At 60.4% G+C, this 42970-nt stretch carries 44 protein-coding genes and 1 pseudogene; 24 read left to right on the top strand and 21 right to left on the bottom strand.

From position 1 onward, the window contains the following. Window positions 1–83 precede the first annotated feature (83 nt). Window positions 84–497 carry an alternative ribosome rescue aminoacyl-tRNA hydrolase ArfB gene (arfB, locus tag HX873_RS03840; protein ID WP_003212972.1) on the top strand — a complete coding sequence of 138 codons (414 nt, stop codon included), beginning with the start codon at window positions 84–86 and terminating at the stop codon, window positions 495–497. Here the strand turns inward: arfB and HX873_RS03835 are convergent. The 3 genes from HX873_RS03835 to HX873_RS31700 all read right to left on the bottom strand — a co-directional run bounded on the left by HX873_RS03835 (window position 494) and on the right by HX873_RS31700 (window position 2156). After that, a complete protein-coding gene (locus HX873_RS03835) occupies window positions 494–1693 on the bottom strand; it encodes an MFS transporter (protein WP_177008479.1) in 1200 nt (399 codons plus the stop codon). The two genes, arfB and HX873_RS03835, sit on opposite strands and share 4 nt — an antisense overlap. Before the next feature lie 86 nt (window positions 1694–1779). Beyond that, window positions 1780–1953 carry a hypothetical protein gene (locus tag HX873_RS03830; RefSeq protein WP_008430977.1) on the bottom strand — a complete coding sequence of 58 codons (174 nt, stop codon included), beginning with the start codon at window positions 1951–1953 and terminating at the stop codon, window positions 1780–1782. 74 nt (window positions 1954–2027) lie between these two features. Then, entirely contained in the window at window positions 2028–2156 is a 129-nt protein-coding gene (locus HX873_RS31700) for a hypothetical protein (RefSeq protein ID WP_003212978.1), read from the bottom strand. Between the two features lie 362 nt (window positions 2157–2518). Here HX873_RS31700 and HX873_RS03825 point away from each other — a divergent pair, with 362 nt between their 5' ends. Continuing rightward, a complete protein-coding gene (locus tag HX873_RS03825; RefSeq protein ID WP_052024259.1) occupies window positions 2519–3793 on the top strand; it encodes an MFS transporter in 1275 nt (424 codons plus the stop codon). Here HX873_RS03825 and HX873_RS03820 read toward each other — a convergent pair. Both HX873_RS03820 and HX873_RS03815 read right to left on the bottom strand, forming a co-directional pair. Then, the gene (locus HX873_RS03820) at window positions 3790–4374 is read right to left on the bottom strand and encodes an HD domain-containing protein (protein WP_003212982.1); all 585 of its coding nucleotides are present in this window, start codon (window positions 4372–4374) and stop codon (window positions 3790–3792) included. The genes HX873_RS03825 and HX873_RS03820 overlap by 4 nt on opposite strands. Before the next feature lie 33 nt (window positions 4375–4407). Then, window positions 4408–4719 (bottom strand): DUF962 domain-containing protein, encoded by a 312-nt coding sequence (locus tag HX873_RS03815; protein WP_003212984.1) that lies wholly within the window; start codon window positions 4717–4719, stop codon window positions 4408–4410. Window positions 4720–4880: 161 nt separating this feature from the next. Here HX873_RS03815 and HX873_RS03810 point away from each other — a divergent pair, with 161 nt between their 5' ends. Continuing rightward, window positions 4881–5936, top strand: a complete 1056-nt coding sequence (locus tag HX873_RS03810) for an AraC family transcriptional regulator (protein ID WP_003212986.1) — start codon at window positions 4881–4883, stop codon at window positions 5934–5936. On the opposite strand, the gene HX873_RS03805 is transcribed toward HX873_RS03810, so the two are convergent. The 7 genes from HX873_RS03805 to HX873_RS03775 all read right to left on the bottom strand — a co-directional run bounded on the left by HX873_RS03805 (window position 5893) and on the right by HX873_RS03775 (window position 13571). Next, window positions 5893–7347, bottom strand: coding sequence for a TrkH family potassium uptake protein (locus HX873_RS03805; RefSeq protein WP_177122397.1), 1455 nt, complete (start codon window positions 7345–7347; stop codon window positions 5893–5895). The genes HX873_RS03810 and HX873_RS03805 overlap by 44 nt on opposite strands. Before the next feature lie 264 nt (window positions 7348–7611). Then, window positions 7612–8949 (bottom strand): imelysin family protein, encoded by a 1338-nt coding sequence (locus HX873_RS03800; protein ID WP_003212990.1) that lies wholly within the window; start codon window positions 8947–8949, stop codon window positions 7612–7614. A 162-nt stretch (window positions 8950–9111) separates the two neighbouring features. Continuing rightward, window positions 9112–11163: a bifunctional diguanylate cyclase/phosphodiesterase gene (locus HX873_RS03795; RefSeq protein WP_003212994.1), complete on the bottom strand. Its 2052-nt coding sequence runs from the start codon at window positions 11161–11163 to the stop codon at window positions 9112–9114. 270 nt (window positions 11164–11433) lie between these two features. Further along, window positions 11434–11631 (bottom strand): hypothetical protein, encoded by a 198-nt coding sequence (locus HX873_RS03790; RefSeq protein ID WP_003212995.1) that lies wholly within the window; start codon window positions 11629–11631, stop codon window positions 11434–11436. 158 nt (window positions 11632–11789) lie between these two features. Beyond that, window positions 11790–12386, bottom strand: a complete 597-nt coding sequence (locus tag HX873_RS03785) for a superoxide dismutase (protein ID WP_003212997.1) — start codon at window positions 12384–12386, stop codon at window positions 11790–11792. Between the two features lie 175 nt (window positions 12387–12561). Next, on the bottom strand, window positions 12562–13164 hold the full coding sequence (locus HX873_RS03780; RefSeq protein WP_003212999.1) for a LysE/ArgO family amino acid transporter: 603 nt from the start codon (window positions 13162–13164) through the stop codon (window positions 12562–12564). Window positions 13165–13169: 5 nt separating this feature from the next. Then, complete coding sequence (locus tag HX873_RS03775) at window positions 13170–13571, bottom strand: ACT domain-containing protein (protein ID WP_102606370.1); 402 nt, start codon at window positions 13569–13571, stop codon at window positions 13170–13172. Window positions 13572–13669: 98 nt separating this feature from the next. Between HX873_RS03775 and HX873_RS03770 the strand changes: the two genes are divergently transcribed. The 10 genes from HX873_RS03770 (at window position 13670) to HX873_RS03725 (ending at window position 24843) form a co-directional block, all read left to right on the top strand. Then, window positions 13670–14563 (top strand): LysR family transcriptional regulator ArgP, encoded by an 894-nt coding sequence (locus tag HX873_RS03770; RefSeq protein WP_003213001.1) that lies wholly within the window; start codon window positions 13670–13672, stop codon window positions 14561–14563. A gap of 52 nt (window positions 14564–14615) precedes the next feature. Beyond that, window positions 14616–15614 carry an NAD(P)-dependent oxidoreductase gene (locus HX873_RS03765; protein WP_177122396.1) on the top strand — a complete coding sequence of 333 codons (999 nt, stop codon included), beginning with the start codon at window positions 14616–14618 and terminating at the stop codon, window positions 15612–15614. 118 nt (window positions 15615–15732) lie between these two features. Beyond that, window positions 15733–16560 carry a hypothetical protein gene (locus HX873_RS03760; RefSeq protein WP_003213005.1) on the top strand — a complete coding sequence of 276 codons (828 nt, stop codon included), beginning with the start codon at window positions 15733–15735 and terminating at the stop codon, window positions 16558–16560. Window positions 16561–16716: 156 nt separating this feature from the next. Next, window positions 16717–17976 carry an AGE family epimerase/isomerase gene (locus HX873_RS03755; protein ID WP_177049528.1) on the top strand — a complete coding sequence of 420 codons (1260 nt, stop codon included), beginning with the start codon at window positions 16717–16719 and terminating at the stop codon, window positions 17974–17976. 106 nt (window positions 17977–18082) lie between these two features. Further along, window positions 18083–19369, top strand: coding sequence for an ABC transporter substrate-binding protein (locus tag HX873_RS03750; protein ID WP_003213009.1), 1287 nt, complete (start codon window positions 18083–18085; stop codon window positions 19367–19369). Window positions 19370–19457: 88 nt separating this feature from the next. Further along, a complete protein-coding gene (locus HX873_RS03745) occupies window positions 19458–20366 on the top strand; it encodes a carbohydrate ABC transporter permease (RefSeq protein WP_003213011.1) in 909 nt (302 codons plus the stop codon). Beyond that, the gene (locus HX873_RS03740; RefSeq protein WP_003213012.1) at window positions 20359–21204 is read left to right on the top strand and encodes a carbohydrate ABC transporter permease; all 846 of its coding nucleotides are present in this window, start codon (window positions 20359–20361) and stop codon (window positions 21202–21204) included. The genes HX873_RS03745 and HX873_RS03740 overlap by 8 nt, the downstream gene beginning before the upstream one ends. Before the next feature lie 2 nt (window positions 21205–21206). Continuing rightward, the gene (locus HX873_RS03735; protein ID WP_003213014.1) at window positions 21207–22367 is read left to right on the top strand and encodes an ABC transporter ATP-binding protein; all 1161 of its coding nucleotides are present in this window, start codon (window positions 21207–21209) and stop codon (window positions 22365–22367) included. A gap of 105 nt (window positions 22368–22472) precedes the next feature. Beyond that, the gene (locus HX873_RS03730; protein ID WP_063027703.1) at window positions 22473–23819 is read left to right on the top strand and encodes a carbohydrate porin; all 1347 of its coding nucleotides are present in this window, start codon (window positions 22473–22475) and stop codon (window positions 23817–23819) included. Window positions 23820–23997: 178 nt separating this feature from the next. Then, window positions 23998–24843, top strand: coding sequence for a D-hexose-6-phosphate mutarotase (locus tag HX873_RS03725; protein WP_177122395.1), 846 nt, complete (start codon window positions 23998–24000; stop codon window positions 24841–24843). Between the two features lie 142 nt (window positions 24844–24985). On the opposite strand, the gene HX873_RS03720 is transcribed toward HX873_RS03725, so the two are convergent. Continuing rightward, complete coding sequence (locus HX873_RS03720) at window positions 24986–25846, bottom strand: MurR/RpiR family transcriptional regulator (RefSeq protein ID WP_173406104.1); 861 nt, start codon at window positions 25844–25846, stop codon at window positions 24986–24988. Window positions 25847–26064: 218 nt separating this feature from the next. Between HX873_RS03720 and zwf the strand changes: the two genes are divergently transcribed. From zwf to HX873_RS03705, 3 genes are read left to right on the top strand one after another with little or no spacing between them, the layout of a single operon-like run. Further along, window positions 26065–27531: a glucose-6-phosphate dehydrogenase gene (gene zwf / locus HX873_RS03715; RefSeq protein ID WP_003213023.1), complete on the top strand. Its 1467-nt coding sequence runs from the start codon at window positions 26065–26067 to the stop codon at window positions 27529–27531. Next, on the top strand, window positions 27518–28231 hold the full coding sequence (gene pgl, locus HX873_RS03710) for a 6-phosphogluconolactonase (RefSeq protein WP_087693179.1): 714 nt from the start codon (window positions 27518–27520) through the stop codon (window positions 28229–28231). Before zwf ends, pgl begins: the two co-directional genes overlap by 14 nt. Window positions 28232–28248: 17 nt before the next feature. After that, window positions 28249–28914, top strand: a complete 666-nt coding sequence (locus HX873_RS03705) for a bifunctional 4-hydroxy-2-oxoglutarate aldolase/2-dehydro-3-deoxy-phosphogluconate aldolase (protein ID WP_003213027.1) — start codon at window positions 28249–28251, stop codon at window positions 28912–28914. Window positions 28915–29013: 99 nt separating this feature from the next. On the opposite strand, the pseudogene HX873_RS31695 reads toward HX873_RS03705, so the two are convergent. The 3 genes and pseudogenes from HX873_RS31695 to HX873_RS03695 form a co-directional block, all read right to left on the bottom strand. Further along, window positions 29014–29121 (bottom strand): annotated as a pseudogene (locus HX873_RS31695) (outer membrane lipoprotein carrier protein LolA); the annotation flags it as partial. After that, window positions 29112–30293 (bottom strand): aminotransferase class V-fold PLP-dependent enzyme, encoded by a 1182-nt coding sequence (locus HX873_RS03700; RefSeq protein WP_102606214.1) that lies wholly within the window; start codon window positions 30291–30293, stop codon window positions 29112–29114. The pseudogene HX873_RS31695 and the gene HX873_RS03700, both read right to left, overlap by 10 nt. Window positions 30294–30305: 12 nt before the next feature. Further along, entirely contained in the window at window positions 30306–30542 is a 237-nt protein-coding gene (locus tag HX873_RS03695) for a DUF3820 family protein (RefSeq protein WP_003213031.1), read from the bottom strand. A 206-nt stretch (window positions 30543–30748) separates the two neighbouring features. Here HX873_RS03695 and HX873_RS03690 point away from each other — a divergent pair, with 206 nt between their 5' ends. Then, window positions 30749–31216 carry a PA2169 family four-helix-bundle protein gene (locus HX873_RS03690; protein ID WP_008431582.1) on the top strand — a complete coding sequence of 156 codons (468 nt, stop codon included), beginning with the start codon at window positions 30749–30751 and terminating at the stop codon, window positions 31214–31216. A gap of 55 nt (window positions 31217–31271) precedes the next feature. Here the strand turns inward: HX873_RS03690 and HX873_RS03685 are convergent, their stop codons facing one another. Both HX873_RS03685 and HX873_RS03680 read right to left on the bottom strand, forming a co-directional pair. Further along, window positions 31272–31742, bottom strand: coding sequence for a MaoC family dehydratase (locus HX873_RS03685; RefSeq protein WP_177122394.1), 471 nt, complete (start codon window positions 31740–31742; stop codon window positions 31272–31274). A gap of 58 nt (window positions 31743–31800) precedes the next feature. Beyond that, window positions 31801–32745 carry an alpha/beta hydrolase gene (locus tag HX873_RS03680; protein WP_177122393.1) on the bottom strand — a complete coding sequence of 315 codons (945 nt, stop codon included), beginning with the start codon at window positions 32743–32745 and terminating at the stop codon, window positions 31801–31803. A 209-nt stretch (window positions 32746–32954) separates the two neighbouring features. On the opposite strand from HX873_RS03680, the gene fadD2 reads away from it, so the two are divergent. Next, window positions 32955–34643 carry a long-chain-fatty-acid--CoA ligase FadD2 gene (gene fadD2, locus HX873_RS03675; protein ID WP_003213039.1) on the top strand — a complete coding sequence of 563 codons (1689 nt, stop codon included), beginning with the start codon at window positions 32955–32957 and terminating at the stop codon, window positions 34641–34643. 394 nt (window positions 34644–35037) lie between these two features. Next, entirely contained in the window at window positions 35038–36729 is a 1692-nt protein-coding gene (gene fadD1, locus HX873_RS03670) for a long-chain-fatty-acid--CoA ligase FadD1 (RefSeq protein ID WP_003213041.1), read from the top strand. Window positions 36730–36912: 183 nt separating this feature from the next. On the opposite strand, the gene HX873_RS03665 is transcribed toward fadD1, so the two are convergent. After that, window positions 36913–37290, bottom strand: coding sequence for a hypothetical protein (locus HX873_RS03665; protein ID WP_003213043.1), 378 nt, complete (start codon window positions 37288–37290; stop codon window positions 36913–36915). A gap of 199 nt (window positions 37291–37489) precedes the next feature. Between HX873_RS03665 and HX873_RS03660 the strand changes: the two genes are divergently transcribed. From HX873_RS03660 to def, 3 genes are all read left to right on the top strand, one after another. Beyond that, a complete protein-coding gene (locus HX873_RS03660) occupies window positions 37490–37675 on the top strand; it encodes a CsbD family protein (RefSeq protein WP_003213044.1) in 186 nt (61 codons plus the stop codon). Between the two features lie 181 nt (window positions 37676–37856). Further along, window positions 37857–38801 (top strand): YihY/virulence factor BrkB family protein, encoded by a 945-nt coding sequence (locus HX873_RS03655; protein WP_177008473.1) that lies wholly within the window; start codon window positions 37857–37859, stop codon window positions 38799–38801. Window positions 38802–38804: 3 nt separating this feature from the next. Next, on the top strand, window positions 38805–39344 hold the full coding sequence (gene def, locus HX873_RS03650) for a peptide deformylase (protein ID WP_003213049.1): 540 nt from the start codon (window positions 38805–38807) through the stop codon (window positions 39342–39344). Window positions 39345–39480: 136 nt separating this feature from the next. On the opposite strand, the gene HX873_RS03645 is transcribed toward def, so the two are convergent. Beyond that, window positions 39481–40299 (bottom strand): class I SAM-dependent methyltransferase, encoded by an 819-nt coding sequence (locus tag HX873_RS03645; RefSeq protein ID WP_177054563.1) that lies wholly within the window; start codon window positions 40297–40299, stop codon window positions 39481–39483. A gap of 60 nt (window positions 40300–40359) precedes the next feature. After that, the gene (locus HX873_RS03640; protein WP_177122398.1) at window positions 40360–40797 is read right to left on the bottom strand and encodes a GNAT family N-acetyltransferase; all 438 of its coding nucleotides are present in this window, start codon (window positions 40795–40797) and stop codon (window positions 40360–40362) included. Between the two features lie 334 nt (window positions 40798–41131). Here HX873_RS03640 and HX873_RS03635 point away from each other — a divergent pair, with 334 nt between their 5' ends. Both HX873_RS03635 and HX873_RS03630 read left to right on the top strand, forming a co-directional pair. Continuing rightward, window positions 41132–42073: a fatty acid desaturase gene (locus HX873_RS03635; RefSeq protein WP_003213058.1), complete on the top strand. Its 942-nt coding sequence runs from the start codon at window positions 41132–41134 to the stop codon at window positions 42071–42073. A 9-nt stretch (window positions 42074–42082) separates the two neighbouring features. After that, on the top strand, window positions 42083–42862 hold the full coding sequence (locus HX873_RS03630; RefSeq protein WP_177122392.1) for a phosphate/phosphite/phosphonate ABC transporter substrate-binding protein: 780 nt from the start codon (window positions 42083–42085) through the stop codon (window positions 42860–42862). The last annotated feature ends 108 nt before the right edge of the window (window positions 42863–42970 follow it).

Below are 42970 nucleotides of genomic sequence, written 5' to 3'. Positions count from 1 at the left end.
CGGATATGTACCCAGCCCCCAGCCCCCAGCAGCCCAACACATTGGCGTATCCTTACCCCTCCACCCCAAGGCCCGATCAAAAAATGCTGGTGATATCCAACAACGTGCACCTCCCCGACGCCGAGATCGAGCTGACAGCCATCCGCGCCCAGGGCGCTGGCGGTCAAAACGTCAACAAGGTCTCCAGCGCCGTGCACCTGCGTTTCGACATCCCGGCCTCGTCCCTGCCTGACTTCTACAAGGAACGCCTGCTGGCCCTGCGCGACACACGCATCACCAGCGAAGGCGTACTGATCCTCAAGGCCCAGCAATACCGAACCCAGGAACAAAACCGCGCCGACGCCCTCGAGCGCCTGGTGGAACTGATCCTCAGCGCCACCAAGGTCGAAAAGAAACGCCGCCCCACCAAACCCACCCTGGGCTCAAAGAAGCGCCGCCTCGAATCCAAGACCAAACGCGGCAGCATCAAGGCCGGCCGCGGCAAGGTTGATTTCTAAGCCGCGTCCCGCTCCTCGCGGTATTTCGGCGCCTGCCGATACAAATACAGGCTCAACAGCAACCCGCCAAACGCCGCGATCGCCGCAAACAGGAAGATCGAGGCAAACCCGAACCCCGCCGCAATCGCCCCGGCCAACGGCCCGGTGATCCCCAACGACAAATCGATAAACAGCGAATACGCCCCCACCGCCGCACCCCGGCTCGAGGCGGGCACCAGGTTGACCGCCTCCACACCCAAGGCCGGAAACACCAGGGAAAAGCCAAACCCGCTCAACGCCGCACCCGCCAACGCCAAATGAGGATCCGGCGCCAGCCACAGCAGCAGCAGCCCCAGCGTCTCCACCGACAAACAGGCAATCGCTACGCGAAACCCGCCAATGCGGTTGATCAAATTGCCGAACAACAACCGCGCCCCGATAAAGCTGGCACCGAACAGGCTCAGGCACAGCACCGCGTTATCCCAATGCTGGGTCGCGTAATACAAGGTGATGAAGGTGGCGATGGTGCCAAACCCGATCGAGCCCAGCGCCAGCCCGCAGCCGTGAGGCAACACGCGCCCCAGCACATGCATGAACGGCAGGCGCTCGCCCACCACGATCGGCGCGGCGACTTTCGGCCAGGCCAGCAGCAGGCCCAGCACCGCCAGCAGGATGATGCTGACGCCCATGCTCCACAGCCCGAAATGACTGACCAGCAACACCCCCAGCGGTGCGCCGATGGCCAGGGCGCCGTAGCTGGCGATGCCGTTCCAGGAGATGACCTTGGCGGTATTCGCCGCGCCCACCCGGCCAATGCCCCAGCCGATGGAACCCGAGCCCACCAGGCTTTCAGCGCTGCCCAGCACCAGGCGGCCAATCAGCAGGCTGGTGAGGCTCAGCGCCGGCAGGTGTGACAGCCACGCCGAGAGCAACATGAACACGCCGCTCAAGCCGCAACCGGCCAGGCCGTACATGACGGCGCGCTTGCTGCCGCGGTTATCGATGATGCGTCCCGCGTAGGGCCGGCTCAGCAGAGTGGCCAGGTATTGCACGCTGATCACAAGGCCCGCGATCACGGCGCCAAAGCCTAGGTCGCTGTGCACATAGCCAGGCAACACGGCCAGGGGAATGCCGATATTCAGGTAGCCGATGAAGGTGAACAAAACGATGGAAACGACTTGCAGCGTGACCGCCATGGGGCGCTGGGTATCTGGCATGGGGAGAGGTCCACTGTCGCAGCAGGAAAAGATAGGCTGCTTATGATACCGATGCTGGGCGCGTGCGGGGGCAGCAAAGCAAACTTTTAGCGATCGGCGGGGTTGAGCAGTTGCGTGGTTACCAACGCGGCGAGGGCGTTTTCCTGGGTGCCGAAGCGCTTGAGCAGGAGGGCCTGTTTTTCCGGGGTGAGGCGGTTCCATACGTCGACCATGTGCAAGGCAGTGTCGAGCAGGGCGGTATCGGGGGTGGTGTCGGTCATGGCGGGGCTCACGGTGTTCAGGCGGTGTGGAAAGCGCGCAATGTCACGCTTTCCACACGGTCTGGGTACGGCTCTCAGTCTTCGCTCTTGCGGTCGACCGGTTTTGCCTCTTTGGGCTCGGGCTTGGTGGCACCGGCCTGTTGCGGGGTTGGCTGCTCAGTTTCGTGCAGGCTTGGGAAGGGGAGATTAGGGATTTCGTGCATCGTCGTCGCTCCTCGCAAGATCTGTTTTATCAATCGCAGGTGATTCCGCGCGTTCAAAAAGCCTGTGCAGGATACAGCACTGTAAATGACAGAAAGATTTTATCTCAGAAAATGAACGCGTCTTCATCCCGCCGCGCAAGTGACGTGGCGCCACAGGGGTGTCGATTGTCATCGTACAACATCACCCTTCACGGATTGACATCGTGCTGCGGACTGAATATAACGCTAACAGTTGTATGACGACATATGACGTTACAGTTTTATAGCGCCCGTAATACGGATGCGCTCGGTCGCAGAACGTACGCCTCAAATCTAAAAATAATTAAGGTGAAGCGATGAAAATCAAAGGCATCCGTTGGTGGATGGTCGGGCTGATGACGGTCGGCCTGATTATTAACTACCTGGCCCGCAACACGCTCTCAGTCGCAGCCCCCACGCTGATGACCGACCTGAGCATCTCCACTGAGCAGTATTCCCACATCGTTGTTGCCTGGCAGGTGTGCTACGCCTTGATGCAGCCGATCGCCGGTTATGTGATCGATGCGATCGGTACCAAGATGGGCTTTGCCATCTTCGCCATCTCCTGGTCGGTAGTCTGTGCCCTGGCGGCATTCGCCACCGGTTGGCAGAGCCTGGCAGTGGCCCGTGGCGCACTGGGGCTGACGGAGTCGGCGGGCTTCCCCGGCGGCGTCAAGGCGATTACCGAGTGGTTCCCGGCCAAGGAGCGCTCCGTCGCCATCGGCTGGTTCAACTTTGGTTCGTCGTTTGGTGCGTTGCTGGCGCCGCCACTGGTGGTCTGGGCGATTTTGCACAGCGGCTGGCAGTTGGCATTCCTGATCGTTGGCGGCATCGGCCTGGTGTGGAGCGGGCTGTGGCTGCTGCTGTACAAGCACCCGCGTGACCAGCGCCTGCTGGCCCAGGCCGAGCGTGAGTACATCGAGGCCGGCCAGGAAACCCACCTCAAGGAAGGCGTGCAGAAGAAAGCCAGCTGGAAGCGCATCCTCAAGAGCCGCAACTTTTTCGCCATCGCCTCGGCGCGGATGCTCTCGGAGCCGGCCTGGCAGACGTTCAATGCCTGGATTCCGCTGTACCTGATGACCGAGCGGCACATGAACATCAAGGAAATGGCGCTGTTCGCCTGGCTGCCGTTCCTGGCCGCCGACATTGGCTGTGTGCTGGGTGGCTACCTGAGCCCGTTGTTCCACCGCTACTTCAAGGTCTCGCTGTTCACCTCGCGCAAGCTGGTGATGCTGTTCGGTTGCCTGTGCATGATCGGCCCGGCGTGCATCGGCCTGGTGGACAGTGCCTACACCGCGATTGCCCTGCTGTGTGTCGGCGGTTTCGCCCACCAGACCTTGTCGGGTGCACTGTTTTCCATCGCCTCGGACTCATTCGGCAAGAACGACGTGGCCACCGCCACCGGTGGCGGGCAGATGTGCGGGTTTATCGGGGCTGCGGCATTTACTGCGGTGTTCGGCGTGCTGGTGACCAAGGTCGGCTACAGCCCGCTGTTTGTGGTGCTGGCGATTTTCGACATCATTGCGGCCATCGTGATCCTGATGGTGGCCCGGGAGATCGTCAAAGATCCGGAGCCAGCCACCCAAACCGGCCACGGTGGCACATTGCTGCCGGTTTAACCCTGGCGTTCCATCGCCGCCTTGTAGAGCGAGTTCTTCGGCTGGGCAAACACCCGCGCCAGCATCGGCTCGAAGAAGCTCAGCGGCAGGGTGTCGTAGGCCGGGTCGAACGCCGCCGCGTCGTACTGCGCGCAGAACTCGATGGTTTGCCGGTACTGCGGGTGGTCGCCAAATTGCTCGCGCAGGTGGCGGTCCATCCCCAGGTGGTGGAAGAAGTAGTAGCCCTGGAAGATCCCGTGCTTCTCCACCATCCACAGATTCTCGGCGCTTACGAACGGCTTGAGAATCGCGGCGGCGATGTCCGGGTGGTTGTAGGAACCGAGGGTGTCGCCGATGTCGTGGAGCAGGGCGCACACCACGTACTCTTCATCCCGGCCATCGTGCCAGGCGCGGCTGGCGGTTTGCAGCGAGTGGGTCAGGCGGTCCACCGGGAAGCCGCCGAAGTCGCCCTCCAGCAGCCGTAGATGCGCCAGGATCCGGCTTGGCAATTGCCGGGCGTAAGCACTGAAATCCTTGGCGATGATCGCCCAGTCTTCCTGGGTACCATCCTGCATATGGGTGAAACGGGCCTGCTGGTTCATCAAAGCCTCTCTTATTGTTCTTCAAGCGTGGGGCTAGAACGGCACCTTGCCCAGAATCATGTCGCGGTACATCACGAAATCCCCCAACAGGCTGTACAGCGGATGCTGGAAGGTCGCCGGGCGATTCTTTTCAAAGAAGAAATGGCCGATCCAGGCAAAGCTGTAGCCGGCTACCGGCAGCGCCAGCAGCAGCCACCACGCACCTTTGCCGATCGCCAACGCGAGAATGAAGATAACGAGGCTGGTGCCGATAAAGTGCAGGCGACGGCAAGTACTGTTGCCGTGTTCGCTCAGGTAATACGGGTAGAAATCGGCGAAGCTGTTAAATTGCCTGGCATTTTCCACAGTGGTCGGCCCTCTGGTTATTGTTCTGCCCGACAGATGTTCGGCGGGGAGCTTATTTGAGTCTAGAGTCATCAGTGGTAACAGCCAGTGACAATAGATGCCACTTTAGTATCCTTCGGATTCCTGGCTGTCGTTTCAGCCTTCCTTGTTAAGAAAACGCCATGAGCGAACGAACGACTTCTGCAAGCTGGGCGATGGGGATAGTCAAGGCGCTGGAAATGGACGGCCTGGATTGCCGTGCCTTGTTCAAGCAGCTTGGCCTGGATTACGCCGCGCTGAATGACCCGGATGCACGCTTCCCCCAGGACTCCATGACCCGGCTCTGGCAGCGCGCGGTCGAGCTGTCGGGCAACCCGGCGATTGGCTTGAACATGGGCAAGGTGGTGCGCCCGGCGTCGTTTCATGTGGCCGGCTACGCCTTGATGTCCAGCAATACCCTGGCCGAAGGTTTTATGCGGCTGGTGCGTTACCAGCGAATCATTGCTGAAAGTGCCGACCTGAGTTTCCGCCTGTTGCCCGAAGGTTATGCGCTGATTCTGACGGTGCACGGCGACCACCTGCCGCCTACCCGGCAAAGTGCCGAAGCGTCCCTGGCCAGTGCCCTGGCGTTATGCGGCTGGCTGACCGGGCGCACGTTGCAACCGCGCAAGGTGCTGGTGCAGGGCGATCAGCCAGCGGACCTGGCACCCTATAAACAAGCCTTCCATGCACCGCTGGTGTTCAACGCGCCCTATGACGCGCTGATTTTCGAACGGGCCGATATGGAGGCGCCGTTGCCCACGGCGAACGAGGCGATGGCGTTGTTGCACGATCGTTTTGCCGGGGAGTACCTGGCGCGGTTTTCCGAGAGCCGGGTGACCCACAAGGCGCGGCAGGTGCTATGCCGATTGCTGCCCCAGGGCGAGCCCAAGCGTGAAGTGGTTGCGCAGACGTTGCACCTGTCCCAGCGCACCTTGCAGCGCCGCTTGCAGGAGGAGGGCACGAGTTTCCAGACCTTGCTCGACGACACCCGCCGCGAACTGGCCGAGCAATACCTGGCGCAGCCGAGCATGACCCTGCTGGAAATTGCCTACCTGTTGGGGTTTGCCGACCCGAGCAACTTCTTTCGTGCGTTCCGCCGCTGGTTCGATGCCACGCCCGGCGAGTACCGGGCGCGGTTGCATGAGCTGCCTGTCAGTGACGCCAAAACGCCGGAATGCACAGCACAAACACCGTAATGATCTCCAGCCGGCCCAGCAGCATGCCGAATGACAGGATCCACTTGGCAGCGTCCGGGAGGGTGGAGAAGTTACCGGCCGGGCCGATGGTTTCACCCAGGCCCGGGCCTACACCGGACACGGTGCTGGCGGCGCCGGTCAGCGCGGTCATCCAGTCCAGGCCCAGCAGTGACAGGGCCAGGGCGATGGCGCAGATGGTGATGGCGAAGAAAAACGAAAAGGTCAGGATCGAACGCACGATTTCTTCATCGAGGCGATGACCGTTGTACTTCTGCTTGATCACCGCCCGTGGGTGAATCAGCTGGTTCAAGTTGGCCTTGAGCAGGATGTAGGCGACCTGGAAACGGAAGATCTTGATCCCGCCAGCCGTGGAGCCGGAGCAACCGCCCACAAAGCCCAGATAGAAGAACAGCATCAGCGAGAAATTGCCCCAGATGCTGTAGTCCCCCAGCGCAAAACCTGTGGTAGTGACTACCGAAGTGACGTTTACCGCCACGTGGCGCAGCGCCTCCAGCCAATGCAGGTTGGTGGTCCACCAATACCAGGTGCCGAGCACCAGCCAGGTCACCACCAGCAAACCAAGCATGCCCTGCACCTGCTGATCCTTGATCAGCGCCCGGCGGTTGCCGCGCATCGTGGCCACATACAGGGTGAACGGCAGACTGCCGAGAATCATCACCACCACCGCCACCCAGTGCACCGCCGGCTGTGTCCAGTGGGCCAGGGATTCATCGGAGGTGGAGAACCCGCCGGTGGAAATCGCCGACATCGCATGGTTGATTGCGTCAAACAGGCCCATGCCGGCCCACCAGAACGCCAGGCTGCCGAGGATGGTGATGCCCACGTACGCCGCCACGATCAGGCGCGCCACCATGTGTGAGCGGGGCATGACCTTTTCCGAGCGGTCGGAGGATTCGGTCTGGAACAGGCGCATGCCACCGATGCGCAGCAGCGGCAGGATCGCCACCGCCATGCCGATAAAGCCGATACCGCCGAGCCAGTGCAGCAGCGAGCGCCAGATGAGGATGCCCGGGGACATGGTGTCCAGGCCGCTGAGCACCGTGGAACCGGTGGCGGTGATGCCGGACATGCTTTCGAAGAACGAGTCGGTGTAGCTGATGTGCTGGGTCAGCAGGAACGGCAGTGCGGCGAAGATGCACACTACCAGCCAGCTGGAGACGGTGAGCAGGTACATGTCCCGCGGGCGCAGGTGCACATGTTCCGGGCGGCCGGGGATGACCAGTGCCAGGCCCGCGATAAAGGTAATCAGGCTGGCCCAGAGGAACGACGGCAGGTCGCTGGTGCGTTCAAAAAACACCAGGGTCGCCATGGGGATGACCATGGCGATCGCCAGGGTGATCAGGAAGATGCCGATAATGAAACCGATTATCCGTAAGGTCGGCAACGCCATGAGGTCCGCTCGGGGTGACAGGAAAGGCGCCATTCTACCTGCGGTGCAGGGCAAGTAAACCGGGGGGGCGTTGGAGACGTGGCAGATCAAGTGTGGGAGCGGGCTTGCTCGCGAAAGCGGTGTATCAGTCAACGGATGCATTGGCTGACCCACCGCTTTCGCGAGCAAGCCCGCTCCCACAGGAGATTTGTGCTGGTTGATGGAGCTTGGAGGGCAGGCACAAAAAAGGCGACCCGAAGGTCGCCTCATTCAACGCGGCACTGATCAGAACTCGTGATCAGCGTTATCCGGGTTCAAGTCACTGATGCCCAGCTTGCCAGCAGCCTGTTCGATCGAACCGGTCTGCTTCACCAATGCGGCGATGGCGTCACGTACGATCTGGTTGCCTTTGTCGTTACCGGCAGCAATCAACTGGTCGTAGTGTTCGCCGTTGTTGGCGTGGTCCACCATCACCTGGATCTTCGCTTCGGTGGAGGCCAGGTCAGCCTTCAACGCTTCATCGGCCGCCGGGTCGGCCTTGGCCACCAGGGAGGACAGGCTGGCGCCGGTCATCTTGGTACCGTCGGTGCGGGTGTACTCACCCAGGTAAACGTTACGAATACCCTTGGCGTCGTAGAAGTGCGAGTTGTGGGTGTTGTCGCTGAAGCAGTCCTGTTCGTCTTCCGGCGAGTTGGCTTCCAGGGAAACCTTCATGCGCTCACCGGCCAGCTCGCCCAGGGACAGGCTACCCATGCCGAACAGCATCTTGCGCAGGCCATCGGTCGCAGGTTCTGCTTCCAGCGTGGCGCGGTAGTTGTCTTCGACGTTGGGCTTCCAGTTGCCGACCATTTCTTCCAGGTCGCTGACCAGCAGCTGAGTCACGGCGCGCAGGTAGGTGCGGCGGCGCTCGTTGTGGCCGCCAGTGGCGCCATCACCGGTCATGTAGTCCGACGCTGGACGGTTGCCGGCGCCCGGGCCGGTGCCGTTCAGGTCCTGGCCCCAGAGCAGGAATTCAATTGCGTGGTAGCCGGTGGCTACGTTGGCTTCGGAACCGCCCAGCTCATTCAGGCTGGCGAGTTTTTCCGGGGTGATGTCTTTGACATCGACCTTGTCTTCGCCGACCTGGATCTCGTTGTTGGCGATGATGTTGGCGGTGGCGCCAGGGTTGCCCAAGGCGTGTTCGTAGGTCTTGTCGACGTAGTCGATCAGGCCTTCGTCCAGGGGCCAGGCGTTCACCTGGCCTTCCCAGTCGTCAATGATGGTGTTGCCGAAGCGGAACACTTCACTCTGCAGGTACGGCACGCGCGAGGCGATCCAGGCGGTACGGGCCGCTTTCAGGGTGTCGTCGTTCGGGTTGGCAAGGAAAGTGTCGATCGCGGTTTGCAGGGTTTTCGCGGTGGACTCGGCATCGCTGTACACCGCGAACACCATGTCAGCGTAATGCGCGACCACGGCCTTGGCGGCGGCCTCGTCTACCTGGCCTGCCGGGGCAGCCGCCGGGGCGGTGGTGCTGGCGGCGGCCGGGGCTTGAGGCGCGGCGGCCTTGTCTTTGCCTTCACCGCAACCGGCGAGCGAAATGGCAATGGCGAGAAGGCTGGCGGTGGCCAGGGGCATACGAATCATGGCGAACATCCTGCTTCGGTTGTTGATGGGGCACGCGGGGGGCGCGCAAAACTGCGACATAATGCGAAAGATTTGCATTTTGTGTAAAGCGTTATAAGCAGGAAATATTTAGTATCGATTTGCCGGCCATCGGTGCGCGTGGCCCCGATGGCCGGCATCGCTTCAGAGGATGGCGGCGTTATTGCGCTGGGCCTGTTTCAAGTAGGCCACCAACTCCCGTGCCGGCAAGGGTTTGCTGTAGTGGTAGCCCTGACCCTCGTGGCAACCCTCGGAGATGATGTAGGCCTCCTGTTCGGCGGTCTCCACACCCTCGGCGATCACCTGCATGCCAAGGCTTTTGCCGAGCTGGATGATCGCCCGCACGATGGTCGCATCGTCGTCGTCATCCAGCAGGTCCTGGACGAAGCTCTTGTCGATCTTGATCTTGTCCAGCGGCAGGCTTTTCAGATAGCTCAGGGACGAATAGCCGGTGCCGAAGTCATCAATCGCAATCAGTGCCCCGGAGCGGCGCAGGCTCAGCAGGTGCTGGGCGGCGGTGCTGATGTCTTCCATCAGGCCGGTCTCGGTGACTTCCAGCTCCAGGCTACGCGGCGGCAAGCGGTAGATTTGCAGCAGGTTGTTGACCACCCGTGGCAGCTCGGCGTGGTGCAACTGTACGGTCGACAGGTTGACCGCCATGCGCAGCTCGGTGAAGCCCAGGTCATGCCATTCCCGAAGTTGCCGGCAGGCCTGGTCCAGTACCCATTCGCCGATGGCAATGATGGTGCCGTTCTGTTCGGCCAGGGGGATAAACAGGTCGGGCGGCACCAGGCCGTGCTCCGGGTGCTGCCAGCGGATCAACGCTTCGACACCCACCACACGGTGGTCGAGATAGCTGATCTGCGGCTGGTACACCAGGTGAAACTGCTCGCGGCTCAAGGCGTCGCGCAGATCCTTTTCCAGCTCGCGGCGGCGGCGCATTTCGCTGTCGACGCTGGCGATATAGAACTGGTAGCGGTTGCGCGAGCGGCTCTTGGCCAGGGTCATGGTCTGTTCGGCTTTTTGCAGCAGCTTCTCGGTGCTGTCGCCGTCTTCCGGGAACAGGGTAATGCCGATGGTGGCACGCAGGCGGATCTGTTCGTGATCGAGGGCGAATTCGGCTTCCAGGTCGTCGAGGATGCTTTGTGCCAATTCGGCGGCTTCGTAGGGCTGCTCGATATCGGCCTGCACCAGGGCGAACTGGTCGCCGCCGAGGCGGGCGAGGGCGCCGAGGCGGCCGCTGTGGGCGCGCAGGCGGTCGGCCAGGGCCAGCAGCAACTGGTCGCCGGCCTGGTAGGTGAACTGCTCGTTGACGCTTTTGAAGTCATCCAGCCCCACGCACAACACCGCGACCCGACGTTGCCGGCGGCCGGCGTCGATCAGGATCTTGTCCAGTTGCTCCTGCAGTTTCTGGCGGTTCGGCAGGCCGGTCAGGAAGTCGTACTGGGCCATGCGCAGCAGGCTGTTTTCCGCCTCATGGCGCAAGTGCGTATTGCGCTCGATGGATTCGAGCAACTGGTTGGCGGTGTTGATCCAGAGCCCCAGCTCGTTTTTCTCGTGGCCCTTGAGCTGCGGGATCTTGTGCTCGCTGGGGCGGTCGGGGTTGATCGAACTCAGGTGCTCGATGATGCGCGAGAGCGGCTTGGTCAGCAGCCAGTGATAGACCAGGTACAACACCAGCCCCATGGCCAGCGCCCGCAGCACCCCGGAGATGAAAATGATCACCGAACTGACGAGAAACCCTTTGCCATAGGTGGCGGTGTCGAGGGTGATGCTCAGGTCACCGTAGTACTCGCTGTAAGGCCCGCGCCCCACCAGCGGCGTGGTGAACGTGCGTTCCTGGCCCAGGATCAGGTCGGTCAGCCAGCGGCTCGGGGATTGTTGCAGGTCGCGGGTTTTTTCCGCGAGCATGGTTTCGTTGGGGTGGCCGATGGAGGCCATGCGCACGGCATCATCCTGGAACAGGCCTTCGATGACCTGCATGCCCATCTCCCGGTCCAGGCTGTAGACGGCCTGGGTGGACGGGTCGCGAAACATGTCGAGGATGCGCTGGGCATCACCGGCCACGGCCTGGCGCGTCTTGTACGCATCAAAGACGATCTGCGCCGCGCTCAGTACCACGCCCACGGCCAATGCCGAAAGCAGTACCACCCGTAGCAACTTCACCGACAAGCTGTTTTTGAGTTCCAGCTTCAAAGGGTTATTCCTTGTTCCATGCGGGTAGCCTCAATATGCCATGAGTATTGGCAATCCCGTGAGGGCAGTCAAAGGGACATTGCGGCCAGGGCAGGTTTTGCAGTTTAGATGAGCGCGTCCGGGGGTAAGACGTTGGGAGGGGGAATGGAAAGGCAGGCCTGGCATGGAGCGAAGTCGGCGGATCGTACGTGCCGACTTCTTGTACTGTCTTTTCAGGACGAGCGCGGGTTTTTCAGGCCAGCGAAACAAACCGTCGAGCGTCAGCGCCCATCAGGTAAACGAAATTTTCGGCGGTTGTGGCTGGTCTTGCGCCTGAGGGTCGATTTGCCCCAAGGCCTGTCGAGCTATGTCCACGGTCTTATCAAGGATGCCCAAGCTTTTGTCCAGGACGTCCAGGCCCTTATCTGTCACGTTATCGAACACGTTAAGTGCTTGAGGGGCCATGCCGATCAAAGATGCTAGATCCATATCAAGTTCTCCTGCAGTCAATCAGAGGGACATTCCTCTTACATGCTGCGTGGCGAAATTCTTTTGATGAGTTCCAGCGTTTTCCTGGCATTTTTCCATTTGTAATCGCCCACAAAAAAGCCCGGCAATCGCCGGGCTCTTTCTACTGCAAGCGGTACTTAAGCGGTGAAGGTCTTGCCTTCGAACTGCTCAGCCACGAACTTCCAGTTGACCAGGTTCCAGAACGCTTCCACATACTTTGGACGCACGTTGCGGTAGTCGATGTAGTAAGCGTGTTCCCAGACGTCGCAGGTCAGCAGCGGGGTGTCGCCGCTGGTCAGCGGGTTGCCGGCGCCGATGGTGCTGGCCAGTGCCAGGGAACCGTCAGCCTTTTTCACCAGCCAGCCCCAACCGGAACCGAAGGTGCCGACGGAAGTCTTGGTGAACTCTTCCTTGAACTTGTCGAACGAACCGAAGGCAGCGTTGATCGCCTCAGCCAGTGCGCCGGTAGGTTGGCCGCCAGCGTTTGGCGCCAGGCAGTTCCAGTAAAAAGTGTGGTTCCAGACCTGAGCGGCGTTGTTGAAGATGCCGCCCGAAGAAGACTTGACGATTTCTTCCAGGGTCTTGCCTTCGAACTCGGTGCCAGGCACCAGGTTGTTCAGGTTCACGACATAGGTGTTGTGGTGCTTGTCGTGGTGGTATTCCAAGGTTTCCTTGGAAATGTGCGGCTGCAGGGCATCGTGTGCGTAGGGCAGCGGCGGCAATTCGAAAGCCATGATGATTCTCCTAATCAGGTCAGTTGCGGTGAGCGCAAGGCCGATCACGGGCGGCCAAACAAGCGCCGGGGAGTTTGTACTCTTTGCGGCGCAGGGGCTGGATCATAGCACCGGGGGGGCGGCAAAACCACGCAACAACTGTGTGGGATAGAGGTTCCAGAGCGTTTTGGAATATCTACGCTGCGCTGATTAATTGATAGGCCACGCTGAACATCATGGCGGCTACCAGCAGGTCCAGAATCCGCCAGGTGGCGGGGCGCGCCAGCCACGGTGCCAGCCATGCGGCGCCCAGGGCCAGGGTCATGAACCACAGGAACGAAGCGCTTGCGGCGCCGGCCACGTAGGCGCCCGGTTCGGTTTGCTGGGCGCCGAGGGAGCCGATCAACAAGACGGTGTCCAGGTACACGTGGGGGTTGAGCAACGTCACCGCCAGGGCGCTGAGCATCACCGCCTTCAACGAGCGTACCTTGAGGTTCTCGCCCTCGCCCAGGCTCTGCTTCGAGCAGGCCCGGCGCAGGGCCAGGGTACCGTACCAGAGCAGGAACGCCGCACCACCCCAGCGGGCAATCGCCAGCAATACCGGGTTATGCGCCAGCACGGTGGCCAGGCCGAATACGCCGGCGGCCACCAGGATCGCGTCGCACACCACGCACAGTGCCGCCACCGGCAGGTGATGTTCGCGCCGCAGGCTCTGCGCCAGCACAAACGCGTTCTGGGTGCCGATCGCCATGATCAAACCAAAGGCCACCAACAGGCCGTTCATATAGCTTTGCCACATAGGATTTACTCCGCGCCCGCCGCCAATTGCCGCAACACCGTCATGGCGCACTCGGCATCGGCGCGGCCGACAAACAGGTGATCGTGGTAGTAGCCGGCAATCACGTTGCAACTGATCCCGGCCTGGCCCAGGGCCGTGGCGAACGCGGCGGTCAGGCCGACCGCTTCCAGGGCCGAATGCACGTTGAGGGTGATCCACGCAGCCACATAGTCGAAGGCCAGTCCGGCCCGCTCGGCCTGCTGGCGCTCGACGATCAACGTCAGGCCTTCCTGCTCGCGGAAGCTGCCGATCACCTCGCAACCTTCGGGGATTCGGCTGTCGGCCAGGGTGCAGAACACGTAGTCGCCGTCATTGAGCTGTGGGCTCATGCTGCGCAGCAGGGTTGCCAGGGCGGTTTCGCCAGCCATGTGGAGGTCCTTGAATAAGAAGAAGCGATGCTGGCTATTCTCCCGTCCAAGGTTGTATAAGAAAAACCAATATTGCTGATCGCTCATTAGGAAAACTGATGTTCGACTATAAATTGCTTTCCGCCCTGGCGGCGGTGGTGGAACAGGCCGGCTTCGAGCGGGGCGCGCAGGTATTGGGAATTTCCCAATCGGCGATTTCCCAGCGCATCAAGCTGTTGGAGGCGCGAATCGGCCAGCCGGTGCTGGTACGTGCCACGCCGCCGACGCCCACCGAGATCGGCCGCCGCCTGCTCAACCACGTGCAACAGGTACGATTGCTGGAGCGCGACCTGCAAAGCCAGGTGCCCGCGCTGGATGAAGAGGGCATGCCCGAGCGCCTGCGCATCGCCTTGAATGCCGACAGCCTGGCCACGTGGTGGGCCGAGGCGGTGAGCGACTTCTGCGCCGAGCAGCATTTGCTGTTGGACCTGGTGGTAGAAGACCAGACCGTCGGCCTCAAGCGCATGCGCGCCGGCGAAGTGGCAGCCTGTATTTGCGCCAGCGAACGCCCGGTGGCCGGTGCCCGCAGCCTGTTGCTCGGCGCGATGCGGTATCGGGCGCTGGCCAGCCCGGCGTTTGTCGCCCGGCACTTTCCCGAGGGCGTGCGGGCCGATCAACTGGCCCGCACGCCGGCGCTGGTGTTCGGCCCGGATGATTTCCTTCAGCATCGCTACCTGGCGTCCCTGGGCGTCGACGGTGGTTTCGAACACCATCTATGCCCCTCGTCCGAAGGTTTTATTCGCCTGACGGAAGCCGGATTGGGCTGGGGCCTGGTGCCCGAACTGCAGGTGCGCGACCAACTGGAAAAGGGCGTGTTGGTGGAGTTATTGCCAGATAAGCCGATCGATGTGCCGCTGTACTGGCATCATTGGCGCAGTGGTGGACAATTGCTGGGCCTGCTGACGGATCATCTGGCACACACAACGGGGCAATGGTTGGTGCCGTTGGCGTGATGGCCAGCGTCAAGGCAACAGCGATGAAAAACGAAAGAATGCGGAGTAAGTCATGAAAATTCTGGTCACCGGCGCAAGCGGCTTCATTGGCGGGCGCTTTGCGCGTTTCGCCCTGGAGCAGGGCCTGGACGTGCGGGTCAACGGGCGGCGGGCCGAAGGTGTGGAACACCTTGTACGGCGCGGCGCCGAGTTTATCCAGGGTGATTTGAATGATCCGGACCTGGTGCGCGAGCTGTGCCGCGACGTCGAGGCCGTGGTGCATTGCGCCGGGGCCGTGGGGCTGTGGGGGCGTTATCAGGACTTCCACCAGGGCAATGTGCTGGTTACCGAAAACGTGGTGGAGGCCTGCCTCAAGCAGCGGGTCGGGCGCCTGGTGCACCTGTCTTCGCCGTCGATCTACTTCGACGGCCGTGACCACCTGGGCTTGACCGAAGAACAAGTGCCCAAGCGTTTCAAGCATCCGTATGCAGCCACCAAATACCTGGCGGAGCAAAAGGTGTTTGGCGCCCAGGAGTTTGGCCTCGAAGTGCTGGCCCTGCGCCCGCGCTTTGTCACGGGGGCCGGCGACATGAGCATCTTCCCGCGCCTGTTGAAGATGCAGCGCAAGAACCGCCTGGCGATTGTCGGCGATGGCCTGAACAAGGTCGATTTCACCAGCGTGCACAACCTCAATGAAGCCCTGCTCAGCAGTTTGCTGGCGACGGGCTCGGCGTTGGGCAAGGTCTACAACATCAGCAACGGTGCCCCTGTGCCGGTGTGGGATGTGGTGAACTACGTGATGCGACAGATGGACATGCCTCAGGTCACCCGTTATCGGTCCTACGGCTTGTCTTACAGCGTTGCGGCGCTCAATGAAGCTTTCTGTGCCATGTGGCCAGGGTGCCCGGAACCGTCTTTGTCACGGCTGGGCATGCAGGTGATGAACAAAGATTTCACCCTCGACATCACCCGCGCACGGCATTATCTCGACTACCAGCCCAAGGTCAGCCTTTGGGCGGCCCTCGACGAGTTCTGTAGCTGGTGGAAGGCCCAGGACGTGGGACTTAAATAACCGGCAACACACCGGGAACCGAATTTGCGAACCCGGGTCGATCAGTGCGGCAGGTCGGGGGTTTATACTCCGACGCTTGGCTATCCATATGCCACCTCAAAGGATTTAAGGTTGATTCATGCGTAACGATGCTAACGACGACTTCGACAACGTTCCCAGCCTGCGGGCCGACACCTCGGACGACGATGATTTCGAGCCCACGCCGGCTACCTCCGTGCGCTCCCGGCCTGCGCCGGTTGTCAAGGTCAAGAGCGCCAGTACCGGGCCGCTGTGGGCATTGGTCGGTGCGCTGCTGTTCGCCTTCGCCGGCCTTGCCTGGTGGAGCTTCCAGCAGATTTCCCTGATGGGCCAGCAACTGGTGGCGACCCAGGAAAGCTTCGCGCGCATCAGCGAGGAAGCGGCGGGGCGCCTGCAGGATATTTCCGGCAAGGTGGTGGCCAGCGAAGCCAATGTGAATAATGGCAGCGAGGCCCTGAAACTGCAGATCAAGCAGCTGGAGACCCAGTTGCTGGAGCAGGGCAAGCAGCAGATGGGCGTGGCCGGCCAGGCAACGGACCTGGACAAGCGCCTGGAGCAGATGACCGCCAGCACGACCCAACTGTCCAGTGCCAACGCGCAATTGCAGGGCCAGGTCCAGGCGCTGACGGAGGCGGTGGCTACCCTCAAGTCCCGGGACGCCGAGTTCAAGGACCTCTCCGCCGACGTCGCAGCCCTGAAAAAACAGGGCAACCCCACGGCCGCCATCGCCCGCCTGGAGCAGGACCTTGTGGTCCTCAAGAGCGAACTGGACAACCGCGCCGCGGCTTCGGACGGTCCGTCCACCAAGGAGTTCGACGTGTTCCGCATCCAGACCACGCGTAACGTCACTGCCTTGCAAAGCCAGGTGCAGAACCTGCAGCAGCAGATCAACCAGCCGGCCCGGATCACCCCTCTCGGGCAGCAGTGATGTGAGGTGCTGCAGACGTCACTACACATGACGCCTGCAGGCCCTGGCACAATCAATGTCACCAATCGGTGACATTTCCCGTCTCCTTCGTTACTTGCCCTCGCGCCGCCCTTGTTTAGACTCCCGTCATCCCGCACATAATAAAAAGGGCTAATCATGACCACGCAACCACTGCCTGCCAGTAGTTGGCTGAACGCACCTGCCCATCACGCCTGGCTTGCCACTGAAGGCCAGCGCCTGCTGTCATTCGCCAAGGCTTCCAGGCTGCCTGACGGCTTCGGCAACCTCGACGATCAAGGCGTCCTTCCGCCCGATGCCGTCGCCGAAACCATGAACACCGCCCGCATGACCCATAGCTTTGCCATGGCCCATGGCCTGGGCCTGCCAGGTTATGCCGACCTGGTGGAACACGGCGTCGTGGCCCTCAGCGGCCCGCTGCGCGATGCCCGGCACGGCGGTTGGTTCGCCACGCCCGACGCCCGCGACGGCAACACCGGCAAGGCCGCCTATCTGCACGCCTTTGTCGCACTGGCCGCCAGCTCCGCAGTAGTGGCCGGCGCGCCCGGCGCGCAAACCTTGCTCAACGACGCGATCCACATCATCGATCAGTACTTCTGGAACGAAGAGGAGGGCGCGATGCTCGAGTCCTTCGCCCAGGACTGGAGCGGGGTAGAAGCCTATCGCGGCGCCAACAGCAACATGCACGCCACTGAAGCCTTCCTGGCCCTGGCCGATGTCACCGGTGAAACCCGCTGGCTGGACCGGGCACTGCGCATCGTCGAGCGGATTATTCATACCCATGCGGCGCAAAACCGGGACATGGTGATCGAGCATTTCGACAGCCATTGGCAACCCCTGCGTGGTTACAACGAAGACAACCCGGCCGATGGTTTTCGTCCCTACGGCATCACCCCCGGCCACGGCTTCGAATGGGCGCGACTGGTGTTGCACCTTGAGGCTGCGCGCCTGGATGCCGGGCTCGTCACCCCTGAGTGGCTAGTGACCGACGCCAAGGGCCTGTTCGCCAGCGCCTGTGAATACGCCTGGGCCGTCGACGGCGCTCCCGGCATTGTCTACACCCTCGACTGGAGCCAGCGCCCCGTGGTGCGCGAGCGCCTGCACTGGACCCATTGCGAAGCCAGTGCCGCTGCCCAGGCGCTGCTCAAACGCACGGGGGAGCTGCATTACGAAACCTGGTACCGGCGCTTCTGGGAGTTCTGTGAAACCCGTTTCATTGACCGCACCCACGGCAGCTGGCACCACGAACTGAGCCCGAAAAACCAGCCCAGCGCGAAAATCTGGGGTGGCAAACCGGACCTCTACCACGCCTGGCAGTCTGTCTTGCTGCCGGGGCTACCCTTGTCACCGAGCATGGCCAGTGCCGTGGCCACCGGGCGCTATGTCACCAAGTGGTGACATTTTGGCGTCCCTTTGTTACCTGCACCTGAAAAATCCCTGTTTAAACTCGTTTGCAGCGCAAGCACCGACTTGCATGCATAACAACAAGAAAAAAGGTACTCAGATGAAAGCGATCAGTCGCCTCGCCGTAGCTATTTCCGTTGCCTCGTTGTTTCCCCTCAGTGCTTTTGCCGCCGACTCGAAAGGGACGGTTGAAGTTGTGCATTGGTGGACCTCGGGTGGCGAGAAAGCGGCAGTAGATGTCCTGAAGGCCCAAGTTGAAAAAGACGGTTTCACCTGGAAAGACGGTGCCGTCGCCGGCGGTGGCGGTTCCACTGCCATGACCGTACTGAAAAGCCGCGCCGTTGCTGGCAACCCGCCAGGCATGGCCCAGATCAAAGGCCCCGACATCCAGGAATGGGCGTCCACCGGGCTGCTCGACACCGACGTCCTGAAGGAACCCGCCAAAGAAGAGAAGTGGGACAGCCTGCTGGACAAGAAAGTCTCCGATACCGTGAAGTACGAAGGTAACTACGTGGCCGTGCCGGTGAACATTCACCGCGTGAACTGGCTGTGGATCAACCCGGAAGTGTTCAAGAAAGCCGGTATCACCAAGAACCCGACCACCCTCGAAGAATTCTACGCAGCGGGCGACAAGCTCAAGGCCGCGGGCTTCATTCCGCTCGCCCACGGTGGCCAGCCTTGGCAGGACAGCACCGTCTTCGAAGCGGTCGTGCTCTCGGTCATGGGGGCTGACGGTTACAAGAAAGCCCTGGTGGACCTCGACGAAAAAGCCCTGACCGGCCCTGAAATGATCAAGTCCCTGACCGAGCTGAAGAAAGTCGCGACCTACATGGACGCCGACGGCAAAGGCCAGGACTGGAACCTGGAAGCCGCCAAGGTCATCAACGGCAAGGCCGGCATGCAGATCATGGGTGACTGGGCCAAGAGTGAATGGACCGCCGCCAAGAAAGTCGCCGGCAAAGACTACGAGTGCGTAGCCTTCCCGGGCACCGACAAGGCCTTCACCTACAACATCGACTCCCTCGCAGCCTTCAAGCAGAAAGACAAAGGCACTGCTGCCGGTCAGCAGGACATCGCCAAGGTCGTGCTGAGCGAAAACTTCCAGAAAGTCTTCAGCATCAACAAAGGCTCGATCCCGGTTCGTATCGACATGTTGCAAGACATGGGCAAATACGGCTTCGACTCCTGCGCCCAGACCGCCGCCAAGGACTTCCTTGCAGACGCCAAGACTGGCGGCCTGCAACCAAGCATGGCCCACAACATGGCAACCACGCTGGCGGTACAAGGCGCATTCTTTGATGTCGTGACCAACTACATCAACGACCCGAAAGCTGACCCTGCGGATACCGCGAAGAAACTCGCGGCAGCGATCAAGTCGGCCAAGTAACGGTTAGTACCGAATGGCCTTGTGGGGGGACCCCTAACCCCCGCAAGGCATGTTCCTGTAGTCCTTTTTCCCTGTACTGGATTTTCCCATGAGTTCTGTTGCTGTGTTCAGCAAAGCCTCGCCGTTCGATGCACTGCAGCGCTGGCTACCCAAACTGGTGCTGGCGCCGAGCATGTTCATCGTTCTGGTGGGCTTCTATGGCTACATCCTGTGGACGTTCGTGCTGTCGTTCACTAACTCGACTTTCCTGCCGACCTACAAGTTCGTAGGCCTGGCGCAATACGTGCGCTTGTTCGACAACGACCGCTGGTGGGTCGCGAGCAAGAACCTCGCGGTGTTCGGTGGCATGTTCATCGGCATCACCCTGGTGATCGGCGTGACCCTGGCGATTTTCCTCGACCAGAAAATCCGTCGCGAAGGTTTTATCCGCACCATTTACCTGTACCCGATGGCGCTCTCGATGATCGTCACCGGTACCGCCTGGAAATGGCTGCTCAACCCAGGCATGGGCCTGGACAAACTGCTGCGTGACTGGGGCTGGGAAGGCTTTCGCCTGGACTGGCTGATCGACCCGGACCGTGTGGTGTATTGCCTGGTGATCGCTGCTGTGTGGCAAGCCTCGGGCTTCATCATGGCGATGTTCCTCGCCGGCCTGCGCGGTGTTGATCAATCGATCATCCGTGCGGCGCAGATCGACGGCGCGAGCATGCCGCGCATCTACTGGAAAGTGGTGCTGCCAAGCCTGCGCCCGGTGTTCTTCAGTGCGGTAATGATCCTGGCGCACATCGCGATCAAGAGCTTCGACCTGGTGGCGGCCATGACGGCGGGTGGTCCGGGTTACTCCTCCGACCTGCCGGCGATGTTCATGTACTCCTTCACCTTCAGCCGCGGCCAGATGGGCATGGGTTCGGCCAGTGCGATTCTGATGCTCGGTGCGATTCTCGCGATCATCGTGCCTTACCTGTACTCCGAGCTGAGGACCAAGCGCAATGACTAGTCTTGCTGGCAAACCTGCCATCAGCCTGAGCCGCGTCGCGATATACGCGGTGCTGATTCTCGCTGTCCTGCTGTACCTGGTGCCGTTGGTGGTCATGTTGCTCACCAGCTTCAAGACCCCGGAAGACATCAGCACCGGCAACCTGCTGAGCTGGCCCACCGTGATCACCGGCATCGGCTGGGTGAAAGCCTGGGCCACGGTTGACGGCTACTTCTGGAACTCGATCAAGATCACCGTTCCGGCGGTACTGATCTCCACCGCCATCGGTGCGTTGAACGGCTACGTGCTGTCGATGTGGCGCTTCCGTGGTTCGCAGTTGTTCTTCGGCCTGTTGCTGTTCGGCTGCTTCCTGCCGTTCCAGACCGTGCTGCTGCCAGCCTCGTTCACCCTCGGCAAGATGGGCCTGGCCAGTACCACCACGGGCCTGGTGTTCGTGCACATCGTCTACGGACTGGCGTTTACTACACTGTTCTTCCGTAACTACTACGTCAGCATTCCCGATGCACTGGTGAAGGCGGCTCGCCTGGATGGCGCGGGGTTCTTCACGATCTTCCGCCTGATCATCCTGCCGATGTCGACACCCATCATCATGGTGTGCCTGATCTGGCAGTTCACGCAGATCTGGAACGACTTCCTGTTCGGCGTGGTGTTCTCCAGCGGTGATTCGCAGCCCATCACGGTGGCGCTGAACAACCTGGTCAACACCAGTACCGGGGTCAAGGAATATAACGTTGATATGGCGGCGGCGATGATCGCCGGGCTGCCGACCCTGCTGGTCTATGTGGTCGCAGGCAAGTATTTCGTGCGCGGCCTGACGGCCGGCGCGGTCAAGGGGTAATCATGGCAACGCTCGAACTTCGTAACGTAAACAAGACCTACGGTACCGGTCTGCCGGACACCCTGAAGAACATCGAACTGTCGATCAAGGAAGGTGAGTTCCTGATCCTGGTCGGCCCTTCGGGTTGCGGCAAATCGACCTTGATGAATTGCATTGCCGGCCTGGAAAACATCACCGGTGGCGCGATCATGATCGGCGACCAGGACGTCAGCGGCATGAGCCCCAAGGATCGTGACATCGCCATGGTGTTCCAGTCCTACGCGCTGTACCCGACCATGAGCGTGCGTGAGAACATCGAATTCGGCCTGAAGATTCGCAAGATGCCCCAGGCAGCGATCGATGAAGAAGTGGCGCGAGTGGCCAAGCTGCTGCAGATCGAGCACCTGCTCAATCGCAAGCCGGGCCAGCTCTCCGGTGGCCAGCAACAACGCGTGGCCATGGGCCGGGCACTGGCGCGTCGCCCGAAGATCTACCTGTTCGACGAACCGCTGTCCAACCTCGACGCCAAGCTGCGGGTCGAGATGCGTACCGAAATGAAGCTGATGCACCAGCGTCTGAAAACCACCACCGTCTACGTCACCCACGATCAGATCGAAGCGATGACCCTGGGCGACAAAGTGGCGGTCATGAAGGACGGCATCATCCAGCAGTTCGGCACGCCGAAAGAGATCTACAACGACCCGGCCAATCTGTTCGTGGCGAGCTTCATCGGTTCGCCGCCGATGAACTTCATTCCACTGCGCCTGCAACGCAAGGACGGCCGCCTGGTGGCGCTGCTGGACAGCGGCCAGGCCCGCTGTGAATTGCCATTGAACATGAACGATGCCGGTCTTGAAGACCGCGAAGTGATCCTGGGCCTGCGCCCGGAGCAGATCGTGCTGGCCGCCGCCGAAGCCACCGGCGCGCCGACCATTCGGGCCGAGGTGCAAGTCACCGAGCCGACCGGTCCGGACACCCTGGTGTTCGTGCAAATCAATGACACCAAGGTCTGCTGCCGCCTGGCGCCCGATGTGGCGCCGCAAGTGGGCGAGACCCTGACCTTGCAGTTCGACCCGGCCAAAGTGTTGCTGTTCGACGCCAAGACCGGCGAGCGCCTGGGCACTGCCACCTCGTTGCCGGCACAGGATCGTGCGGACAACGTTGCTCAATTCAAGGGACGCTGAAGTTTCAAATGATGTGTAGGGGCTTTTGTGAGAGTCCTGCTCTCACAAAGAAGTAAACCGCGTTAGATAAAAACAGTTAATAACAATAAAGACGAGGATGTAGGGATGAAAAAGCACCACAACAACACCCGGCTGATCTGCCAACTGTCAGCAGCAGCCGCCCTGGTACTGTCCGCCAATGCGATGGCGGACGACGCGTTCAGCGCCGATTCCAAGTGGATGACCGGCGATTGGGGCGGCGAGCGTACCAAGCTGATCGAGCAAGGTATCGACATCAAGGCGGATTACGTCGGTGAAGTCGGTGGCAACCTCAGCGGTGGCTACAACAACGACAAGACTGCCCGTTACGCTGACCAGTTCGGTCTGGGCGTGGCACTGGACCTGCAAAAGCTGTGGGGCTGGGACAACACCCAGGCCAAGATCCAGTTGACCAATCGTAATGGCGCAAACATTTCCAACGACCGTATTGGTGACCCGCGTGCCGGCACCTTGAGCTCGTCTCAGGAAGTCGACGGCCGAGGCCACATGGTGCGTCTGACCCAGTTCTGGATTCAGCACCAGATGTTCGACAACAAGCTGGACGTGAAACTCGGTTACTTCGGTGAAGGCGAAGACTTCAACACCTTCCCGTGCGACTTCCAGAACCTGTCGTTCTGTGGCTCGCAGGTCGGTAACTATGTAAACACCTGGTACAACTGGCCCGTCAGCCAGGCGGCTATCCGCGTGAAGTACAACATCACGCCTGAGCTGTATGCGCAAATCGGTGCGTACAACCAGAACCCGTCGCAACTGGAGCACGGCAACGGCTTCAAGCTCAGCGGCAGCGGCACCAAAGGCACCGTATTGCCGGTTGAATTGGTCTGGTCGCCGAAGGTCAATGGCCTGCCGGGCGAATACCGTGTGGGTTACTACAAGAGCACCGCCGACGCTACCGACGTACGTGAAGACGTCAACGGTAACGATGCTGGCACCACGGGCGCAGCCTTCCGCGTTCGCAGCAGCAAAAGCGGTTACTGGGGCGTTCTGCAACAGCAACTCACCACCCACAATGGCGATGCTTCCCGCGGCTTGAACATTGCGGCCAACGTCACCTTCCACGACAAAGACACCAACCTGGTCGACAACTACCAGTCGCTGATGCTTGTGTATAAAGGTCCATTCGACGCACGTACAAAAGATGACGTGGGTATCGGTGTATCCCGTATCCATGCCAACAGTGACGTGAAGAAAAATGCTGAGTTGCTCAACGCGGCCGGCGGGTTCACGGATTACGACCAATCGGGTTACGCACCGCTGCGCAACACCGAATACAACGTCGAACTCAACTACGGCTTCCACGTCACCAACTGGCTGACCGTGCGTCCCAACCTGCAATACATCGCCAACCCAGGTGGTGTTAAGCAAGTCGACAACGCGGTGGTAGCGGGCCTGAAAATTCAGTCTACGTTCTAACGTTGTTGCGATAAGCTCCTTCTCTCTGTGCGCATTTTGCGGGTAGCCATGGCTATCCGCTTTTTTTTGTGTGGGAGCTGGCTTGCCTGCGATGCGAGCCCCGCGGTGTATCTGCCACACCGAGGCGATGCCATCGCAGGCAAGCCAGCGCCTGCAAAGATATTCAGGACCGTGGCACATGCATGAGCATCCGCTGCAACGCTTTTTCAAATCCCTGCGCGAGCGGCCGGTATTCGCCTGGGAACGCTTCCAGATGCGCGATGTGCTGGTGATTGATCACCCGCTCTGCCAAGCGGTGTTCAGTCGTCAGGGCGCGCAATTGCTGCACTTTCAGCCCACGGGCCAGAAGCCCTGGCTGTGGTGCGCGGCCAAGTGGCCGCAGGTCGGCGCCATCCGTGGCGGCGTGCCGGTGTGTTGGCCGTGGTATGGCCGCCATCCCAGCGAAAACGCCTGGCCGTCCCATGGTTGGGCACGGCTGATCGACTGGAAATTGCTGGACAGCAGCACCGACGACGACGGCGTGCGTTTGCACTGGCAATTGCAGCTATGCGACTGGCAGGTGGACCTGCATGCACACCTGGGGGAAACCCTGGAGCTGCGCCTGGCCACCGAGCACCAGGACGAGCTACCGTGCCAATTGAGCCATGCTTTGCACGCCTATTGGCGGATTGGCAATGTTGGTGAGATAGCGCTGTCTGGGCTGGATGGCGCGCAGGGCTACGACCAGCTGAATCGTCAGGCGTGCCTGCAGGAAGGTGAGTTGCGTGTCGATGGTGGGTGTCAGCGGGTGTTCCAGCACGACGGCGAACTGCACCTCAAGGACCATGCCTGGCAGCGCGAATTGTGCATCGACACCGGTGAGAGTGCCGACACGGTGGTGTGGCACCCGGGGAGTCGACCGTTGCTGGGGGTAAGCTTCAACGAGGCTGCGGGGTTTGTGTGTGTGGAGTCGGCGATGGCTGCTGCGAGCCTGGCGCCGGGGGAGCGGGCGCATTTGAGTTTGCAGGCGAGGGCGGGGGCTTGATCCGGATGTTCCGGTGTTGCTGATGCCGCTTTCGCGAGCAAGCCCGCTCCCACATTAGACCGAGTTCCACTTTTGGAATGCAGTCGAATGTGGGAGCGGGCTTGCTCGCGAAGAGGCCGGCACATTCACAGTAGATTCGGGCCTAGTTGAATTCATCCCCAACCGGATACCGGCTGTCGTTCAAGCTCTCCTTGATCTTGCGCAAGTGCGGTTGGAAATCCACCCCGCGACGCAAGGTCATGCCCGTCGCCAGTACATCCAGCACCGTCAACTGAATGATCCGCGAGGTCATCGGCATGTAGATGTCGGTGTCTTCCGGCAACGGAATGTTCAGGCTCACCGTACTGGCCTTGGCCAGCGGCGAATTTTCGGCGGTCACGCCCAGCACCGAGGCGCCGTTTTCCCGCGCAATACGTGCTACTTCCACCAGTTCACGGGTACGCCCGGTGTAGGAAATGATCACGAACAACTCCCCGGTGTGGGCCACCGAGGCGATCATCCGCTGCATCAGCACATCGGCGTGGGCCGTGACCGACAGGTTGAAACGGAAAAACTTGTGCAGCGCGTCCATGGCCACCGGCGCCGAAGCACCCAGGCCGAAGAAGTGGATCTGCCGAGCCTGGATCAGCAGGTCGACGGCCTTGCTGATCAGGTTCGGATCCAGGGCCTGGCAGGCGCTGTCGAGGGACGCGATGGCACTGCCGAAGATCTTCTGGGTGTAGGCCTCCGGGTTATCATCGGCCTCCACCGCGCGGCTGACATACGCCGCGCCACTGGCCAGGCTTTGCGCCAGCTGCAATTTAAGTTCAGGGTAACCACTCACGCCGAACGAGCGGCAGAAGCGGTTCACTGTAGGTTCGCTGACCGAAGCGGCCTGGGCGAGGGCGGCGATAGAGAAGCGGGTCGCCTGCTGCGGGTTGAGCAGGATGACCTCGGCGACTTTACGTTCAGCCTTGTTCAGTTCTTCGAGGCGTTTCTGGATCTGTTCCAGTAGATTTCGCACGCGGTCCATTCATGTTTCCTTAGGGCGACGATGCAAATAAGGGTCGTCAACCAATCGACGAGCGGCCCTTTGCGGTGGCCTATCCTACTGAGGGTAGTTGAACACCACCACTCGGAATACGTTTTTCGGGAAAATGTTGTGGTTATTACTACATTTTTCCTTGAGTGATGCCTTAAAAAAAGGTATTTGTAGCTTAACTTGATAAAAGAACAAACATCATGCCTTCGATAACCGTAGAACCCTGCACCTTTGCCCTGTTTGGCGCCTTGGGTGATCTGGCGCTGCGCAAGTTATTTCCTGCCCTCTATCAACTCGATGGTGCGGGCCTGCTGCACGAAGACACGCGCATCCTGGCCCTGGCCCGTGAGGCCGGTTCCGAGCAACAGCACCTGGCCCACATCGAAAAAGAATTGCGTGGTTACGTTGGCAAGGAACTGGACGAAACCGTCGCCCAGCGTTTCCTGGCCCGCCTGACGTACCTGCACGTCGACTTCCTGAAGGCCGATGACTACGTCGCCCTGGCAGAGAACGCCGGCACCGAACAACGCCTGATCGCCTACTTCGCTACCCCGGCGGCGGTGTACGGCGCGATCTGCGAGAACCTGTCCAAGGTCGGCCTGGCGGAAAATACCCGCGTGGTCCTGGAAAAACCCATCGGCTCGGACCTGGATTCCTCGCGCAAGGTCAACGACGCAGTGGCGCAGTTCTTCCCGGAAAACCGCACCTACCGCATCGACCACTACCTGGGCAAAGAGACCGTCCAGAACCTGATCGCCCTGCGTTTTGCCAACAGCCTGTTTGAAACCCAGTGGAACCAGAACTACATCTCCCACGTGGAAATCACCGTGGCCGAGCAAGTAGGCATCGAAGGTCGCTGGGGCTATTTCGACAAGGCCGGGCAGCTGCGGGACATGATCCAGAACCACCTGCTGCAGCTGCTGTGCCTGATCGCCATGGACCCGCCGGCCGACCTGTCTGCCGACAGTATTCGGGACGAGAAGGTCAAGGTGCTCAAGGCCCTGGCGCCCATCAGCCCGGACGGCCTGACCACCCAGGTGGTGCGTGGCCAATACATCGCCGGCTACAGCGCCGGCAAGCCGGTACCGGGTTACCTGGAAGAAGAGAACTCCAACACCCAGAGCGACACCGAGACCTTCGTCGCCCTGCGTGCCGATATCCGTAACTGGCGTTGGGCCGGGGTGCCGTTCTACCTGCGTACCGGCAAGCGCATGCCGCAAAAACTGTCGCAGATCGTCATCCACTTCAAGGAACCGTCCCACTACATCTTCGCCCCGGAGCAGCGCTTGCAGATCAGCAACAAACTGATCATCCGCCTGCAACCGGACGAAGGGATTTCATTGCGCGTGATGACCAAGGAGCAGGGCCTGGACAAGGGCATGCAACTGCGCAGCGGCCCGCTGCAACTGAATTTTTCCGACACCTATCGCAGCGCACGGATTCCCGATGCCTACGAGCGGTTGTTACTTGAAGTCATGCGTGGCAACCAGAACCTGTTTGTGCGCAAAGATGAAATCGAAGCTGCGTGGAAGTGGTGTGACCAGTTGATCGCCGGGTGGAAAAAATCCGGTGATGCGCCCAAGCCGTACGCGGCGGGGTCCTGGGGGCCAATGAGCTCGATTGCACTGATCACGCGGGACGGGAGGTCTTGGTATGGCGATATCTGATTTGAAACTGCCTCAGGGCGTGACTGCCCATGAGTACCGCAACCCGGTGCTGCTGGCGGATGGCCTGGCCAATGACGTGGCCGAACAACTGCGCGCGGCCATCAGTGCCCGTGGCGAAGCGACCCTGGTGGTGTCCGGCGGCCGCAGCCCGGTGGCGTTCTTCCAGAACCTCGCCAAGCAAGGCCTGGACTGGTCCAAGGTGACCATCACCCTGGCCGACGAGCGCTGGGTGCCGGTGGAACATGCCGACAGCAATGCCGGCCTGTTGAAGAAGTATTTGCTGCAAGGCCCGGCGGCCAAGGCCAAGTTCCTGAGCCTGTACAGCGTCGCCGCCACCCTTGACGACGCTGCCGAGCAGGCCGATCGCCTGCTGGCCGAGTTGCCGACGATTGATGTGCTGGTACTGGGCATGGGCGACGACGGCCACACCGCGTCGCTGTTCCCCAACAGCCCGAACCTGGCTGAAGCGTTGAAGCCGGACGGCAGCCGTCGTTGCTGGCCGATGCTGGCGCCGACTGTGCCGCACCAGCGCCTGACCATGAGTCGCGCGCTGCTGGCCACCGCCCACTACACCGTGCTGTCGATTTCAGGCAGCTCGAAATTGACCACCTTGAGCGCCGCGCTGGCCAGTGACGACGTTGCTGCCATGCCGATACGCGCGTTTTTGCAACCTACTCTAGAGATTTACTGGTGCCCATGAGCCAAGGATCAGCCGCGATGAACAGCCCTCAACCTACCGTTTCCATGGCGGACAAAGTTGCCTTGATCGACAGCCTCTGCGCCAAGGCGCGGATCCTGCCGGTGATCACCATTGCCCGCGAACAGGACATCCTGCCGCTGGCCGATGCCCTGGCAGCCGGTGGTTTGACCGCACTGGAAGTGACCCTGCGCTCGCAGTTCGGCCTCAAGGCCATCCAGGTACTGCGTGAGCAGCGTCCGGAGCTGTGCACCGGTGCCGGTACCGTGCTGGATCGTCATATGCTGGAAGCGGCCGAAGTGGCCGGTTCGCAATTTATCGTCACTCCCGGGATTACCCGTGACCTGCTGGAAGCCTCGGTACACAGCTCGATTCCGCTGTTGCCGGGCATCAGCAATGCCTCCGGGATCATGGAAGGTTATGGCCTGGGTTATCGCCGTTTCAAGCTGTTCCCGGCTGAAGTCAGCGGTGGCGTGGCGGCGATCAAGGCCCTGGGCGGTCCGTTTGGCGAAGTGAAATTCTGCCCGACTGGCGGGGTTGGCCCGGCCAACATCAAGAGCTACATGGCGTTGAAAAATGTGATGTGCGTGGGCGGTAGCTGGATGCTTGATCCGGAGTGGGTCAAGAACGGCGACTGGGCACGCATCCAGGAAACCACCGCCGAGGCGCTGGCCCTGCTGGACTGATTGGATTTACCGAATCGTTGTTGCTGTGTTCTACGGCATTTTTGCGGTGCACTTGGTCGGTGTGCCGCTTTTTTTTGCCTGCGGAAAATGGCCCACTCCCACTGTAGGAGCGAGCTTGCTCGCGAAAAAACCGAGAGCACCGCTGGGTGTCAGGTTTCCCGTGTCATCGTTAACGACCTTCGCGAGCAAGCTCGCTCCTACAGTGATATCGCGCTCAGTTCGGTGATGGCTTTGATCAGCGCATGAATGTCTGCCGCTGACGTCAAAAAGCCTGGTGTCACCCGAATACAACTGCCGAACGACGCGCCGCTGCGGGTTGTGGTGAAGAGGTTGTATTCCTTGAGCAGTCGGTCCGCCATCACCTGCTGATCCGGCTTGTCAGTGAACTTGAACGACGTGATCGCGCAATACAGCCGTGGGTCGTCCGGCGTCAGCACTTCAATTCCCGGCAACTGCCGCACCTCACTCACCCACAAATCCCGCAGGTAATTAAGGCGGGCGCCCTTGGCTCTGGATCCACCCAGCAAACGATGCTCTTCGAACACCAGCGGCAAGGTCATCAACGCCGGGAAATTCGGCGTACTGTATGGCGTGCGGGCACGTACATCGGTGGCCGGGTAATGAAACTCACCCATGTCCGGATCAATGTCCGCCAAGCGTTGTGGGTCGATGTAGATAAAGCCCAGGGTCAACGGCGCACCGATCCACTTGTGCAGGTTGAAACCGGCAAACGCGATACCCAACTGCGCCAGGTTGAACTCGATCTGCCCCAGCGCATGGGCGCCATCGAGGATCACATCAATTCCATGTTCCCTGGCAGCGCCGGCAATCGCCTCCACCGGCATCACCAGCCCGGTGCGGTGGGTCACGTAGGTCAGTGCCAGCAGTTTCAGGCGGGGATAGCGCAGGAACGCATCGCGATACGTCTGCACCAGGCTGTCGAAACTGGCCGGGTGTTCGTGGGCAATTTCGATCACTTCTACGCCGCGATTCTGCGCCAGCCAGCGCATGGCGCCCTTGACGGTGTCGTACTCCAGGTCGCTGATCAGCACCTGGTCGCCGGGCTGCAAGCGGTTGTAGTTGCGGATCAGCGACTGCAACGCATCCGAGGCGCAGCGGGTGAGGGCGATGGCTTCAGGATCGGCGTCCATCAACTGCGCCAACTGGTTACGGATCTCGACGTTTTCGCCCTGCTCGAAACGCTGGCGCACATGGATCGAGTTGCTGCGGTTGATGAAGGCGACGTTGTCCTGATACTGCTCAAGTACCGCGCGGCTCATGCGCCCGAAATAACCGTTTTCGAGGTTGATCGGGCCGGGCTCCAGGTCGTAGCGCTGGGCGATGGCGTGCCAGTGTTGTTCGTCGCGGGTACTGTCCATGTGCGTGCTCTATTAATGACGAGGGGCGGGCTTGCCGTGCTTGGCGCGTAGGGGTTCCAGCAGTTCGGATAAACCGTTGTGGTCGATTTCCTGCATCAGGGCCAGCAACCCGCCCAGTTCGCCGTGGGGGAAACCTTCACGGGCGAACCAGTTCAGGTAGGGGCCGGGCAAGTCGGCAATGATCCGGCCCTTGTACTTGCCGAAGGGCATTTCGCGGGTGATCAGCAGTTCAAGTTTTTCAGGGTTCATTGCGGCTTCAGGTGTTTGAGTCGATGCCTTGGAAAATACAGGCATTCTGCATGGAGGCCAAATGACAGATCATGCAAATAAAGCGGATACAGATTTTTGTGTATTGGCTAACTTATTGAAATTTAAGTAATAAATTGTTTTTCAAAAGCTGGCACGGGCGCTGCAATTACTAATACACGTTTCTTAACCCGCGAAGGAATTGAAAAATGACTGATATCAACAAAGAATCGATCTCCGTACTCAACGACCTGATCGAGACCAGCAAAGACGGCCAGGAAGGCTTCAAGACCTGCGCAGAAGACATCAAGCACCCAGAACTCAAAGCCCTGTTTGCCAAACGTTCCGTTGATTGCGGTACCGCCGCAGCCGAACTGCAGACCGCAGTAAGAGCACTGGGTGGCGATCCGGAAAAATCCGGTAGCGTCGCCGGTGCCTTGCACCGTGGTTGGGTCGACGTGAAGTCGATGGTGACCGGTAAAGACGAAGAAGCCGTGCTGAACGAAGCCGAGCGCGGTGAAGACCACGCACTGAAGGCTTACAAAGAAGCGATCGAGAAGATCAACAAGCACAACCTGCTGGGCATTCGTGACCTGGTAGAGCGTCAGTTCCACGGCGCGCAACGCAACCACGACCAGGTGAAAGCCCTGCGTAACCAGGCTCGCGCTCAGTCTTGAGCCCCGCCTGAATAAAAAAGCCCCGCAGATGCGGGGCTTTTTCATGGGCGTTCGTTCAACCGATGCTGATGGCCGGCAGTTCGGTCAGGGTCACGGTCTGCTGCTTGCGTGGCGCGAGGATCTCGGCTTCGCCGTCTACCACCAGCTCATCGCGCTGGTTGAATACGCGGGTGGCGATGCGCACGCGGAATTTCGGCAGCTTCTCGAGGATTTCCAGACGCACGGTCAGGGTGTCGCCGATTTTGACCGGCTTCTGGAAGGTCATTTGCTGGCCGATATAGATCGTGCCGGGCCCAGGCAACTCGCACGCAACCGCCGCGCTGATCAGGGCGCCGCTGAACATGCCGTGGGCAATGCGCTCCTTGAACATGGTCGCCTTGGCGAATTCGGCGTCCAGATGCACCGGGTTGTGGTCGCCGGACATTGCCGCGAACAACTGGATATCGCGCTCTTCGACGATCTTGCTGTAGCTGGCGGTCTGGCCGACTTCGAGGGCTTCGTAAGGCGTGTTGGTAACCTGGGTCATCAGTTGGTGCATCCTGTGGCTAATCAGAAATCTTAATGTATTGATTTTAAACGAAAAATCATTCGCAGCGAGTAGGGCGGCGCAGCACTGCTGCCTGGGCCAGCCACGTCAGCACGTCGGCTGTGACCGCATCACGGTTGGTTTCGTTGAATAATTCGTGGCGCGCCTGTGGGTAAATGCTCAGCTCCAGGTGCTGGCAGCCGGCTTCACGCAACGCATTGGCCAGACTTTTGAGACGCTTGCCTTCACTGACCGGATCACATTCACCGCCCATTATCAGGATGGGCAGCCCCGGGTCTATCTGAGCGAGATTGGACGCTTTGCTGATTTGCTGCAAGCCGCCCAGCAGGTCGATCCACAGCTGGTTGGTGCAACGGAAGCCGCAAAGCGGGTCGCTGACGTACTTGTCGACCTCGGCCGGGTCACGGCTGAGCCAGTCGAAAGCGGTGCGATTGGGTTTGAACGCCTTGTTGAACGATCCAAATGACAGGAAATCAATCAGCGCACTGCGCCCGCGCAACCCCTGGCGCAGGCGTTCGCCATGGGCAATCACCTTGGCCGCGCCGTACAGCGCCACCGGCTGGAAATTCGAGCCGCTGAGAATCGCCCCGTTAAGGCTCGCGCTGTGGTGCAGCAGGTACGCCTGGGCAATGTAGCTGCCCATGCTGTGGCCCAGCAGGATGATCGGCACCCCCGGCGCTTGCTGGCCGATATGCTGGTTGAGGCTCGCCAGGTCGCCCACCACCTTGTTCCAGCCGTCTTTCTCGGCGAACAGCCCCAGGGTGCCCTCGTCGGCGGTACGCCCGTGGCCGCGCTGGTCGGGGGCGTACAGGCCGTAGCCGGCATCGCACAACGCCTGGGCCAGGCGGGCATAGCGGCCACTGTGCTCGGCCATGCCGTGGGCCAGCATGATCAGCGCCTTGGGCGGCCCGTCCGGCAGCCACTGGTTGACGTACACCCGACTGCGGTCATTCGCGGTCAGCCAGAAAGTGGTGTGGTTCATGGCGCTTCCTTTGCTCAGGGTCGTTGCAGTGTATAGCTCATTCACCGCAGGCCGCTGGATCAGCGCTGGCCTTGGCGGGGAGATTCACACAATCAATGACGCATCTTGTTGTATTTGCCTGATTGACCATAGCTGCTAACGTCCCCAAAGCTCCGCTTTCATCGCAACATCAAAAGCGGCCGGACCACTCAGGTAAGAGGACAAGAATAATGCAACCTGATTTCTGGAATGACAAACGCGCAGCCGGGGTTCCCAACGAGATCGACCTCACAGCCTATAAATCGGTGATCGAAGTCTTCGAGCGTTCCTGCAAGACCTTTGCCGATCGTCCGGCGTTCAGCAACATGGGGATCACCCTGACCTACGCCGAGCTGGATCGGCGCAGCGCCGCGTTCGCCGGTTACCTGCAGTGGCACACCGACCTCAAGCCGGGTGACCGCATTGCCGTGCAGATGCCCAACGTCCTGCATTATCCGATTGCCGTGTTCGGCGCCCTGCGCGCCGGGCTGATCGTGGTCAACACCAACCCGCTGTACACCCCGCGGGAAATGCGTCACCAATTCAAGGATGCCGGCATTCGTGCGCTGGTGTACCTGAACCTGTTTGGCTCGCGTGTTGAAGAAGTCAGCAAGGACACCGAGATCGAATACCTGATCGAAGCGAAGATGGGCGATTTCATGCCCGCCGCCAAGGGCTGGCTGATCAACACCGTGGTCGACAAGGTGAAGAAGATGGTCCCGGCCTATAACCTGCCGCAAGCCATCTCCTTCAAGCGCGCCCTGCGCATGGGCGCCGGCCAGGCACTCAACCGCCATCCGGTGACCCTCGACGACATCGCGGTGCTGCAATACACCGGCGGCACCACCGGCCTGGCCAAGGGCGCAATGCTTACCCACGGCAACCTGGTGGCCAACATGCAGCAAGTGCGGGCGTGCATGTCGCAACTGGGGGACGACGGCCATCCGCTGATCAAGGAAGGCCAAGAGGTGATGGTGGCGCCGCTGCCGCTGTACCACATCTATGCCTTCACCGCGAATTGCATGTGCATGATGGTATCGGGCAACCACAACGTACTGATCACCAATCCCCGGGACATCGGCGGCTTTATCAAGGAGCTGAAAAAGTGGCGCTTCACCGGGCTGCTGGGGCTCAACACCCTGTTTGTGGCCTTGATGGACCACCCGGACTTCAAGAGCCTGGATTTCTCCCACCTCAAGCTCACCAACTCCGGCGGCACCGCACTGGTCAAGGCCACGGCCGAGCGCTGGCAGCAACTGACCGGCTGCGCGATTGGTGAAGGCTACGGCTTGACCGAAACCTCACCGGTGGCCAGCACCAACCCCTATGGCGGCAAATCGAAGCTGGGCACCGTGGGCATTCCGGTGCCGGGCACGGCGATGAAGATCATCGACGACAACGGCGCGGAGCTGCCGCTGGGCGAGCGGGGCGAGCTGTGCATCAAGGGCCCGCAAGTGATGAAGGGCTACTGGCAGCAACCGGTGGCCACTGCCGAGACCCTGGACGCCGAAGGCTGGCTCAAGACCGGCGATATCGCGGTGATCGACCCGGACGGCTTTGTGCGCATCGTTGATCGCAAGAAGGATCTGATCATCGTCTCGGGGTTCAACGTGTACCCCAACGAGATCGAAGACGTGGTGATGGCGCATCCGGCGGTGGCCAGCTGCGCGGTGATCGGCGTACCGGACGAGCGTACCGGCGAGGCGGTGAAGCTGTTTGTGGTGGCCCGTGCCCAGGGCGTGAGCCTTGAAGAGCTGAAGACCTACTGCAAGGCCAACTTCACCGGCTACAAGGTGCCCAAGCATATTGTGTTGCGTGAGTCGTTGCCGATGACGCCGGTGGGCAAGATCCTGCGGCGCGAATTGCGCGACATAGCCTGATTTGAAATAAGGTCAAAAAATGTGGGAGCGGGCTTGCTCGCGAAAGCGGTGTACCAGTCGACATATCCTGTGACTGACACTGCGCTTTCGCGAGCAAGCCCGCTCCCACATTTGGTTTTTATTCATTCAGTTTAAATGCGTAGAAGCCCATTCCAGAGCCCTTTCTTGGCTTATAGAATCTTTGCTCTAAAAATGACCATTAGATATTCTTGAGTCATGTTTATGACCGTAGGGGCCTCTTTTGGCTCTAGGCGGCCCTTGGCAAAGCTGCTACTCTCGGCGCGCTTTGTGACCTCTTGGCCTGCTTTTAACCGCCAGACTCACCCAAAAACAAACAAATAATAATCGCATCAAATGCGATGAATGAATTCGCGTCGCTGAGGAGTGGGCTTCCATGATCGAAGACTTTTGGAAGGATAAGTACCCCGCCGGGATTGCTGCAGAAATCAATCCAGACGAGTATCCGAATATTCAGGCGGTACTGAAGCAGTCCTGCCAACGCTTCGCCAACAAACCGGCTTTCAGCAACCTGGGCAAGACAATCACCTACGGTGAACTGTACGAACTGTCCGGCGCCTTCGCCGCTTACCTGCAACAGCATACCGACTTGCAGCCCGGTGATCGAATCGCCGTGCAACTGCCCAACGTCCTGCAATACCCGGTCGCCGTATTCGGTGCCATCCGTGCCGGCTTGATCGTGGTCAACACCAACCCGCTGTACACCGCGCGGGAAATGGAACACCAATTCAACGACTCCGGTGCCAAGGCCCTGGTCTGCCTGGCCAACATGGCGCACCTGGCTGAAAAAGTCGTGCCCAAGACTTCCGTCCGGCACGTGATCGTCACCGAAGTCGCCGACCTGTTGCCGCCGCTCAAGCGCCTGCTGATCAACAGCGTCATCAAGTACGTGAAGAAGATGGTCCCGGCCTATCACTTGCCCAAGGCGATCAAGTTCAACGACGTATTGGCCAAGGGCCACGGCCAGCCGGTGAACGAAGTCAGCCCCGCCAGCGACGAAGTCGCCGTGCTGCAATACACCGGCGGCACCACGGGCGTGGCCAAGGGCGCGATGCTGACCCACCGCAACCTCGTCGCCAACATGCTGCAGTGCAAGGCGCTGATGGGCTCCAACCTGAATGAAGGTTGCGAGATCCTGATTACCCCGCTGCCGCTGTACCACATCTATGCCTTCACCTTTCATTGCATGGCGATGATGCTGATCGGCAACCACAACATCCTGATCAGCAACCCGCGCGACCTGTCGGCGATGGTCAAGGAACTGTCGAAGTGGAAGTTCAGCGGCTTTGTCGGCCTGAACACGCTGTTCGTTGCGCTGTGCAACAACGATGCCTTCCGCAAGCTGGATTTCTCGGCGCTGAAAGTCACCCTGTCCGGCGGCATGGCCCTGCAACTGGCGGCGGCCGAGCGCTGGAAAGCGGTCACCGGCTGCTCCATCTGCGAAGGTTACGGCATGACCGAAACCAGCCCGGTGGCCACCGTGAACCCGATCCAGAACATCCAGATCGGCACCATCGGCATCCCGGTGCCGTCGACCCTGTGCAAGGTCATCACCGATGACGGCGTCGAGCTGGCGCTGGGTGAAGTGGGCGAGTTGTGCGTCAAGGGCCCGCAAGTGATGAAGGGCTACTGGCAGCGCGAAGACGCCACCGCCGAGATCCTCGACAGCGAAGGCTGGCTGAAGACCGGTGACATCGCGATCATCCAGCCGGATGGCTACATGCGCATTGTCGACCGCAAGAAGGACATGATTCTGGTCTCCGGTTTCAACGTCTACCCCAACGAGCTGGAAGACGTGCTGGCGACCCTGCCGGGCGTGCTGCAATGCGCGGCCATTGGTGTGCCGGACGAGAAGTCCGGGGAACACATCAAGATCTTCATCGTGGTCAAGCCGGGTGCCAGCCTGACCAAAGACCAGGTGATGGAGCACATGCGCGCCAACGTCACCGGCTACAAGGTGCCCAAGGCCGTGGAATTCCGCGATGCGCTGCCGACCACCAACGTGGGCAAGATCCTGCGCCGCGAACTGCGGGATGAAGAACTGAAAAAGCTGGGTTTGAAGAAGTAACTCGGCCCCCAACAAAAAGCCCCGCAGATGCGGGGCTTTTTATTGAACGCTGATTTTCCCGCATTGAAATGCAATCCAAATGTGGGAGCGGGCTTGCTCGCGAAAGCGGTGTGCCAGTGATATACCGGTTACTGACACACCGCATTCGCGAGCAAGCCCGCTCCCACAGTTTTTACCGTATTCCTACAGTGCGAACTGCGCGAAGCTCACACCGGCACCGGCCGGGCGTACGTCCTTGAGGAACGAGTCCTTGTCGGCACTCAGCTCCAGGGTAATCTCCGGCTTGCGCTTGCCGGCATTGCGCACCACCAGGCCTTCCAGCTTCTCGCGCAAAAACACCGTTGGCACCTTCAGGTGCAGCAACTGGTCGCTCTCGGCGTTGTGCATCAACAAGTGGATCCACTCGTACTGGCCCACTGCAATCCGGCCCACCGGCAGGTCGAACCACCAGATGTTGCGTTTGCGGTCCAGGTCGGTGAAGTGGCAGTTGTTGACACCGAGTACGGCACCGCCCAGTTCCTGGTTTCTGCGGGCAATGGCCTGTGCTTTATTGAGTTTCATAACCTTCCTACGGGATCTGTTACCCAGCGCTTGCGCCTGGATGTGCCCGGCATTCTCGTGGGTTGGCCGCAAAACATAAAGCCAAACCTGTACGGCGCGATGAAATGCCGCTGAAAAAATAATTGAAACTCTCTGGAAAGGCCAAGGGTCAACGTTTACGTAGTGACCAAAATCCTTGATTGTTCCCAGGAGAAATACCATGAGTAGCACATCGGATAAGGCAAAAGGTTTGGCGAACGAAGCCGTAGGCAACATCAAGCAAGGTGTTGGCAAAGTCACCGGCAACGACAAGTTGCGGGCTGAAGGCGTGGTTCAGGAAAAGAAAGGTGAAGTGCAAAAAGCAGTCGGCGACACCAAGGACGCAGTAAAGAAAGCGGTCAAATAGTCCCGACCTGGCTGCCTGCACTCCAGCAGCCCGACGGCCATCCACGGATGGCCGTTTTTGTGTCACCTGCAGTGATTAAAGTTTGGAAATTGTTTCAAGGTCGCCAAATAAGCTACCTTGATGTAGAAAACGGCCCCTGAGTCGCCCACGAACTCAACTTTTTGCGGCGAAAGGAGACGCTATGATTTTTCCGGTATTACAAGGCTTGCCCCTGCACAAAGTGCTGGTGCGCACTGTCACAGAGTTCCTCGATGACGAGATGCCTACGTACGCCTCGGCGCTGGCCTACCAGATGCTGTTCTCGCTGTTTCCCTTCCTGCTGTTCCTGATTGCCCTGATCGGTTTCCTGCACCTGCCGGACTTCTTCACCTGGCTGCGCATGCAATCGGAACTGGTATTGCCGCCCCAGGCCCTGGAGCAGGTCAACCCGGTGATCGACCAGTTGCAGCAATCCAAGGGTGGCCTGTTGTCGGTGGGTATCGTGATCGCGCTGTACACCGCCTCGGCGGGTGTGCGCCTGATGATGAGTGCGATGAATGCCGCCTATGACGTGGTGGAAGGCCGACCGATCTGGAAGCGCTTCCCGCTGTCGATTTTCTACACCGTAGGCTTCGCCGGCATGCTGTTGGCCGCCGCCGCCTTGATGGTGCTCGGGCCCCAGGTGATGGAATGGCTGGCGGGGCAGATCGGCATGCAGGAATTCGTGGTCACGCTGTGGACCATCCTGCGTTGGCCGCTGATCGTCATCCTGTTGATGTTCTCCGTGGCGTTGATGTACTACGTGATGCCTGACGTGAAGCAGAAGTTTCGCTTTATCACCCCGGGATCGGTGCTGGCGGTGGTGGTCTGGATCGTCGCTTCCCTGGGTTTTGGCTACTACGTCAAAACCTTTGCCGACTACAACGCCATGTATGGCAGTATCGGCGCGATCATTGTGCTGCTGTTGTACTTCTACATCTCGGCTGCCGTGCTGTTGCTGGGGGCGGAGATGAATGCGGTGATCGAACACATGTCGGCCGAAGGCAAGGATCCTGGTGAAAAGGACTTTGGCGAGCACGACGACAAACAACATGTCTCAGGCCTTGGCCGGGACCACTCACTCAAGCCCACTACCGATGAAGTCTGATCGATGATCCGTGAAATCCTGAAAATGGGCGATGAGCGCCTGCTGCGCATTGCCCCGCCGGTTCCGCCGGAAATGTTCGACAGCCCCGAGCTGTGGCAGTTGATTGATGACATGTTCCAGACCATGGAACACGTCGGCGGCGTCGGCCTGGCCGCACCGCAGATTGGAGTGGACCTGCAACTGGTGATCTTCGGTTTCGAGAGCAGCGAACGCTACCCGGACGCGCCCGCCGTGCCCCAGACCATCCTGATCAACCCGCTGATCACGCCGCTCAGCCCGGTGCTGGAAGAAGGCTATGAAGGGTGCCTGTCGGTGCCGGGCTTGCGCGGGGCCGTGGACCGTTACCAGCAGATTCGCTACGAAGGGTTTGACCCCAAGGGCGAGCCGATTGTGCGGATTGCCGAAGGCTTTCACGCACGGGTGGTACAGCACGAGTGCGATCACCTGATCGGCCGGCTGTACCCATCGCGGATTACCGATTTCAGCAAGTTCGGGTTTATCGAAGTGATGTTCCCGGATATGGATCCGACGGCAGACGAATAACCCTCAGGCAAAACACACCTCAAAATGTGGGAGCGGGCTTGCTCGCGAAAGCGGAGTGCCAGTCACCGAAGATATAGACTGATCCACCGCATTCGCGAGCAAGCCCGCTCCCACATTTGTTCTGCGTGCATTCAGCTTATTTTGCGGGCTTCACAAACCGCAACGTCATCCGGTCCGACTCACCAATCGCCACATACTTCGCCTTGTCCTTTTCCCCCAACGTCAACGCCGGCGGCAAGGTCCAGACCCCATCCGGGTAGTCCTTGGTATCTTTCGGGTTGGCATTCACCTCGCTCTGCCCCTCAAGCTTGAACCCCGCATCCGTCGCCAGTTTCACCACATACGCGGTGGTCAGGTAACCGCTGTGCTTGATGTCTTCCAGCGATGCCCCGTCCTTGGCCCGGTGATCCACCACCCCCAGCACGCCGCCCGGTTTCAACACCTTGAAGAACGCCTCGAACATCGCCGGCGCCGTATCCGCCATCACCCAGTTATGCACGTTGCGAAAGGTCAGCACGGTGTCGGCCGAACCAGGCTTGCCCAGCACCGGAGCCTTGGGGTCGAACTCGGCGAAGCCTGCCTTGGAATAATGCACCGGGTCTGCGGCGAATTTCTTTTTCAGGTTTTCTTCTGATGTACGCGCGTAGGCACTGCTGTTCGGCGCCTGCACGGCAGCGATGTAGTGGCCGTTATCCTTGAGCAGCGGCGCCAGCAGCTCGCTGTACCAGCCACCACCGGGGGTGATTTCGATCAGGGTCTGGTCGCCCCGCAGGCCAAAGAATTCCAGGGTCTGCTGCGGGTGACGATACCCATCACGCGCGCTGTTGGCCGGCACGCGCCAACTGCCGGCGAGCACGGTTGCATACTGCTCGGCGGAAACCGGCGCTTCGGCTGCCTGGCTCAAGGCCGGGGCGAGGAGAGCTGCAAGGGATAAGGCTGCAAGGGTCGCTTTCATGATCATCCTGTAATGGGCCGCTGGTGCCGCCGAGGCTAGCATGGGGCCCACAACGGCTGATCACACTTTATTGAAGGTCGACCTCACCAACGGTTCTAAGCCCATGGCGATCATCGGCTTGTTGCGTTTGTAGCGCACCAGGCGCTCCGACAAGGACTGCGGCAGCAACGTGTCCTGGGTAAAACCCAGGCGTTGATAAAAGCCTTCCAGGTCCGGATGGCACAGCAGCCACACCGTGCCTTCAACGCTTGCGACCGAGGCGCGAATCAATTGCGCCGCCAGCCCCTGGCCACGCAGCGCCGGGTCGACAAACAGCCCGGTCAACCACTGCCCACCCACCACCGGCGTCAGGCACAGGCCCGCGACAATCTCGCTGCCCTTGGCCACCCACAACTGGCCACCCTTGAGGGCCTTCATCGGTGAGTTATGGCTGCGATAGAACTTGTTCAGCAGCGGCCACAACGGCTCTGCCAGTCGGTCGATGTGCAACTCGGGCATGGTTTTCAAACACGCGAATCCAGGGGGTGCAGATTATAAGTCGGGCAAAGCGCCTTCTGTTGGGCAATCGGTGTTATACCCAGTGTTACATCCCCTGTAAGTGGAGCACGCATCATGGCCAAAGGTCTGAATTCCAAGAAAGCTGACAAGAAGAAACCGGCAAAGACCGCCGATGAAAAACGCGCCGAGAAAAAGGCCAAGAAAACCGACAGCAACCTGTTCGGTCATTAAGTTCTAAGCTAAGTACCAAACGATCTGCAAGATTTTCCCGCCCCATTGCACAGAGCAGGATGAAGCCGACTTTTTCGTCGGCCACGCCTGCCCTGAGCTGCCGATGTCCAACTACCTTGATGAAACCCAGCGCCGGGAAATCGAAGCCCTGGCCCAGACCTTTACCGCCCGCACCGAGTGGCCGACCTGGCTGCTGTTGATCGGCGTCTATGCCGGCTGGTTTGCCGTGATCCTCGCCAGCCACTGGCTTGGCCTGTGGCTGAGTACCGCACTGTTGATCCCGCTCGTGACGCTGTGGATGTCCCTGCAACACGAACTGCTGCACGGCCATCCCACCCGCTTCACTGCTTTGAACAAACTCCTCGGCTACGCACCGTTTGCCGTCTGGTACCCCTACACCCTGTACCGCAACTGCCACCTGGTGCACCACAACGACGAAGACCTGACGGTGCCCGGTGTCGACCCGGAAAGCCGCTACCTGAATCAGCGGCAGTGGGACGACAGTTCACTGTTCGAGCGCACCTTGCATTGGCTGACCAAGACCGTCCTGGGGCGCTTCCTGTTGGGTTCGCCGCTGGCGCTGTGGAAGCTGGCGCGCAACGAGGTCAGGCGCCTGCGCGAAGGCCAGCGCCAGGCGTGGCTGATGTGGCTGAGCCATGGCACCGTGACCGTGCTGATGTTGACCTTCATCGCCCACTACAGCGTGCTGCCGGTGTGGCACTACGTGGCGCTGGTCAGCGTGCCGGCCTTGTCGGTGGCGGCGATCCGTTCCTACTATGAGCATCGGCCGCACCCACAACCGGAACAGCGCACGGTGCTTAACGAAGCCGCCTGGCCGTGGACCTGGCTGTTCCTCAACAATAACCTGCACCTGGTGCATCACGACTTGCCGAAGCTGCCGTGGTATTTGCTGCCCACCGTGTACCGCGCGCGCCGCGAACAATGGGTGGCGCGCAGCGGCGGGTTCCTGGTGCAGGGTTACGGCCAGTTGATCGGCCGTCACGGGCTCAAGGCCATCGACAGCCCACGGCACCCCTTTGCTTGAGAGACGACCATGAGTGACCGCTACGCCGAACTGCTGATGTACGTGGCGCCGCAGCAGGTGCAACAGGCCAATGAGCGCTGGCTTTCGCGCATCCTTGAGCGCCTGGGCGCGACCCGCCGCAAGGCTGATCATCTCGACCTGCGCAGCCTGTGGCGTGCCCCGCAATTGCTGCTGACGCAAACCTGCGGCTACCCGCTGATGACCGAGCTGCGCGGGCAAGTCCAGGTGATTGGCCGCCCGCGCTACGAATTGCCCCATAGCAGCGGCGGCCAGCATTGCAGCCTGCTGCTGACCCGCGACGACAATCCCCGAGTTGCCTTGGCCGACTTCCAAGACAGCCGCGGCGTGATCAACGGCCATGACTCCAACAGCGGCATGAACCTGCTGCGCGAACGCCTGGCGCCGCTGCAGCAGGGCGGTCGGTTCTTTGCCGAAGTCGGCATCAGCGGCGCCCATCGCGAAAGCCTGCGCTGGCTGCGGGAAAACCGCGCCGACCTTGCCGCCATCGACAGCGTGACCTTCGACTACCTCGCCCGTTTTGCGCCAGAGGAAGTGGCCGGGCTGAGGATCGTCACCCGCAGCGCGCCCAGCCCGACGCTGCCTTACATCAGCGCGCCGGGCTCAAGTGAACACCTGCGGGAGGTCATGAACCTGGCCTTGCAGGATCTGCCCGAAGTGATGCAAACCCTCGGCGTACACGAAGTGCTGCCCGCTACCGAAGCGGATTACCAGGTGCTGCTGGATTACCGGCAGCTGGCTGAAGCCTTGGGTTATCCACGCCTCCAATGATCGTTCCCACGCTCCGCGTTGGAATGCATCCTGTGACGCTCTGCATCACGATTTCAAAGCAGACGCAGAGCGTCCAAGGCGGCATTCACACGCAGAGCGTGTGATCGA

This window comes from Pseudomonas sp. P7758, from assembly GCF_013386485.1.
Lineage (GTDB): Bacteria > Pseudomonadota > Gammaproteobacteria > Pseudomonadales > Pseudomonadaceae > Aquipseudomonas.
The sequence above is the reverse complement of the archived record's forward strand: the minus strand, read 5'-3'. Positions and strand labels throughout refer to the sequence as shown.

What these genes read in the sequence shown, in the direction of transcription:
- HX873_RS03630 (WP_177122392.1), top strand. Translation starts at nt 42,083, where the DNA reads ATGAGTGACCGCTACGCCGAACTGCTGATGTACGTGGCGCCGCAGCAG.
- HX873_RS03640 (WP_177122398.1), bottom strand. Translation starts at nt 40,797, where the DNA reads ATGCCCGAGTTGCACATCGACCGACTGGCAGAGCCGTTGTGGCCGCTG.
- HX873_RS03680 (WP_177122393.1), bottom strand. Translation starts at nt 32,745, where the DNA reads ATGAACCACACCACTTTCTGGCTGACCGCGAATGACCGCAGTCGGGTG.
- HX873_RS03820 (WP_003212982.1), bottom strand. Translation starts at nt 4,374, where the DNA reads ATGAACCAGCAGGCCCGTTTCACCCATATGCAGGATGGTACCCAGGAA.
- HX873_RS03825 (WP_052024259.1), top strand. Translation starts at nt 2,519, where the DNA reads ATGGTCGGGCTGATGACGGTCGGCCTGATTATTAACTACCTGGCCCGC.
- HX873_RS03745 (WP_003213011.1), top strand. Translation starts at nt 19,458, where the DNA reads ATGAGTTCTGTTGCTGTGTTCAGCAAAGCCTCGCCGTTCGATGCACTG.
- HX873_RS03730 (WP_063027703.1), top strand. Translation starts at nt 22,473, where the DNA reads ATGAAAAAGCACCACAACAACACCCGGCTGATCTGCCAACTGTCAGCA.
- HX873_RS03805 (WP_177122397.1), bottom strand. Translation starts at nt 7,347, where the DNA reads ATGGCGTTGCCGACCTTACGGATAATCGGTTTCATTATCGGCATCTTC.
- HX873_RS03725 (WP_177122395.1), top strand. Translation starts at nt 23,998, where the DNA reads ATGCATGAGCATCCGCTGCAACGCTTTTTCAAATCCCTGCGCGAGCGG.
- HX873_RS03790 (WP_003212995.1), bottom strand. Translation starts at nt 11,631, where the DNA reads ATGGATCTAGCATCTTTGATCGGCATGGCCCCTCAAGCACTTAACGTG.
- HX873_RS03655 (WP_177008473.1), top strand. Translation starts at nt 37,857, where the DNA reads ATGATTTTTCCGGTATTACAAGGCTTGCCCCTGCACAAAGTGCTGGTG.
- fadD2 (WP_003213039.1), top strand. Translation starts at nt 32,955, where the DNA reads ATGCAACCTGATTTCTGGAATGACAAACGCGCAGCCGGGGTTCCCAAC.
- pgl (WP_087693179.1), top strand. Translation starts at nt 27,518, where the DNA reads ATGGCGATATCTGATTTGAAACTGCCTCAGGGCGTGACTGCCCATGAG.
- HX873_RS03705 (WP_003213027.1), top strand. Translation starts at nt 28,249, where the DNA reads ATGAACAGCCCTCAACCTACCGTTTCCATGGCGGACAAAGTTGCCTTG.
- HX873_RS03695 (WP_003213031.1), bottom strand. Translation starts at nt 30,542, where the DNA reads ATGAACCCTGAAAAACTTGAACTGCTGATCACCCGCGAAATGCCCTTC.
- HX873_RS03770 (WP_003213001.1), top strand. Translation starts at nt 13,670, where the DNA reads ATGTTCGACTATAAATTGCTTTCCGCCCTGGCGGCGGTGGTGGAACAG.
- HX873_RS03780 (WP_003212999.1), bottom strand. Translation starts at nt 13,164, where the DNA reads ATGTGGCAAAGCTATATGAACGGCCTGTTGGTGGCCTTTGGTTTGATC.
- HX873_RS03800 (WP_003212990.1), bottom strand. Translation starts at nt 8,949, where the DNA reads ATGATTCGTATGCCCCTGGCCACCGCCAGCCTTCTCGCCATTGCCATT.
- zwf (WP_003213023.1), top strand. Translation starts at nt 26,065, where the DNA reads ATGCCTTCGATAACCGTAGAACCCTGCACCTTTGCCCTGTTTGGCGCC.
- HX873_RS31700 (WP_003212978.1), bottom strand. Translation starts at nt 2,156, where the DNA reads ATGCACGAAATCCCTAATCTCCCCTTCCCAAGCCTGCACGAAACTGAG.
- HX873_RS03690 (WP_008431582.1), top strand. Translation starts at nt 30,749, where the DNA reads ATGACTGATATCAACAAAGAATCGATCTCCGTACTCAACGACCTGATC.
- arfB (WP_003212972.1), top strand. Translation starts at nt 84, where the DNA reads ATGCTGGTGATATCCAACAACGTGCACCTCCCCGACGCCGAGATCGAG.
- HX873_RS03775 (WP_102606370.1), bottom strand. Translation starts at nt 13,571, where the DNA reads ATGGCTGGCGAAACCGCCCTGGCAACCCTGCTGCGCAGCATGAGCCCA.
- HX873_RS03665 (WP_003213043.1), bottom strand. Translation starts at nt 37,290, where the DNA reads ATGAAACTCAATAAAGCACAGGCCATTGCCCGCAGAAACCAGGAACTG.
- HX873_RS03830 (WP_008430977.1), bottom strand. Translation starts at nt 1,953, where the DNA reads ATGACCGACACCACCCCCGATACCGCCCTGCTCGACACTGCCTTGCAC.
- HX873_RS03755 (WP_177049528.1), top strand. Translation starts at nt 16,717, where the DNA reads ATGACCACGCAACCACTGCCTGCCAGTAGTTGGCTGAACGCACCTGCC.
- HX873_RS03735 (WP_003213014.1), top strand. Translation starts at nt 21,207, where the DNA reads ATGGCAACGCTCGAACTTCGTAACGTAAACAAGACCTACGGTACCGGT.
- HX873_RS03785 (WP_003212997.1), bottom strand. Translation starts at nt 12,386, where the DNA reads ATGGCTTTCGAATTGCCGCCGCTGCCCTACGCACACGATGCCCTGCAG.
- def (WP_003213049.1), top strand. Translation starts at nt 38,805, where the DNA reads ATGATCCGTGAAATCCTGAAAATGGGCGATGAGCGCCTGCTGCGCATT.
- HX873_RS03660 (WP_003213044.1), top strand. Translation starts at nt 37,490, where the DNA reads ATGAGTAGCACATCGGATAAGGCAAAAGGTTTGGCGAACGAAGCCGTA.
- HX873_RS03685 (WP_177122394.1), bottom strand. Translation starts at nt 31,742, where the DNA reads ATGACCCAGGTTACCAACACGCCTTACGAAGCCCTCGAAGTCGGCCAG.
- HX873_RS03810 (WP_003212986.1), top strand. Translation starts at nt 4,881, where the DNA reads ATGAGCGAACGAACGACTTCTGCAAGCTGGGCGATGGGGATAGTCAAG.
- HX873_RS03645 (WP_177054563.1), bottom strand. Translation starts at nt 40,299, where the DNA reads ATGAAAGCGACCCTTGCAGCCTTATCCCTTGCAGCTCTCCTCGCCCCG.
- HX873_RS03740 (WP_003213012.1), top strand. Translation starts at nt 20,359, where the DNA reads ATGACTAGTCTTGCTGGCAAACCTGCCATCAGCCTGAGCCGCGTCGCG.
- HX873_RS03635 (WP_003213058.1), top strand. Translation starts at nt 41,132, where the DNA reads ATGTCCAACTACCTTGATGAAACCCAGCGCCGGGAAATCGAAGCCCTG.
- HX873_RS03760 (WP_003213005.1), top strand. Translation starts at nt 15,733, where the DNA reads ATGCGTAACGATGCTAACGACGACTTCGACAACGTTCCCAGCCTGCGG.
- HX873_RS03700 (WP_102606214.1), bottom strand. Translation starts at nt 30,293, where the DNA reads ATGGACAGTACCCGCGACGAACAACACTGGCACGCCATCGCCCAGCGC.
- HX873_RS03750 (WP_003213009.1), top strand. Translation starts at nt 18,083, where the DNA reads ATGAAAGCGATCAGTCGCCTCGCCGTAGCTATTTCCGTTGCCTCGTTG.
- fadD1 (WP_003213041.1), top strand. Translation starts at nt 35,038, where the DNA reads ATGATCGAAGACTTTTGGAAGGATAAGTACCCCGCCGGGATTGCTGCA.
- HX873_RS03835 (WP_177008479.1), bottom strand. Translation starts at nt 1,693, where the DNA reads ATGCCAGATACCCAGCGCCCCATGGCGGTCACGCTGCAAGTCGTTTCC.
- HX873_RS03765 (WP_177122396.1), top strand. Translation starts at nt 14,616, where the DNA reads ATGAAAATTCTGGTCACCGGCGCAAGCGGCTTCATTGGCGGGCGCTTT.